This window comes from Streptomyces sp. NPDC097619 (genome assembly GCF_040302735.1).
Classification (GTDB): domain Bacteria; phylum Actinomycetota; class Actinomycetes; order Streptomycetales; family Streptomycetaceae; genus Streptomyces.
Window position 1 is genome coordinate 1 of sequence record NZ_JBEOSD010000027.1, and the last position, 57,671, is coordinate 57,671.

General features: G+C 74.2%; 43 protein-coding genes and 1 pseudogene (1 of these 44 running past the window's edge). 24 read left to right on the forward strand and 20 right to left on the reverse strand.

The genetic code is table 11. From position 1 onward, the window contains the following. On the reverse strand, positions 1-1,284 hold a 1,284-nt coding region (locus tag ABTZ17_RS10480; RefSeq protein ID WP_352195156.1), incomplete at its 3' end, for a benzoate/H(+) symporter BenE family transporter. Beyond that, positions 1,281-1,799, reverse strand: coding sequence for a helix-turn-helix domain-containing protein (locus tag ABTZ17_RS10485; RefSeq protein WP_352195157.1), 519 nt, complete (start codon positions 1,797-1,799; stop codon positions 1,281-1,283). The genes ABTZ17_RS10480 and ABTZ17_RS10485, both read right to left, overlap by 4 nt. Before the next feature lie 363 nt (positions 1,800-2,162). On the opposite strand from ABTZ17_RS10485, the gene ABTZ17_RS10490 reads away from it, so the two are divergent. Continuing rightward, complete coding sequence (locus tag ABTZ17_RS10490) at positions 2,163-3,218, forward strand: helix-turn-helix transcriptional regulator (RefSeq protein ID WP_352195158.1); 1,056 nt, start codon at positions 2,163-2,165, stop codon at positions 3,216-3,218. 9 nt (positions 3,219-3,227) lie between these two features. Here ABTZ17_RS10490 and ABTZ17_RS10495 read toward each other — a convergent pair whose 3' ends face one another. From ABTZ17_RS10495 to ABTZ17_RS10515, 5 genes are all read right to left on the reverse strand, one after another. Further along, positions 3,228-3,413 carry a hypothetical protein gene (locus tag ABTZ17_RS10495; RefSeq protein ID WP_352195159.1) on the reverse strand — a complete coding sequence of 62 codons (186 nt, stop codon included), beginning with the start codon at positions 3,411-3,413 and terminating at the stop codon, positions 3,228-3,230. Between the two features lie 497 nt (positions 3,414-3,910). Next, the gene (locus ABTZ17_RS10500) at positions 3,911-4,258 is read right to left on the reverse strand and encodes a hypothetical protein (RefSeq protein WP_352195160.1); all 348 of its coding nucleotides are present in this window, start codon (positions 4,256-4,258) and stop codon (positions 3,911-3,913) included. Positions 4,259-4,485: 227 nt separating this feature from the next. Further along, positions 4,486-4,905 carry an STAS domain-containing protein gene (locus tag ABTZ17_RS10505; RefSeq protein ID WP_352195161.1) on the reverse strand — a complete coding sequence of 140 codons (420 nt, stop codon included), beginning with the start codon at positions 4,903-4,905 and terminating at the stop codon, positions 4,486-4,488. Then, a complete protein-coding gene (locus ABTZ17_RS10510; protein ID WP_352195162.1) occupies positions 4,902-6,122 on the reverse strand; it encodes a cobalamin B12-binding domain-containing protein in 1,221 nt (406 codons plus the stop codon). Before ABTZ17_RS10510 ends, ABTZ17_RS10505 begins: the two co-directional genes overlap by 4 nt. Continuing rightward, positions 6,119-7,768 carry a PP2C family protein-serine/threonine phosphatase gene (locus ABTZ17_RS10515; RefSeq protein WP_502994638.1) on the reverse strand — a complete coding sequence of 550 codons (1,650 nt, stop codon included), beginning with the start codon at positions 7,766-7,768 and terminating at the stop codon, positions 6,119-6,121. The genes ABTZ17_RS10510 and ABTZ17_RS10515 overlap by 4 nt, the downstream gene beginning before the upstream one ends. Positions 7,769-8,047: 279 nt before the next feature. On the opposite strand from ABTZ17_RS10515, the gene ABTZ17_RS10520 reads away from it, so the two are divergent. Then, positions 8,048-8,548, forward strand: a complete 501-nt coding sequence (locus ABTZ17_RS10520; protein WP_352195163.1) for a MarR family winged helix-turn-helix transcriptional regulator — start codon at positions 8,048-8,050, stop codon at positions 8,546-8,548. 62 nt (positions 8,549-8,610) lie between these two features. Here ABTZ17_RS10520 and ABTZ17_RS10525 read toward each other — a convergent pair whose 3' ends face one another. Continuing rightward, a complete protein-coding gene (locus ABTZ17_RS10525; protein ID WP_352195164.1) occupies positions 8,611-9,816 on the reverse strand; it encodes a PP2C family protein-serine/threonine phosphatase in 1,206 nt (401 codons plus the stop codon). A 174-nt stretch (positions 9,817-9,990) separates the two neighbouring features. Beyond that, positions 9,991-11,031 (reverse strand): alpha/beta hydrolase family protein, encoded by a 1,041-nt coding sequence (locus ABTZ17_RS10530; protein WP_352195165.1) that lies wholly within the window; start codon positions 11,029-11,031, stop codon positions 9,991-9,993. Positions 11,032-11,597: 566 nt separating this feature from the next. On the opposite strand from ABTZ17_RS10530, the gene ABTZ17_RS10535 reads away from it, so the two are divergent. Then, positions 11,598-12,272, forward strand: coding sequence for a response regulator transcription factor (locus ABTZ17_RS10535; RefSeq protein ID WP_352195166.1), 675 nt, complete (start codon positions 11,598-11,600; stop codon positions 12,270-12,272). A 93-nt stretch (positions 12,273-12,365) separates the two neighbouring features. Here ABTZ17_RS10535 and ABTZ17_RS10540 read toward each other — a convergent pair whose 3' ends face one another. After that, the gene (locus tag ABTZ17_RS10540; RefSeq protein ID WP_352195167.1) at positions 12,366-13,361 is read right to left on the reverse strand and encodes a sporulation protein; all 996 of its coding nucleotides are present in this window, start codon (positions 13,359-13,361) and stop codon (positions 12,366-12,368) included. A gap of 227 nt (positions 13,362-13,588) precedes the next feature. Between ABTZ17_RS10540 and ABTZ17_RS10545 the strand changes: the two genes are divergently transcribed. The 3 genes from ABTZ17_RS10545 to ABTZ17_RS10555 all read left to right on the forward strand — a co-directional run bounded on the left by ABTZ17_RS10545 (position 13,589) and on the right by ABTZ17_RS10555 (position 14,951). Further along, complete coding sequence (locus ABTZ17_RS10545; protein WP_352195168.1) at positions 13,589-13,873, forward strand: twin-arginine translocase TatA/TatE family subunit; 285 nt, start codon at positions 13,589-13,591, stop codon at positions 13,871-13,873. Positions 13,874-13,878: 5 nt separating this feature from the next. After that, entirely contained in the window at positions 13,879-14,262 is a 384-nt protein-coding gene (locus tag ABTZ17_RS10550; protein ID WP_352195169.1) for an ArsR/SmtB family transcription factor, read from the forward strand. Between the two features lie 131 nt (positions 14,263-14,393). Next, positions 14,394-14,951: a GNAT family N-acetyltransferase gene (locus tag ABTZ17_RS10555; protein WP_352195170.1), complete on the forward strand. Its 558-nt coding sequence runs from the start codon at positions 14,394-14,396 to the stop codon at positions 14,949-14,951. A 53-nt stretch (positions 14,952-15,004) separates the two neighbouring features. Here the strand turns inward: ABTZ17_RS10555 and ABTZ17_RS10560 are convergent, their stop codons facing one another. Beyond that, positions 15,005-15,226, reverse strand: coding sequence for a hypothetical protein (locus tag ABTZ17_RS10560; RefSeq protein ID WP_352195171.1), 222 nt, complete (start codon positions 15,224-15,226; stop codon positions 15,005-15,007). 204 nt (positions 15,227-15,430) lie between these two features. Between ABTZ17_RS10560 and ABTZ17_RS10565 the strand changes: the two genes are divergently transcribed. Further along, positions 15,431-15,946: a hypothetical protein gene (locus tag ABTZ17_RS10565; protein ID WP_352195172.1), complete on the forward strand. Its 516-nt coding sequence runs from the start codon at positions 15,431-15,433 to the stop codon at positions 15,944-15,946. Between the two features lie 59 nt (positions 15,947-16,005). Here ABTZ17_RS10565 and ABTZ17_RS10570 read toward each other — a convergent pair whose 3' ends face one another. Both ABTZ17_RS10570 and ABTZ17_RS10575 read right to left on the reverse strand, forming a co-directional pair. Continuing rightward, positions 16,006-20,796 carry a caspase, EACC1-associated type gene (locus ABTZ17_RS10570; protein WP_352195173.1) on the reverse strand — a complete coding sequence of 1,597 codons (4,791 nt, stop codon included), beginning with the start codon at positions 20,794-20,796 and terminating at the stop codon, positions 16,006-16,008. Continuing rightward, on the reverse strand, positions 20,793-21,398 hold the full coding sequence (locus ABTZ17_RS10575; protein WP_352195174.1) for an effector-associated constant component EACC1: 606 nt from the start codon (positions 21,396-21,398) through the stop codon (positions 20,793-20,795). The genes ABTZ17_RS10570 and ABTZ17_RS10575 overlap by 4 nt, the downstream gene beginning before the upstream one ends. Positions 21,399-21,670: 272 nt before the next feature. Between ABTZ17_RS10575 and ABTZ17_RS10580 the strand changes: the two genes are divergently transcribed. Together ABTZ17_RS10580 and ABTZ17_RS10585 are read left to right on the forward strand one after the other, a co-directional pair. After that, positions 21,671-22,558 carry a hypothetical protein gene (locus ABTZ17_RS10580; RefSeq protein WP_352195175.1) on the forward strand — a complete coding sequence of 296 codons (888 nt, stop codon included), beginning with the start codon at positions 21,671-21,673 and terminating at the stop codon, positions 22,556-22,558. Between the two features lie 55 nt (positions 22,559-22,613). After that, positions 22,614-24,569 carry an SMI1/KNR4 family protein gene (locus ABTZ17_RS10585; RefSeq protein ID WP_352195176.1) on the forward strand — a complete coding sequence of 652 codons (1,956 nt, stop codon included), beginning with the start codon at positions 22,614-22,616 and terminating at the stop codon, positions 24,567-24,569. Here the strand turns inward: ABTZ17_RS10585 and ABTZ17_RS10590 are convergent. After that, positions 24,522-27,236: a serine/threonine-protein kinase gene (locus tag ABTZ17_RS10590; RefSeq protein WP_352195177.1), complete on the reverse strand. Its 2,715-nt coding sequence runs from the start codon at positions 27,234-27,236 to the stop codon at positions 24,522-24,524. The genes ABTZ17_RS10585 and ABTZ17_RS10590 overlap by 48 nt on opposite strands. Positions 27,237-27,727: 491 nt before the next feature. Here ABTZ17_RS10590 and ABTZ17_RS10595 point away from each other — a divergent pair, with 491 nt between their 5' ends. The 7 genes from ABTZ17_RS10595 (at position 27,728) to ABTZ17_RS10625 (ending at position 40,033) form a co-directional block, all read left to right on the forward strand. After that, positions 27,728-29,143: an extracellular solute-binding protein gene (locus ABTZ17_RS10595; protein WP_352195178.1), complete on the forward strand. Its 1,416-nt coding sequence runs from the start codon at positions 27,728-27,730 to the stop codon at positions 29,141-29,143. Positions 29,144-29,238: 95 nt separating this feature from the next. Then, positions 29,239-30,198 carry a carbohydrate ABC transporter permease gene (locus ABTZ17_RS10600; RefSeq protein ID WP_352195179.1) on the forward strand — a complete coding sequence of 320 codons (960 nt, stop codon included), beginning with the start codon at positions 29,239-29,241 and terminating at the stop codon, positions 30,196-30,198. 16 nt (positions 30,199-30,214) lie between these two features. After that, positions 30,215-31,090 carry a carbohydrate ABC transporter permease gene (locus ABTZ17_RS10605; protein ID WP_352195180.1) on the forward strand — a complete coding sequence of 292 codons (876 nt, stop codon included), beginning with the start codon at positions 30,215-30,217 and terminating at the stop codon, positions 31,088-31,090. Positions 31,091-31,384: 294 nt separating this feature from the next. After that, positions 31,385-32,995 (forward strand): glycoside hydrolase family 13 protein, encoded by a 1,611-nt coding sequence (locus ABTZ17_RS10610; RefSeq protein ID WP_352195181.1) that lies wholly within the window; start codon positions 31,385-31,387, stop codon positions 32,993-32,995. A 41-nt stretch (positions 32,996-33,036) separates the two neighbouring features. Then, positions 33,037-35,076 (forward strand): glycosyl hydrolase family 28-related protein, encoded by a 2,040-nt coding sequence (locus tag ABTZ17_RS10615; RefSeq protein ID WP_352195182.1) that lies wholly within the window; start codon positions 33,037-33,039, stop codon positions 35,074-35,076. Positions 35,077-35,227: 151 nt separating this feature from the next. After that, positions 35,228-36,238, forward strand: coding sequence for a LacI family DNA-binding transcriptional regulator (locus tag ABTZ17_RS10620; RefSeq protein ID WP_352195183.1), 1,011 nt, complete (start codon positions 35,228-35,230; stop codon positions 36,236-36,238). Between the two features lie 417 nt (positions 36,239-36,655). Beyond that, a complete protein-coding gene (locus ABTZ17_RS10625; protein WP_352195184.1) occupies positions 36,656-40,033 on the forward strand; it encodes a CARDB domain-containing protein in 3,378 nt (1,125 codons plus the stop codon). A gap of 105 nt (positions 40,034-40,138) precedes the next feature. Here the strand turns inward: ABTZ17_RS10625 and ABTZ17_RS10630 are convergent, their stop codons facing one another. Beyond that, complete coding sequence (locus ABTZ17_RS10630; RefSeq protein WP_352195185.1) at positions 40,139-41,158, reverse strand: hypothetical protein; 1,020 nt, start codon at positions 41,156-41,158, stop codon at positions 40,139-40,141. 113 nt (positions 41,159-41,271) lie between these two features. Further along, the gene (locus tag ABTZ17_RS10635) at positions 41,272-42,186 is read right to left on the reverse strand and encodes a TIGR04222 domain-containing membrane protein (RefSeq protein ID WP_352195186.1); all 915 of its coding nucleotides are present in this window, start codon (positions 42,184-42,186) and stop codon (positions 41,272-41,274) included. A 187-nt stretch (positions 42,187-42,373) separates the two neighbouring features. On the opposite strand from ABTZ17_RS10635, the gene ligA reads away from it, so the two are divergent. Next, a complete protein-coding gene (gene ligA, locus ABTZ17_RS10640) occupies positions 42,374-44,452 on the forward strand; it encodes an NAD-dependent DNA ligase LigA (RefSeq protein WP_352195208.1) in 2,079 nt (692 codons plus the stop codon). 66 nt (positions 44,453-44,518) lie between these two features. On the opposite strand, the gene ABTZ17_RS10645 is transcribed toward ligA, so the two are convergent. Further along, the gene (locus tag ABTZ17_RS10645) at positions 44,519-45,109 is read right to left on the reverse strand and encodes a CGNR zinc finger domain-containing protein (RefSeq protein WP_352195187.1); all 591 of its coding nucleotides are present in this window, start codon (positions 45,107-45,109) and stop codon (positions 44,519-44,521) included. Positions 45,110-45,165: 56 nt separating this feature from the next. Here ABTZ17_RS10645 and ABTZ17_RS10650 point away from each other — a divergent pair, with 56 nt between their 5' ends. The 4 genes from ABTZ17_RS10650 (at position 45,166) to ABTZ17_RS10665 (ending at position 50,951) form a co-directional block, all read left to right on the forward strand. Next, positions 45,166-46,464 carry an MFS transporter gene (locus tag ABTZ17_RS10650; RefSeq protein ID WP_352195188.1) on the forward strand — a complete coding sequence of 433 codons (1,299 nt, stop codon included), beginning with the start codon at positions 45,166-45,168 and terminating at the stop codon, positions 46,462-46,464. A gap of 77 nt (positions 46,465-46,541) precedes the next feature. After that, positions 46,542-46,871: a trypco2 family protein gene (locus ABTZ17_RS10655; RefSeq protein ID WP_352195189.1), complete on the forward strand. Its 330-nt coding sequence runs from the start codon at positions 46,542-46,544 to the stop codon at positions 46,869-46,871. Between the two features lie 144 nt (positions 46,872-47,015). Then, positions 47,016-50,453 (forward strand): tetratricopeptide repeat protein, encoded by a 3,438-nt coding sequence (locus tag ABTZ17_RS10660; RefSeq protein WP_352195190.1) that lies wholly within the window; start codon positions 47,016-47,018, stop codon positions 50,451-50,453. Positions 50,454-50,492: 39 nt separating this feature from the next. Further along, complete coding sequence (locus ABTZ17_RS10665; protein ID WP_352195191.1) at positions 50,493-50,951, forward strand: hypothetical protein; 459 nt, start codon at positions 50,493-50,495, stop codon at positions 50,949-50,951. A gap of 107 nt (positions 50,952-51,058) precedes the next feature. On the opposite strand, the pseudogene ABTZ17_RS10670 reads toward ABTZ17_RS10665, so the two are convergent. The 3 genes and pseudogenes from ABTZ17_RS10670 to ABTZ17_RS10680 form a co-directional block, all read right to left on the reverse strand. Continuing rightward, positions 51,059-51,562 (reverse strand): annotated as a pseudogene (locus tag ABTZ17_RS10670) (TSUP family transporter); the annotation flags it as partial. Positions 51,563-51,653: 91 nt separating this feature from the next. Next, positions 51,654-52,067 (reverse strand): hypothetical protein, encoded by a 414-nt coding sequence (locus tag ABTZ17_RS10675; RefSeq protein ID WP_352195192.1) that lies wholly within the window; start codon positions 52,065-52,067, stop codon positions 51,654-51,656. Positions 52,068-52,299: 232 nt separating this feature from the next. After that, positions 52,300-53,115, reverse strand: coding sequence for a phosphotransferase family protein (locus ABTZ17_RS10680; RefSeq protein WP_352195193.1), 816 nt, complete (start codon positions 53,113-53,115; stop codon positions 52,300-52,302). Positions 53,116-53,401: 286 nt separating this feature from the next. Here ABTZ17_RS10680 and ABTZ17_RS10685 point away from each other — a divergent pair, with 286 nt between their 5' ends. The 3 genes from ABTZ17_RS10685 to ABTZ17_RS10695 all read left to right on the forward strand — a co-directional run. After that, positions 53,402-55,744, forward strand: a complete 2,343-nt coding sequence (locus tag ABTZ17_RS10685; protein WP_352195194.1) for a DUF4139 domain-containing protein — start codon at positions 53,402-53,404, stop codon at positions 55,742-55,744. 7 nt (positions 55,745-55,751) lie between these two features. After that, positions 55,752-57,404 carry a mucoidy inhibitor MuiA family protein gene (locus ABTZ17_RS10690; RefSeq protein ID WP_352195195.1) on the forward strand — a complete coding sequence of 551 codons (1,653 nt, stop codon included), beginning with the start codon at positions 55,752-55,754 and terminating at the stop codon, positions 57,402-57,404. A 208-nt stretch (positions 57,405-57,612) separates the two neighbouring features. Then, on the forward strand, positions 57,613-57,671 hold the start of the coding sequence (locus ABTZ17_RS10695; RefSeq protein ID WP_352195196.1) for a hypothetical protein. 601 nt of this gene lie beyond the right edge of the window; 59 of the gene's 660 nt are visible here — the first part of the coding sequence; the start codon lies at positions 57,613-57,615; its stop codon lies beyond the right edge, outside the window.

A 57,671-nucleotide genomic window follows, 5' to 3' on the forward strand; every position in this document is an offset into this window, starting at 1 on the left:
GGCGCGAACTTCTTCGCGGTGGTCTCCCTGGCCGACCCGCCGGCCGCGTTGTTCAAGCCCGCGATGATCCTCGCGGCCGCGGGTGAGCGCGGCGGTGACGACTCCCGCGAGCAGGCCCCAGAAGGCGGAGCCCACCCCGAGCAGGGTCACTCCGGAGGCGGTGGCGAGGAAGGTGACCACCGCGGCCTCCCGCGCGCTGTCGTCGGCCAGGGCGGAGGCCAGGGAGTTCCCGATGGTGCCCAGCAGTCCCACGCCGGCGATGCCGAGCACCAGGGCGGGGGGAAGGGCCGTGAGCAGCGAGCCGACGGTCCCGCCGAAGACGCCCACGAGCAGGTAGAACACCCCGGCCCAGACCCCCGCGAGATAGCGCCGGTCGGGGTTCTCGTGGGCTTCGGGGCCCGTGCAGATGGCGGCCGTGATGGCGGCGAGGTTCAGGCCGAAGCAGCCGAACGGGGCCAGCAGCAGATTGGTGCCGCCGGTCCAGCTCATCAGCGGGGACACCGGCACCCGGCCGTAGCCGGCGTTGCGGAGGACGGCGACGCCGGGCAGGTTCTGCCCGGCCATCGTGACGACGAACAGCGGCACGGCCACCCCGAGGGCCGTCTGCCAGGTGAACTCGGGCGCCGTGAACACGGGTCGGGCGAGGGCGAAGGTGACGCGGTCGGGCCGCAGCGAGCCCTGGATCCCCGCGACGGCGACCCCGGCGGCGAGGGCCATGAGGACCGCGTAGCGGGGGAAGAACCGACGGCCGGCGAGGTAGACCGCGAAGAGGGTGAAGACGAGCGTGAAGTGTCCGTCCATGGAGGCGAAGAGCCCGGTGCCGAACCGGACCAGCACGCCGGCGAGCAGGGCCGCCGCGAGCGGCACGGGTATCCGTCCCATCACCCGCTCGAACCAGCCCGTGAGACCGCTGAGCAGGATCAACGCGGCGGAGACGAGGAACACCCCGACGGCCTGCGCCATCGTCACCCCGTGGAGTCCGGTCACCAGCAGGGCCGCTCCGGGCGTGGACCAGGCGGTGACCACGGGGGCCCGGTGCCGCAGGGACAGACCGATGCAGGTGACGCCCATGCCGATGCCCAGCGCCATCATCCAGGAGGTGACCTCGCGCGGCCCCGCGCCCGCCGCCTCGGCGGCGGTGAAGACGATCGCCGCGGAACTGGTCACGCCCACCAGCACCGCGATCAGCCCGGCCGAGACCGCGGGCAGGTCCGCCCCCAGCCGCCTGCCCCGTTCCTTCGACCCCTTCGGCCCCTTCCGCGGGGCGCTGTCGGTGACGCTCACCGGGGGTGACGCACGATCAGCACGGCCTCGACCGCTTCCGCGGGGGCCTCGTACAGGTGCGGGGTGTCGGCGTGCCAACTCGCGTGCGTGCCGGGCCCGATCAGGGCCGGCTCCCGGACGGTGCCCACGCGGGCGGTGCCGCTGAGCACGACCAGGTGCTCGGTGGTGCCGGCGGTGTGGGCGGTGGACTCCTGCCGGGCACCGGCCCGGATCCGGATCCGGTAGGTGTCGCTGACCGCGTCGGGGGCCTCGTACCGCTCGACCAGGACGGCGTCCACGGCGTCACCGGAGAGGGTGGCGGGCGCGGTCAGGCCGGTCAGGGCAGTGCTGAGGGGGACCCCGAGGGCCGTGGTGAGGGCGTAGAGGGTCTCCAGCGTCGGGTTGCGCCGGCCGCCCTCCAACTCGGAGAGCGTCCCCTTGCCGATGCCGGAGCGCCGGGCCAGTTCGGAGAGCGAGATCCCGTCGGCCTCGCGCAGTTCCCTCACGCGCGCGCCGACCCGGGCGGGCAGATCCATGGCGGTACCCCTCCTCCGGTCGCGGACGCGGCCGGATCCTGCCGGGCATCGTTCCACAAACAGAACGTTCCGTCCATGGAACGCCATGATCCGTGCTGCCGCCCGGCGCGGGACGGTCCACCCGCCGGGCACGCCGCCCGCCGGGCACGCGGCTCGCCGTGCACTCCGCCCCCGCACGCCCTCCGCCCGCCGTGAACCTCGCCCCCGTAGGCCCTCCGCCGTGCGTCCGTACACCGGACGGGCCGTACGAAAGTACTGCCCGGCGGCGCCGGTGCCGCCCGCAGACTGGAAGGGCCGGTGCGGCGCGGGGGCGGGCGCGCGGTTGCCCCCCACCAGCCGCGTCCGTACAGGAGCCCCCGCACCATGGCCCCGCGCCCCACCGGCCCGCAGCCCCCCGCCCGGGGGCGGGACCGCACCGCCACCGCCGCCGGACCCCGCCCGCCCCTCCGGCCCCCCGTGCCCCTGCCGAACGAGCCGGGCCCGGACGCCCCCGAAGCGCTCACCGCCTGGCTCCGGGTACTGGACCCCGACCGGGCCCGCCACACCCCGACGCTCCACCACGGCCATGGGCACGGCCACGGCAGCGGGAACGGGACCGGGAACGGAAACGGGAACGGCCATGGGTCCGGTTCCGGGTCCGCGGCCGGTACGTTCGGCGGCCTCGGTTCGGCCGGCGGGCGCACCGACCACCTCGTGCTCCTCGTGCTCAGCGGCGGCTGCGAACTCCGGCTGCCCGGGACGCGATGGCGGCTCGAACCCGGTTCCGTCTGCTGGATACGACCGGGGACCCCGTTCACTCTGGTCCCCGCGCACCGCCGCCGCACGGCCGTCCGCTGCCTCCGGCTCACCGGGGCTCCGGCCGCGGACGCCGCACTCGCCCCCGCCGTCCACGCCCCGCACGCCTGGGAGGTGCGCGGCCTGCTGGACCTGCTGCACGCCGAGCTGGCCACCGACCGTCCGCACCGCGAGGAACACCTGCGCGGCCTGCTCCTCGTCCTGTTCACCACCGTCGCCCGCGCGGCCGGCCGGCGGGCCGGAGGCCCCTTCCTCAGCCCCGCGGCACAGCGCGCCATCACGGAACACCTCGACCGCCACCCGGACGGGCGCCCCGCCGCCGCGGATCTCGCCGCCGTCGCCCGGTTGTCCCCGGACTACTTCACCCGCCTCTTCCGCAACACCTACGGGGTGGCGCCCCGGGCGTGGATCCTGCGGGAGCGGATCCACCGCGCGGCGGTCCTGCTGGACTCCTCCGACGAGACCGTCACGCAGATCGCCCGCAGGCTGGGCTACTCCGACGCGCTGCTGTTCAGCAAGCAGTTCAAGTCGGTCATCGGAGTGGCCCCGCGGGCCTACCGCACCAGGAGTTCCGACGCCGGTCCGCCCCGACCGGCCGGTGACGACAGACCTCGCCCTGGCTGATGTCCGGCCTCACCCGCGGCGATGGCGCCCGCGCCGCAGGGAGGGATCGGCGGCGCCGAGCCGGTGCCGCGCGCCCACGAGGAGCAGCCAGGCGGCGACCGCGGCGAGGAGCGGCAGCAGGTCCCCGCCCACGCGGTGCTCGGCGGCCAGACCGGCCAACGCCGTGCCGCCCGCCTGCCCCAGACCGACGGCCATGATGAGCCGGCCGTACGCCTCGGTTGACCAGCAGCGGGCCGCAGACGTACAGCAGCCCTTGGGCCCCCGTGTCCAGGGCGGAGACGGCCCGCCGCGGCCCCGGGTCGGGCAGGACCCGCAGCCAGAGCACGCGCAGCCCCGCCTGCAACGGCGGCGCGGACACCCCGAGCAGCACCACGAGCGCCACCCGCTCCCCGCCGGGTGCGTCCGCGCCACGCCCGCGAGGGCAACGACCACCAGGAGGCCGGCGTGGAGCACGGCGGTCGCACCGGTCACGCGGGGCTGCCCGTACCGGTCCATCAGCCACCCCTAGCCGAGTGCCGTGGAAGGGGGCGGAAATCAAGGGCGACGGTCATCCGGAATCGGCCTGATAACGGCACGATGGCAGCCCGACGGCGATCGGAAATCCGTCGCGAAATTCATGGCCATCAGGTGAAGATTGAACGAAATGGGTGGCGTCGGGCGCGCCTCGTGGGGGATCCGGGGGAATCCGGCCGTCACGCCGGCGGGGGCTGCATTTCCCGGAGCAGTACCACGGTCGCGGCGCTCAGTTTCCGGAGCGCCGTACGGAGCGGCTCGGGCAGGGCGGCGGTTCCCGCGCTCCCCGCGGACGGGGGTACGGAAGCCAGGGCCTCGTTGAACTCCGCCCAGACCAGATGGAGTTCATGCATCGTCCGGCCCGGGTCGGCGCCCGGATCCCCGGGCTCCCGGCGTGCGGCGGCGAGCACCAGCGGAGCCGCCCAGGAAGCCAGGGGGAGCGCTTCGCGGTCCGCCGCGGCGCGGAGTTCCGCCATCTCGGCGCCCGTGAAGGAAAGGCCCACGCGATAGGTGCGACGTGCGGACAATGTCGTCCCCTCCGATGCTGTTCCTGTCGGCCCCACGGAGACGTGTGCGCAGTGCTGTTGGAATCCCGGGTTCTACGTTCCGGTAACTATGTGCGGCCCTTCATCGCCGGTCAAGGGAAAGCGAATCGTTCTGCCCGATCGGGCAAGTGCCCCGGATATACGGGGAATCCGAATCCGAATCCGGTACGCGGTGTCGCCGTGGGCCCGCCGCCCGCCGCCCGCCGCCCTCAGCGCAGCGGGTCGGGCTTCACGGACGGTGCCCGGAGCGGCTTCCCCGCTCCGGGCACCCTGGCCGGGTCCGCGTCGGCGGCGGTGTCCGTGAGGTGTTCCAGGGTCCCCGTCAGCTCCATGAGCCGGTCGAGCCGCGCCGGCCGGTCGTCGAGGTGCAGGCGGATCCCGGCCGCGTCGGTCCGCCGGCGCACCATCAGCAGGGTGGACAGGCCCATGGGATCGACGCCCGTGATCCCCGCGCACTTCAGGCGCAGCTCACGGAGGTCGGGGCGGTCGGCGAGCACGCGGGTGGCCGTGTCCAGGAGCAGGTGCGCCCTGCTGTGGTCGAGCTCGCCGATCAGACCTATGCACACGGTGTCGGCGGTCTCGGCCTGGGTGACCTGGAGCGGTCCCGGTCCGGGGGCTGCGGTGCTCATCTGGCCTTCCTGTGACGGGTGACGAGGAGATCGGTGGCGGTGCGGAGCAGGGCGGTGGCGCGGGGGAAGTCCTGGAGTTCCTGACCCAGCAGGGTCAGGGCGGGCGGCAGGGACATCGCGGGGACGCCGCGTGCCGTGAGGACCTCCGCCGTCCATAACAGGAAGTCGGTGAAGAGCTCCTCGTCCCCGGTGTAGAGGGCCGCGGCGAGGAACTCCGTGATGTGGGCGAGGTCCTCCGCGGTGCGTTCCCGCTGCTCCTCGCTGTAGGAGCGGAGCGCCGGGTACGACTCCTCCAGTCCCGCGAAGACGGCGGCGACGAGCCGGGTCCGGGCCCGGGTGACCAGGGTGTACTCCTGGTCGGCGAGGTGCGGCAGGTCGTCGATCACCTGGTGGTCCGGCCGGGGTGCGGCCGGACCGCCGCGCCCGAGGTCCTCGGCGGCGGTGCGGGCGTCCGGGGCCCAGGCGTCGGCCCCGAGGAGGCGGGCGTAGCGGCCGTCGGCGCCGAAGGCGGCCCCGCCCACGATCACGGGCACCCCGACGGCCTGGCAGGCGGTGATCGCGGCGTGCGCCGCCGGCAGCCGGGTCGGGATCGAGGCGGAGAGGGCCACGGCGTCCGTGGCGGTGCGGTGCAGGTGGGCGATGAGGTGCGGGGTGGGCACCTGCGCCCCGAGGTAGTCCACGCGCCAGCCGCGCAGCTTGAGGACCTCGGCCAGCAGCCGGGCGGGCAGGGCGTGCCATTCGCCGTCGATGCAGGCCACCGTGATCCTGCCGCGGTGGGGCCCGGTGCGGGCTGCGGAGCGGTGCCGGGCCAGGACGCCCACGACCCGCTCGTTGATCGCGGTCGCGGCGTGTTCCTGGGCGACGGTGAAGCGGTCGGCCATCCATTCCTCGCCGACCCGGGCCTGGACGCGGGCGATCACGTCCAGGAGGACCCGCTCGGGGTCGAGGCCGGCGTCCAGGCCCTGGGTGACGACGGCGGTCGCGGCCGGTTCCTCGCCCGCCGCGACCGCCTCCCACAGGAGGTCGGCCGACGCCGCGATGCCGTCGTCGGGCGCCCTGCCGCCGTCGCTGCCGTCGCTGCCGTCGCCGCCCTCGACGACCACGGCGACGGGCGCATCGGCGGGCGCGTCGGGGGTCGACGCGGCGGGAGCGGACGCGGTGGAGGCCCGGGGGGCGCGGTTCGTGGTGGGGCCGGGACGGGTGGGGCCGGGGGTCATCCCGTGAACCTGCCCCGGGTGTGCCCGTCCACGGCGCTCAGGTGGTTGCTGGGGGGTGCGGAGATGACGACGACCGCCATGTCGTCGTGCCGGCCGGTGCCCACCCACTGGGAGGCGAGCATCTGGACGTGCTCCACGATGGCCTCGGCGGGCATACCGGCGCACTCCGCCAGGGCCCGGTGCAGGCGCTGGTCACCGAACTCGGCCCCGCCCATGGGGCCGCCGCGGGCCTCGGTGATGCCGTCCGTGTACAGCACGCAGGATTCGCCGGCGCCGAGGGTGACCTCCACGGTGGCGGCGCTGAACTGGGTGAGGGCGCCCACCAGGGTGCCCCGCGTGGGCACTTCCTCGATCCGTCCCCCGGTGCGCAGCACCAGGGGACGGGGGTGGCCGGCACTGGTGAGGCGCAGTCGCACGGAGCCGCCCTCGCGGCGGGCGGAGGCCAGCACCATGGTGGCGTAGCGGGCGTCATGGGTGTTGAGCAGCGAGGTGTTGAGCAGGCCGAGGACCCGCTGGTGGTCCTCCGCCATCGGGAGGAGGGCCTGGAGGGTGGTGCGGATCCGGCCGGTCATCACGGCCGCTTCGAGCCCCTTGCCGCACACGTCGCCGAGCACCACCAGGGAGGTGCCCTCCTCGGTGGTGGCGGGGTGGACGTCGTAGAAGTCGCCGCCGACCCGCTCGTGGTCCTTCGAGGGCCGGTAGCCGCCCGCGTACTCCACCCCGCCCACCTGCCGCAGGGTCGGCGGGAGCAGGGCGCGCATCAGGGTCTCGGTGATCGAGGACTGTTCGGCGTAGAGACGGGCCGCGGACATGGCCACGCCCGCGCGCGCGGCGAACAGCCGGGCGAACACCTCCTCGGGTTCGGTGAAGGCGGCGCTGCTGCCGCGCCTCAGCAGCACCAGGGCGCCGGCGGGTACCCCGTGTCCGGGGAGCGGGACGATCGCCATGGCCCCCACGGGACCGAAGTCGGCCGGGACCAGCCAGGGCGGGGCGACGCTCGGGTCGATCCAGCGGGACGGCACCGGCGGGAACCCCTGGAGGGCCTCCGCCAGCCCGGGGACCCGGGAGGGGTCGGCGACCACGGAGGCGTGGGCGGGGGCCGCCCCGCGCAGCGCGGTCACCACGGGCAGCTCCCGGCCGTACCCGGCGCTGATCACCACGGCCGCGTCGGCCAGGTGCTCGGCGGCCATGCGGGCCGTGACGCCCATGCAGCGGTCCAGGTTCAGGGAGGACAGCAGCAGGTTGGAGGCGCGGGTCAGGAAGGCGGTGCGTTCCCGTTCGGTGAGCAGCGCCTCCTGGGCCAGCCGGTGGTCGGTGTCGTCGACCAGCCACCACACCACGGAGCCGTCCTCGCGGACGGTGGGGTGGGCCTCGTAGGTACGGGAGCCCAGGGGGCCGTGCGGGGGGAGGGCTCCGGGGGATCCGTCGTCCTGACGGGGTGCGGCCGCGGCGGCGGCGAGCCAGTCGGGGGCCACGTCCGCCAGCCGGACGCCTGAGGAGGCGCCGGGCAGGACCAGGGCGGCGGCTTCGTTGACCGACACGAGCACCGCCCGCCGGTCCGTGACGAAGACCGGGTACGGGGCGCCGTGCCAGGGGCCGCGGCCCGCTCCCGGATCGGACGTTGTCGCCTTCGTGGAGTTCACCACATGTTGGAGGCCCGCTGCGCGGACCCCTCACCTCATCGTGTCGAAGATAAATACTTTCCCCATGGAAAGTATCTCTCCGGTCGGGTCCGTGGCAACAGGACCCGTTCCGCAGGGGGGTTCCGCACGGAAGGTCCCCGGGATCGGCCCGACCCCTCCACACGGCGCGCCCTCCGGGCGACGGGCGGTCCGGCCGGACCCCGGGGACCCCGCGCGGGGCCCCGCGACGGTCTCTGTGCCGGGGCGCCTGACAAATGTGCATCCGGCTGACACAGTGGTGCAATGCCCAGAGCCTTCCACCCCCTCCGTGATGACCAGGGAGTGGCGGAGGCATGCGCTGTCGCGGAACTGCTCGACGTTCTGTGGCGCCCCGGCCACGAAGCCGTCGCCGCCCCCGTTCCGCCCTCGCAACTGCGTGCCCTGACCGTGATCGAACAGCGCGACGGCATCAACCTGCGCGACCTCGGCGAGGTGCTCGGCTCGGCGGCCCCCGCCGTCAGCCGGCTGTGCGACCGCCTGGAGGCGGCGGGGCTGGTCCGACGGTCCCGCGCCAGCACCAGCCGCCGCGAGGTCGAACTCCGGCTGAGCCGCCAGGGCCACGCCGTGCTCGCCGACACCCGGGCCCTGCGCGCGCGCAGGACGGCCGAGGTGCTGGAACGGATGTCCCCGGAGGACCGGCGGGCGCTCGCCGAGGGGCTGGCGGCCTTCCGCGCCGCCGCCACCGCCCTCACCGGCCCGGAGGCCGGCACCGCCGCCGACGCGGCGCTCTCCGACACCGCCTGAGACCGAGGCCCGTCGACACCCCCGGCGGACCGCCGGACGCCGGTGCCGCGCGCCACCACCCGCTACCGAGCGGGCTCCGCCGCCTCCGCGACCTCCGCGCCGCCGTCGGGCCGTCCGAACCAGTCCAGGCAGGTCACCAGTGCGTCGTCCTCGGTGGCCGCGCCCCGGTAGTCGGCCAGCGTCTCCAGGATGGCCCGCGGGACCGCCGCCGCGGGCAGCAGGCCCGTCGCGTGGATGGCCCGGGCCAGGGCCCGCTCGCTGTAGGCCACCCCGCTCTGGTCCGAGGCGCCGTACACCCCGTCGCTCACGAAGATCAGACGGTCCCCCGGCAGCGCCTCGAAGGGCTGGGCCGTGTACCGGGACTCCTCGAACATGCCCAGCGGGAACTGCGCCTCGAACTGCACCCGCTCCACGGATCTCTGCCGGTACCGCCACAGCTGCGGGGACCCCGCGTCCACCACGGCGCCCCGCCCTGTCGCCAGCTCCAGGCAGAGCAGGAGGGTCGACACGTACTCCCGTCCCTGGTGCCGGCTGTACACGGCCTGGTCGGCCAGGGTCGCCTGGTCCTCGATCCCCACCCCCGCCCGGCGCGCGTTGCGCAGGGCGTTGACGGCCAGGTTGGTCAGCAGCGAGGCCTGGATCCCCTCGCCCATCCCGTTCGTCACGGTCAGCGTCAGGGTGTCCGCGGTCGTGGACCAGTCGAAGTTGTCCCCGTGGATGTCGTACGCGGGCTCCAACTGCGCCCCGATGGCGTACTCCGGCCGGGAGCAGGAGCGGCCCGGCAGCAGCTGCCACTGCATCTCGGCGGCCAGGGTGAGGCGGTTCGCCCGGCGGGCCCGCAGGTACACGTCGGTGTCCCGTTCGGCGACCACGATCTCATGCCCCAACAGCTCGGCCACGTCCCGCAGTTCCCCGACGGTGTCGGCCCCGCACCGGTCCTCGGGCATCCGCACCGTCAGGATGCCCAGCCGGTCCCCGCGCACCGTCACCGGCAGGTGCAGGTCGAGCGCGTTCCCCCCGGCCGAGTACTGGCCGTACGGTTCCTGACTGCCGAAGGCCCGGCCCTGCGGGGTGGTCCGCACGTCCAGCGGGTCCGCGGTGTGCGGGAGGACCGTGACCTGCTGGAGCACGGTCAGGCTGTAGTCGGCCATCAGCAGGTCGACGGACAGGGCGCCGTAGTGCTCGATGAGAGCGGTACGGACGGTGCGCAGGAGATCGTGCGGTGCGGCCGTGCGCAGGGCGCGTTCGGCAGCCAGGAACCTCGTCATGGCGAGCATCATTTCTCACGGAGCGGTCGTGGGTCGGGCAAACGTGCCCGTTCCCGCCGCGCCCGGTACTGCGGGGGTGCGGCGGCAACGGGCCGGAAGTGCGGCGCGAAGTCGCCAGGACCCGCCCCGAACCGCTGTTCATCACCTAAAAAGTTGCCATGCGGCAACTGATGTTCATGCTACTGCCTGCGGGCCGCCGTCGGTGAGGGACCGTCGGACCGCCGCCGCCCTCCCGGAGGCCCCCTCCCCGGCGCCCGCTCGACCGTCCGCCGGCGGCAGGTGATCGCCGAGGAAATCGAGCACGGCGGTGTGCGTGAACCGACGACCGGTGGGCTGACAGTGCCAGTTGGCGCCCAGCTCCGCGGTGAATCCGAGAATCTCCTTCTCGTGCGGCAACAGCGCGAAGAGCTCCCGAGGTCGGCCCGGAAAGAACTGCTCGTCGTCGGGGTCGAGCACCAGCATCGGGGTCGTGATCCGCCCGACCACGTCCCGGACCTGGTAGGCGCGCACCTCGTGGAGCAGGTCGAAGAGGTTGTCCGCGACGTAGGGCTTCCTGCGAAAGGCCGGCTTCCGGCGGGCCACGGCACCCGCGTGCGCCCCGGCCGGCTCGTTGAACGCCTCCTTCCGCTCCGAGTCGAGCAGGGCGAGCAGCGGGGCGGGCAGCGCCGAGGTCCACGTGGCGCCGACGTCCACGACACCCGGGTCCGCCACGACCGCGCGCAGCCGGTGCTCGAAGGCCACCGCCCGCGTGATCCGGTAACCGGCCTGGCTGATCCCGTACCCGAGCAGCGCCTCGCCGTCCACGTCCGGCCGGGCCGACAGCGCGTCGAGCACGGGCGTCAGGACGGCCTCCCAGTCCGGGCGGAACGGCATCCCGTGCTCGAAGAGCATCGACTGCTGACCCGGCCCGTCGTACAGGAAGGCGTTCCAGCCCCGCCCCAGGGCCTCCTCCGCCCCGTAGCTCACGAGACTGGGCAACGTGCCGTCGCTGCCGTTCGTCATCACCAGGGTGGGGCGCGGCGCCCCCGAAGCGTCCGGGCGCAGCAGGTACCCGGGCAGCTCCACGCACTCGTAGGGGACCCCGACCCGGACGTGCCGCCCCTCCAAGGCGTCCACGGCCCGCTCCCAGCAGGCCCGGTGCCGACGGAAGGTGGGCAGGAACACCGACTGGTCCGCCATCCCGTCGATGAACACGACGGCCTTCCCGAAGTACATGCGAGGCCGCGAGCAAGGCCCACCAGGCCGTCCGGTCGTGCCCCGCCGCCCGCGCCCGGTCACCGCGGCCCTCGAACTTCGCGCCGAGCGCCGTCCACGCCTCGTACCAGCTCCGGGCGTCGCCGTCGGTGATCCGGTCCAGGGTCGCGAGCACGGCGCCGACGTCCCCCACCCCGCAGGCCGCCGCGCCCAGCATGATCCGGGCCTCGTAGTCGAAGTCGTCGTCCGCGAAGAGCCCGCCCGGACCGGTCAGGGAACCCGCTCGTCCACCCATGGCGTCTCGCCTCCGGGGTGCCCGCGTGCCCCGGCACCGCTGCCGGGGCGGGGCGACCGTCCCCTCCATCCTGGGACGCCCCCGTGCCCCCTGCAACCAACCGGCCCACCGACCGGCCCCGCCGACCGGGACCACCGATCGCCCCCTGCGGGCCGGTGGCCCGCCCGAAGCGCACCCATGCCACCCGCGACACCCGCCAAGGCCCCGGTGCCCCCGACCACGAGGGCGCGGCCGGGGGAGCGGGCGACCGCACCTGCGGGCACGGCACGTCGACGGAACGGAGCGACACCCGATGATCCGGATCCTCCTCGCGGACGACCAGCGGCTCGTCCGGGCCGGCATCCGCTCCATCCTCGGCGACGAGCCGGACCTCGAGGTCGTCGCCGAGGCGGCCGACGGCCGCGGGGCCCTGGCCGCCTGCCGGGCACACCACCCCGACGTCGTCCTCATGGACATCCGCATGCCGGACACGGACGGGCTCGAAGCGGCCCGGCGCATCGCCGCCGACGCGAGCCTGGCCGCGGTCAAGGTGGTCATCTTGACCACCTTCGACCTCGACTCGTACGTCTACGCCGCCCTCCGTGCCGGCGCCGCGGGCTTCCTGCCCAAGGACACCGAACCCGTCGAGCTCCTGCACGCGGTCCGCGTGGCCCACCGGGGTGACGCCCTCATCAGCCCCTCCGTGACCCGCCGCCTCATCGCGGAGTTCGCGCGGTCCGGACACCCCGGCCGCCCCGACCCCGATCCCCGTCCGGACGTGCTCACCGAACGCGAACGCCAGGTCCTGGGGCTCGTCGCGGCCGGCGACAGCAACGACGAGATCGCCCGCCGGCTCGTCATCTCGCCCCTGACCGCGAAGACCCACGTCAGCCGCATCATGACCAAGACCGGCGCCCGCGACAGGGCTCAACTGGTCGTCCTGGCCCACGAGTCCGGCCTCGTCACCCCGGGCCGCCCCACTCCCTGACCTCCGAGCGTGCGGGCGGGGCTCCGGCACGGTCCCGTGCCGGAGGTCCCGTCGGTCCCGGGACCCACCCGTCCCGGAGGCCCCGCCCGTCGGTCAGGCCTCGTCGCCCTCGTCCTCCTCGTCGCCCTCGAAGAAGTCGCCCACCTCGTCGACGACCTCGGCGGCGACCATGCCGCCGACCACGCCCACCGCCAGTCCGGCCGCCCCCGCGGCGACGACCGTCCCCATGCCGGGGCCCGAGCGCCGGCCGTGACCGTACGGGTCGTGCGCCGCGTGCGGCACATGGGGGACGTGGGGCGCGGCGGATCCGTGCGCGCCGTGGTGTCCGACCAGCTGGTCGATCCAACGGCCCACCTCCGCCGTCCAGTCGAGGTGGGGCACGTCGGCGTGGGCGACGGCGTGGCGGTTGACCGCGTCGTGGCCCTCACTGAAGAGGCCGCCGCGCTTGTCCGCCTCGATGACCACTTCCAGTCCGGCGGCACCGGCGAGGAAGGTCACCTCCACCTCGTCGACCCGGTGGGCCAGGGAGGGGGCCGGGGTGAGCTCGATCTCCTGGTAGAAGGGCAGCTGCTGGCCCGTGCCGCGGATGTGCCCGTATTCCAGGTCGGCCGACTTGAAGCCGAATCCGAGCCCGCCGAGGGCTTCGAGGACCGCCTCCTGCGCGGGCAGCGGACGGACGGCCAGCGGGTCGAGGTCGCCCTTGTCCTTGGCCCCGGCCACGCCGAGCTCGGTCCGGACGCCCAGCACGATCCCCAGCGGCTGCCCGTGGAGCTCCGTGACCGGGGTCTCCCACGGCAGCGGCACCGAGAAGGGGACGGTGTGGGCCGCCCCCTCGGCCAGCCGGAACCCGCCCCCGACGGAGAATCGGCCGAAGGAGACCGTGCCCTCGGACTCGCCGTCCTCGTGCTCCGCCTCCACGCGGGCGACCAGTTCCAGGGTGATGTGGTCGATCGTGAACTCGGCGTTGCCCCCCTTGAGGTGCACGTGCCCGACGAGGTTTCCGCCGGGGACCACCGGCGCGGGGTCCAGGACCGTGTCCACGGACGGGCCGCCCACACCGAGCGAGCCGAGCAGTCGCTTGAACACCATGGTGGCGTCCACTCCTTACTCATCAACAGACTTCTACAGAGTTGTAGAAGCATAGGGGTGCGGGAAGGGTGTCGCGTCCCATCCGCGGGGGTTCCGGGCGAAGTTCAGCCACTCGGCGGCCCGTCGCTGGCCTTCGTTTCTACAGTCCTGTAGATTCGCTGTGTCGTGCGAGGCGTGTCCGATGTCGAACGGCCTTGAACCGATGACCAGTTGACGGGGGACCAGGCATGTTCGGCATCAGCGAGCTCGCGATCATCCTGATCATCGCGGTGGCGGTCCTCAGCGCCAGGAAACTCCCCGAACTGGCGCGCTCCATGGGGAAGTCCGCCCGCATCCTCAAGAGCGAGGCGCGCGCCATGAAGAGCGAGGACGCCGCCCCGGCCGGCGCCGCGCGGGCCGGACACGGGGACCGCCGCGTCGTCGAGGGCACGGTGGTCGAGGGCGAGGTCGTGGGGGGCGAGGCCGCCGGCGGCCCCCGCGACGCCCGTACCTCCGGCGCGGACCCGCGGTAGATCCGGTGCTCCGCGGATCCCTGGACGGGGCGGCCGACCGCGGCCTCCCCGCACCGACGCCCGAAGAGCCCTTCGAGTGGGTCGCCGGGCTCTTCGGCCTCCTCGGCTCGCCCGTCCGCCTGCACCTGCTCCGGATCCTCGGGGAAGGCGACGCGGACGTCTCCGAGCTGGCCGGGGCCGTCGGCCGGGCCATGCCCACGATCAGCCAGCACCTCACCCAGCTCAAGCGCGCCGGGGTGGTCGCCTCCCGCCACGAGAAGCGCCGCCAGATCTACTCCCTCGCGAACGAGGAGATCGCGGCGGCGGTGGCCGAGATCATCCGCCGGGCCCAACAGGTCCAGCGCGAGGTGACGCACGCCCGACCCCCCGACGCGCACGTGGCGCGCTGAGGAGCGCCGCCGCCGGCGCCCACTCTCCCCCTCTCCTCCCCTCCCCGCCCCGTCTCGGCAGTCGGAACCGCCTTGCCCGCCGCGCGCCACCCCGGCAGGGTGGAGAACCGGCGAGACGGGGGAGGCGCGCGGTGGGGCGGCAGGACGCGGTGGCGCTGGAGCGGATGGACGGACCGGCCGCGGCGGCCGCCGAGGGCGCACTCAGAGCGGTCTACGCGGAAGTGTTCGCCGAACCGCCCTACGCCGAGACCGAGCGGGACGTCGCCGCGGCCTTCGACCGGTTCCGCGCGCAGACCCGCGAGCACGGCTTCCGGGCCGTCCTGGCCCGCGCCGAGGACGGCACCCCGGTCGGCTTCGCCTTCGGCTTCCCGCTCGCGGCGGACACGCCCTGGTGGGACGAACTGACCGGGCCCGTGGCCGAGGAACTCCGCCGGGAGGACGGCCGCCGCACCTTCGGGCTCCTCGAACTCGCGGTCCGCCGGACCCGGCGCGGCCAGGGCATCGCCCGGCGCCTCCACACGGCACTGGTCGAAGGGCTGGAGACCGAACGCGTCCTGCTCAACGTCTCCCCGCACGCCGAGGCCGCCCGCGCCGCCTACCGCTCGTGGGGCTACCGCACGATCGGGGAGGCCCGACCCGGCGGGCCCGGCACGGCCGTGTACGAGGTCATGCTCCGCACCCTGCGCTGACTCCCGCCGGCTCCGCGCCCGCACGACCGGGCCCCGGCCGGGACCGGGGGGCCTCACCACTCGGGGTGCACGTCGTGGCTGTCGTAGCGGACGCCGGAGGCCGTGCTCCAGGGGCGGAAACGGCCGGGGCCGCTCGGGCCGGGGGCGTAGCGGACCGGCTCGTGGGTGTCGTCCGTGACGATGACCGCGCCCGCCTTCTGGGCGCTGCGCAGCGCGTGCGTCCAGTGCGGGCCGCGATGACCCGACCGGTAGTCCGGGACCTTGCACTGGGACATCCTCGATCACCACCTCCCGGGCCTTCGGCCCCGTTCCGCCGGCTGCCCGTCGGTCCCCTCGAACTGCGGCTTCCCCGCCCCGCGCGGATCCATTCGCGGCGGGGTTCGGAGGTCCCGGCGGGGGTATGCGGGGCACCGTGACGATCATTGGCGCGCAAGGCGGTCCGGCGGTGGGTCCGGCCCGTCAGGAGGGAAGGGGTTCTCGTGAACTGTGACTGCGGTACGGACTACCTCGACACGGTCAAGCACGTGCTGTTCCACGGCCCGAAGGTCGTGGCCTCGGAGGGGCACCTCTTCGGCGCCGGGGGAGAGCCCTGTACCCACTGGGTGCTGCCCCCCGGCGCGGAGCCCGCCGCCGGCGAACAGGACGAGGCCCGCCGGATCCCCGAGCAGGAGGTCACCGAGCTCCTGGAAGCCCTGGCCATGATCGAACAGGACGTGCTCCACCATCCGGTCTCCGTCCACCTCCGCGGTGACCGGTACACGGTGGTCAGGACCAGTGAGGAGGAGGTCCGCGGGGTCAGGACGGTGGGGTTCGTCTTCACCGGCAAGGTGTCCGCGGAAGAGGGGGAGACCTCCGTGGTCTTCGGCGCGTGCGTGAAGAGCCTCGGCCCCTCCGGCTACATCGCCCTCACCCTCGGCGAGGAGGGCCACGACTACACCGCGCAGGAGACCGCGGCGGCCGCCGTCACCCTCGTCACCGCCCTCGAACCGACCTGATCCTCCCCGCCGGCGGAGCGGAGGCGGGCCACCCTCCCGCTCGGCCCCCGCCGATCCCCTCAGCTCCCCGCCGGGATCGGCTCCGACGGGGAGGGGATCACCGGGAAGGCGTTCTCGGGCGGCGGGGAGGGGGCCAGGGCCAGGCCGGGGCAGACCCGGCGGAACGGAACGCCCGGGGCCATCGCCGCCCACTCGGCCGCCGTCGGATTCGTCGAGGCCGGCCCGCAGGCCCGCCCCACCGGGTCGCGCAGCGCCGCACCGAGCCGGCCTATGTCCCAACGAAGGCCCTCACCGGGGAAGTTGTAGGTCACGAGAGAGGACCCGTCGGCGGACACGCCGAGGGAGAGCGCCGCACTGTCCAGGGTCAGGGCGGCGACCCGGTGCGGGGCCGTCGGCTCCCACAGGTCCCAGGCCAGGAGCTGCGTACCGGAGGCGGCCCCCACGAGCAGGCGACCGTCCCCGCTGAACACGTACGGGCCTTCCGTGCCGCTCTGCGGGAGCCCGGCCAGGAACCGCGGCCGGGCCGGGTCGGAGACGTCGTACAGGAAACCCCCCTTGCGGCCGAAGTCCGACACGACCATCCGACGGCCGTCGGGGGAGAAGGCGAGCGCCCCCAGGTGGGGGCGTGAGCCGTCGGGCGGGGGCAGCGCGGACAACCGGGCCGGCCGGCGCGGATCGTCGATGTCGAACAGCGCCCCGTCGACGGCCAGGACGGGGCCCACGGGAGCGAGCAGGACCTCCGGGACCCGCCGCCACTTCTCCGCCACGGTGCCGAGCCGCTGGGCCCGCCCGGGCCGGGAGAGGTCCCACAGGGTGGTGCCCGCCGGGGATCCCGTGACCATGAGGTCACCCCGGAGCGAGACCTTCAGGCCGTACCCGCGGCTCCCCTCGCCCGAGTTCGCCGTCAGGTCCGCCGCGACGCGGAACTCCAGCCTCGGGCGGGCGGGATCCCGCACGTCCCACACCGACACGGTCCCCGGCGGACCCTCGGCGGCGAGCCTGCCGCCGTCGGTCGAGAACCACATCGCCCCGCGCGCGAACTCGGCGCCGACCCCGGGCCGGATCGTGCCCGCCCGGTGGCCGGCGGCCAGGCCCGTCAGCGGCACCAGATCGAGCAGCGCGCCCTCCTCCGCGGCCACGGCCAGCAGGCTCCCGTCGGGGGAGAGCCGGTGCGGGGCGGTGCCCGTCCACGGGCCGAACTCCACGGGGGAAGCGGTGAAGGGCCGCGCCGTGACGTGCGGTTGCAGCCGGTCCGTCAGCGACCAGAACCGCACCGCGCCGTCACGGTCGGCGGAGGCGAGGGTGCGGCCGTCGGGAGCGAACGCCAGGGCGGTGACCGTGTTGGCGTGCCCGGTCAGGACGGCCGAGCGGGCCGGCCGGGCCCCGGAGAGGTCCCACAGGGTCGCCGAGTGATCGGTGCTCCCGAGGGCGAGGCGACGTCCGTCCCGGCTGAACGCGACGCCCTCGATCGAGCCACCGTGCGCGCTGATGACGGCGGTGGGGCGACGGTCCGCCGGGGCGAGGCCGCTCCCGACCGCGCCGGAGAGGTCCCACAACCGGGCCTGGGCGTCGTCGGAGCCGACGACGAGCGTGTTCCCGGAGGCGCTGACGGCCACCGCCCGGGCCGTGCCGCCGGTGCCCTCCAGCGCGCCGAGGCGGCGGGGCCGCTCCGGGGACCGGGTGTCCCACAGCTCCACCGCGCCGTCCTGCCGGGCCAGTACCAGGAGGGCGCCGGCCGGTCCGAAGGCGGCGGCGGCCACCTTGCTGCCCCCTTGCGGGAGGGCCGCCCGGAGGCGTGCTCTTCCGCTCCCCGGATCCACCGACCACACCTTCGTCCCGTAGCGCGAAGCGGCCAGGAACAACCGCCCGTCCGGACTGAACTCCGCCACCTCCACGAACAGGTCCATGGCGAGGGTGTCCCTGCCGAGCGGCTCCGGCCGGCCGTGGTCGGCGGGCAGCGAGAAGGCACCCAGGGACCGTTCGGCGTCCGCCCCGGTGAGCAGCAACGAGCCGTCGCCACCGACCCGGAACGCCGTCCGGCCGTGGAGGCCCGCCTTGTGCGCCACCACCTCGGCGAACCTGCGCGGCTCCCCGTCGCGGCGCGAGGTGTCCCACAGGCCGACGACCCCTTCGAACGTGCCGACCGCCAGCGTCCGCCCGTCCTCGCCGTAGGCCAGCCGGTCCACCCACGCCCCCTGGTCCAGCGCCCCGGCGTACTGCGTGCCGCCCAGCACGTCCATGAGCGTGTCGCGGGTCTGCGTGGACGGCACCTCGCGGTAGGCGGCGGCCGCGAGCAGCAGGGCCGCGCGCGGATCCGTACCGAGGGCGGCCCGCGCGGCCGCCTGGAGCTGGCGTTGCCGGGCCTGCTCGCCGTTGGCGCGGGCCTGCGCACCCTGCTGGACCGCGATCCCCGCGGCCACCAGCGCCAGACAGAGCATCACGCCGATCACTCCGGCGAACTGCCGCAACCGACGCGCCTGCCGCCGCTGCCGCTCCGACGCCCGCTGCAACCGCCGCGCCTGGTCGCGCTCCCGCTCCAGGGCCTCCCCGAGCTCCCGCGTCCTGACCTGCTCCCGCTGCAACTGGCGCCGCTCACGCAGTCGTTCGGCGTACTCGCGTTCCTCGCTCGCGGCCACGAAGGCCCGGTCCACGGGCCGGACCAACCGCGCGTGCCGCTCCTCGCCCAGCCACTCCACGACCGCCACCAGGCGCGAACCCCGGTAGCAGTCCTCCTCGCTGCGCCCCGACCGGTCCCACGCGTCCGCGGCGTCGGAGAGCTGTTGCCGGACCACGAGCCCGGCCCGGTCCTCCTCGATCCACCGCCGCAGCCGGGGCCAGGCCCGCAGCAGCGCCTCGTGCGAGATCTGCGCCACCGCCCGGTCCACGGTGATCAGCCGGGCCCGCGCCAGCCGGTCCCGCACCCCGGTCACCGCCCGCTTCCGCTCCCCGGTGCGGCCGGCGAGCAGTTCGTCGAGACCGATGCGACGGCGCACCGCCTCGTCCCCGTCGGCGGTGAGGGTGACCATGGCGAGGAGGAGTTCCCGCACGGCCTCCCGCCCCGGCACGTCGAGGTCCTCGTAGATGTCCTCGGCGGTGCGCGCCACCGATTCCCGGATCCCGCCGGTCGCCGCGTACCCGGCGAGCGTCAGGGTGGCGCCGCGGCGCCGCACCCAGGTCTCGCGCAGGGCGTGCGCCAGGAACGGCAGCGCCGACCCCCGATCGCGACCGCCGCCCTCGCGGGTGTCGCGCAGCAGGAGCTCCACGAGTCCGGGCTCCAGACGGAGCCCCGCGTCACGCGCGGGCCGCTCGACGGCCGCCCGCAGGTCCGTCTCGTCCATGGGCCAGACGTCGCGCTTCCGATCGAGGGCGGCGCGGAGCTCCGGATGGTCGTAGCAGCTGCCGTAGTGGTCGGCGCGCAGACCGAGGACCACGCGGGGGAGACCGCCTCCGGCGCCGCTCCCGTCGGTGCTGTCGGTGCCGTCGTCGGACGTGGCCGCGGACGTGGGGGTGGAGCCCACGGTGCCGTCCGCGCCGCACACGGCGCGGATGAACAGGGCCCGCTCCTCGGGGTCCGCGCAGGCGGTGAACACCTCCTCGAACTGGTCCACCACCAGTACCCGACAGGCCCCGTCCGCCGGTAGCCGCCCCTGCGCCAACCGCCGCTCCACCTCCGCCCGCGGGGTGCCGGAGGCCCGGGACCACAATTCGGCGAGGGCGCGCAGCGGGTGCGGACCGGGCGAGGGAAGCAGCAGGGCCGGCCAGGGCGTGCCGGGATCCGCCTCGTGACGCCGGGCCAGCCCGGCCAGGAGACCGGCCCGCAGGATCGAGGACTTGCCCACCCCCGAGGCGCCGACGAGGACCACCGGCGCCCGGACCTCCGCCGCCCCGCCGGCTCCCTCCGCGGCCCCCGCGCCTCCGCCCGCCCCCGTGGTTCCCGCCTGCCCCGCGGACCGGACCACTTCGTCGATCAGCTGCCGGACGAGCTCCTCGCGGCCGAAGAACCGCTCGTGGTCCTCGGTGCGAAAGGGCTCCATTCCGGGATAGGGACAGGCCGTGCCGTCGGCGGGATGCACGGCCCCCTCCGACGGGTCGGGGGCGGCGGGGTAGGCCCGGTTGGGGGCGAGGACCAGCTCGCCCACCCGGTCCTCGCTCTGCCGGTGCGGGCGCACCGGCCCGTCCTGGAAACGCCGGTCGAGGAGCGCGTGGACGCCGTCGAGGGTCAGCCGGGCCGGCGCGGAGGGGTCGCCGCGGTGGAGGAGGTCGAGGAGCTCCCCCGTGAAGAGGGTGTGGCGCTCGCCCTCGGGGGCGAAGGACACGGCGAACCCCGAGGCGGAGGTCAGCAGGAAACTGCCGTCGGGCCGCGCGCTGACGAACGGGTCACGGGCCGCCCCGCGCGCGGCGGGCTGCCGCGCCATCCCGGAGAAGCAGCAGTCCAGCAGGACCACGACGGGCGCCCCGCTGTTGCCGAGCGTGTCCCGGACCACCTGGTACGGGATCGAGCGGGCGATGCCCTGGGCGGAGCTGGTGGCCGTGGCCAGGTACAGCTGGTCCTGCGGCCCCAGCAGCCCGTGCCCGATGAACGCGAACAGCACCAGTCCGCGGGCCTCGTCGACGGCCCGCTCGACGGCCTCGACGACGGTGGCCGCGTCGGGCGGATCCAGGAGCAGCTCGACCCGCGAGGGCTCCATCCCGCAGACCTCGTGCAGGGCCCGGGCGAGATCGCGGGCGGAGGTCGCGACGCTGGGCAGGTCGGGGAGCGCGGACCCGGCCCCGTGGACGCTCGTACCGACGACCACGGCGCGGACGCCGGGTCCCGCCAGGTCACCGGCCCGGGGCGGCGGAACGGTCACGGACGCGGGCCGCCACCCTCGGGACCCTCGGGGCGCTCGGCCGGGCCGGCGGCACCGGGTCCGTCCGGCGCGTCCGCCCCGGGCTCTCCGGGCTCATCGGCACCTCCGGCCGTCCCGGTCACCTCGGCCCGCCCGGCGCGCTCGATCCGTTCACTCGACTCGGCCCCTTCACCCGGCGCGGCCCCCTGCCCCGGCTCCGCCGCTTCCCCCGGGGCGTGCTGCTCCCGCCGCTGCAGGGGCACGCCCAACTGCCCGGCGATCTCCTGGGCCAGCGCGCCGGCCGTGAGGGCGTCGAGCCCCTTCACCCGCTCGGAGGTCACCGTGATCGCGGTTCCGTCGGGCCGGGTGATGGTGACGGTCTGGTTGCCGCTGCGGTTCTGCACCCACGTCACCACCGCGGCCACGAGAACCGTGACGATGCCACCCGGCTCCAACAGCACGGTGACGACGTCGGTGACCGTCCCCATGGTCCCCCGCGCCGGCCCCTCACCGGAGCCGCGCCGCACCCGACCGCGCAGCTCCCGCTGCTTCCCGAGCCACACCCGGAGATCGTCCGTCCCGATCCGACCGCCGTCGTCCCGGGCCGTGATCGCGATCTGCATGGTTCTCCCGCCTGGAGCCTTCCGAAGGGCCAACTCCCCTCACCCTACTGAAGATCGCCCCGACCGAACCGCCCGTTCCGGCCGAAGGCGCCCCCGCCGCGGGCCTCCGGTACCCGGGCCTGCGGAGACCTCGGACTTCCGGCGTTCCCGCGCGCGGCGCGGGCACCGCTCCGTACCCTGGGGCGAGACGTCCCGGACAGGAGGGCCATGCGGCTGCCCGCACACCCCCGCACCCCGCCACGATCCGCGTACCGGGCCGCGGGGGCGGCGAGTTGACCGGCGGCCACCGCGACCGCCTGCTGCTCTGGCTGGACGACCGCACCCGGCGGAGTCCGGCCTACGTCGACGTCGCCCGCTTCGTCCGCGAGTTCCGGCTGGACGAGGACCCGGCCCTCCTGGCCCTCGAACTCGACCAGGAGGGCCTGGCCCGAATCGTCCGCTCCCTCGGGAGCACCACCGAGGTCCGGCTCACCGACAGCGGGCGCGTCGCCGCCCGCCGACTGAAGGACCTGCGGAAGGACCGCGCCGCCCGGCTCCGGCACACCGCGGACGCCCTGATCCGCTGGCTCTACGACTTCGACGGCGACCGGACCCCCATCGACCCCACCCGCTTCCTCACCACCGCCGGACACTCCTTCGCCGGCACCGACACCACCCGCGCGGACCTCCACGAGGCCCTCGCCCACCTCGCGGAGCACCGCCTCCTCGACCGCCTCCCCACCGAACCGCCCACCGTCCGCCTCACCCCTCAGGGCGCCCGCTGCGCCCTGGCAGGAGGAAACGTGCAGGAGCACCTCGACCGGCCCCGCCCCGGCACCACCTACAACACCTTCATGCCGAACGCCAAAGGCGTCGTCATCGGCGAGCAACACCACTTCACCCAGCACAACACCGAAGGCGTGGACCCCACCCTCTTCGCCCGCCTCGCCGGCTACGTCGGCCAGGTCAGCGGCACCCTCGACCTGCCCGACACGGACCGCGCCGACCTGGAACGCGTCGCCCGGGACCTCCAGGAAGAGGCCGCTTCCGAGACCCCGGACCCGGGCCGCCTGCGCCGGCTCACCGCGCGGATGAAGGAGATGCTCGTCCAGGCCGGCACCACGGCCGCCGCCACGGTGGGCGTCCAGATGGCCGAACAGGCCCTGTCCGCACTGGGCTGAGGCCGCCGCCCCGCCCGGCCGAGGCGCTGTCGGTGCCGGATGGCACCCTCGGGGCATGAACGACGGATCTTTCGACTGGCAGGTGTTCCTGGAGCGGTGGCGGGCCGAGTGGATGCCGCGCGCGGACGAAGAGGAAGAAGAGGCGCAAGGGGCGTCGGAGGGGGACGAAGAGGGGCAGGACGAGGGGGACCGCGACCGCGGTGTCCTCGGTCGGCCCGGCGCGACCCCGGCGGCGCTCGCCGCCGCCGAGGAACGTCTGGGCCGGCGGCTGCCGCCCTCGTACCGGGCCTTTCTGGCCGCGAGCGACGGATGGCGGGTGGACCAGACCGCGGGCGTGTACCGGCTCGGCGGCGTCGCGGAAGTCGACTGGTTCCGCGACCCCTTCGACCTCACCCCGCTGTACGAGGAGGGCCTGCGCGAGGACTCCGCCCCGGAGGAGGTCCGCCTGGCCGGCATGTGGCGGCGGGCCCTCCGGCTGGAAACGGACTCCGACATGACCCACGCCCTCCTCGACCCGGGCGACACCGATCCGGACGGCGAGTGGGCCCTCTACGTCCACAAGGGGTGGAGCGGAGGGTCCCCCGACCGCTACCCCTCGTTCCGGGCCTACATGGAAGCGATGTACCGAAGCTTCCACGCCGATCGGGTGGACCGGCCCGAGTTCGTGAACGCGACCACGCGCGCCCAGGACGCCCGGGTCGAGGAGGCACGCCGGCTGGCCCTGGCCGGCCGGCACGGCGAGGCCCTGCCCCTGCTGGAAGAGGCGGCCGCCTTCGGACGGCCCGGCAGCCTCGTCCTGCTCGGCCAGCTCCGGCAGTTCGCACAGCCGGCGGGGCGCGGCCGCGTCTGGTACGGCGATTTGGTCTCCGACGCCCGCTACCGCTCGGAGGTCCTGCCGGTGGAGGCTGTCGAGCCGGCCGCGGGCACGGGGCACATGGGCGGAGACGACCACTGGCTGAGGATGATGGCCGCCCGCGGAGTCGCACGGGAATCCGCCGAGGCCGTACTCCGGGCGCTCCGGGTCGGCAGCCACCGCTACGACCCACCGGGGGAGTGGGGGACGGCCGTCGCCGAAGCGCGGAGCAGGGCCGGTTGGGGCGAGACCGACCCCGCCTGGCGCGTGCTGACGGCGGGGCTTGCGTCCTGGGAGGCACCGGGGCCCGGTCTGATCGCGCCGGTCGGATTGCTCGCCGACCCCGTCCTGGGCCCGCTGGTCACCCCCGAGCGGGGCCGTGAACTCCTGTCGATCCCGCGTTCCGGGGAGACGGGGCCGCCGCCCGAGCCCCTGCCCGGTCTCGACCCGCCGGGCCTGTTGTGGCTGACCTCCACTGCGGGGAGCCGCAGCCCGGAGGGCGGGTACCGGTGCGTCTGGGTCGAAGGAGCCGACCCCGCCGTCCTGCCCGAGCTGATCGGAGCGGAAGGGGCGGCGCTGACCCCGCCCACCGGCCGCTTCGGATCCTGGCGGGTGTTCCGGCGGCCCCCGCGCGAGGAGGTGCCGGTCTGGGAGGACCGGGCCCTGGTCGCCGTCGGCCGTACCGCCGGGGGCTGGGCCTTCGCCTTCGACGGCGACGGCGCCCGGCTGGACGACCGCTTCGTGTCCCCCGCCCCGGCCGCGTCCACGGCGGGCCGCGCGGTGGTGGTCTGGCGCGAGCCCAGGCACGGGTTCGCCGACGGGACCCCGCCCGCGTTCCACCTGTCCGTGGCCGAAGGGGGCCGGGAAGTGTTCGCGTTCACCGTCCGGGCGGGGGAGACCGTCCGCTCCGGCGAGATTCCGACGGGCCTGGATCCCGAACGGCTCTTCCGCCCGCAGGACACCGAGCGGGAGAACGAACGCCGGGCGCTGCGCGCCCTCCACACGGAACTCGGTCTCGACCTGCCCCGTTTCGCGCTGACGCAGGGCAGCCTCCGCACCTTCACGACGCGCTCCTGGACCCGGCCGCCCCACGAGGGCGAGCGCTACGCCTCATTGACCTTCGTCCGCACCCGCCCCGGCTCCCCGCCGTCCGAATAGCCACCTGCCACCCCGGCCGGTACCCGGCCCCGCCTGATTGCGGGCCCCGGCCGTCTTCGCCCAGGCCGCCTCCTGCTCACGGGCCTTGACGGTCCGGGGGTGGTCGGCCCCGAGGACGCGGGCACTGTCCTCGGCCAGAGCCGCGAAGAGCGCGCGCGCGAAGGCCGGGTCCCCGGCCGCGCCGGTCCAGTGGGCCTGGTTGTAGCGGCACTCCAGGGTGTCGGGATGAACCGGTCCGAGCAGGCGGGCGCTGTCCGCGACGAGCTCGTCGAACAGGGTGCGGGCGGTGTCCGGGCTGCCGCCCGCACCCGTCCAGTTGGCGTGGTTGTGGCGGCTGTCCAACGTGTCGGGGTGCCCGGGGCCGAAGACGCGGGCCCGTTCGGCGATGAGGGCCGCGTACAGCTTGCACGCGGTGGCGGGATCACCGGCCCGGCCGACCCAGTTGGCGTGGTTGTGCCGGCTGGCCAGGGTGTCGGGATGATTGGACCCGAGGACCCGGCTGCGGTCGGCCACGAGCGTCTCGTACAGCCGACGGGCGGCCACCGGGTCCCCGGCCGCCGCGGCCCAGACGGCGTGGTTGTGCCGGCTGGTCAGGGTGTCGGGGTGGTCGGCGCCCAGGACCCGCGCACGATCGGCCACGACGCCGTCCTGGAGGTCGCGGGCCTTGGCGGCGTCCCCGGCCGCGCCGGTCCAGTGGGCGTGGTTGTGGCGGCTCGCCAAGGTGTCGGGATCGTCGGGGCCGAGCGCTCGGGAACGGTCGGCGATCACGCCGTCCTGGAGGTCCCGAGCCTTGCCGGCGTCCCCGGCCGCGCCGGTCCAGTCCGCGTCGAGGTACCGGCTCGACAGCGTGTCGGGGTGGTCGGGCCCGAGGGTGCGGGACCGGTCCGCGACGACGCCTCGGCAGAGGTCGCGCGCGGCCGCCGGGTCGCCGGCCTGCCCGGTCCAGTGGGCGTGGGCGTGTCGGCTGGTCAGGGTGTCGGGGTGGTCGACCCCGAGGGCCCGGCCGCTGTCGGTGACGACAGCTGCCAGGAGGTCCCTCGCGGCGTTCTGCGCTCCGGCACCCCCGGTCCAGAGGGCGTGGTTGTGGCGGCTGGTCAGGGTGTCCTTGTGATCGGGTCCGAGGAGCCTGATCCGGTCGGCGATCAGGGTCTCGCTCAGGTCCCGCGCGGTGGCCGAGTCCCCGGCCACACCGGTCCACCGCGCGTGTTGGTGCCGGGAGGCCAGGGTGTCGGGGTGCTCGGCCCCGAGGACGCGGGTCCGGTCGGTGATCAGGGCCTTTTCGAGGTCGCGTGCGGTGGCCGGGTCCCCGAGCTCGCCGGTCCACCGGGCGTGCTCGTGGCGGGAGGCCAGGGTGTCGGGATGGTCGGCGCCGAGGACGCGGACGCGGTCGGGGACGAGCGCGGCCAGCAACCGGTGCGCGCCCGCGGGGTTCCTGGCCCGGCCGGTCCACACGGCATGGTGGTGGCGGCTCTCCAGGGTGTGGGGGTCGTCGGGGCCGTGGACCCGGCCGCGGTCGGTGACGAGGCCGTCCAGGAGGTCGCGCGCCGTGGCCGGCTCTCCCGCCTCGCCGGTCCACATGGCGTGCCGGTGGCGACAGGCGAGGGTGTCGGGGTGATCGCCGCCCAGCGCGTGGCCGGCGATCTCGACCGTGGTGCGGGCGAGGGCCGCCGCCCGGGCGGGATCGCCCTCACCCGCGGCGGCTTCGGCCTGCGCGGTGAAGGAGGCGATGACCTGGTGGACTCCGGACGGATCATCCGCGCCGGAGGACTGCCGGGGCTCCGCTCCGCCGTCGCTCCGGGCCTGTTCGGTGAGCCGGGCGAGCACCGCGAGGACGTCGGTGGCCCCGGCCGGCCGGTCGTCGGGGTCCTTCCCCAGCAGGGCGTGCACGAGTGCGGAGAGCCCGTCGGGAACCCCGGGCCGCAGATGGGCCAAGGGTCGGGGGGACTCTTCGGCGTGCTGCCACATCAGCTGGTAGTAGTTGCCGAGGAACGGGGGCGTGCCGGCGAGCATCTCGTACAGGACGCAGCCCAGGGCGTACAGGTCGCAGCGGGCGTCCACCCGCTTGCCGCGTTCGGGCCGCCACTGTTCCGGGGCCATGTAGGGCGGGGTGCCGAAGGGCTTGTCGGTGGTCGTCAGTCCGGTCGTCGACTGGACGGACCAGGCGATCCCGAAGTCGCAGATCTTCACCTGGCCGTCGTGCAGGAGCACGTTCCCCGGCTTGAGGTCCCGGTGCACCACCTCCAGGGCGTGCGCCGCGACCAGACCCTCCACGATCTGGACCGCCAGGGCGAGGACCTCACCCAGCGGCAGTCCGTCCGGGGCCTCCCCGATCCGATCGGCCAGGCTCCGGCCCTCCAGCAGCTCCATCACGATGAACAACCGCTCCCCGTCCCGGGAGATGTCGTGCACCACCGTGATCCGCGGATGCCGCAGGCCCGCCCCGATCGCCGCCTCGCGCCGGAACCGCTTCAGGGCCTCGGGGGAGGTGGCCCGATCGTCCAGTACCTTCACGGCGACGTCGCGCCGGAGCTCGGGATCCGCGCACCGCCAGACCTCGCCCATCCCGCCCCGGCCGAGGCGCTCGATCACCTTGTACCGACCGGCCAGCCGGACCCCAGCCTCCACCAGCACCCCCACACCGTGCGCGTACGACTCCCCGATCCGCATTCTGCCCCCGTACCCCGGCCCGTGGGGGCGGATCCGGCATCCTCCGTCCCGTCCTCCCCGGGGACGATCGTGTCCGGACGGCCGCTGCGGGGTGGGGGTGGGGGCACCCCCGAGGGCACGTCGTGCTCAAGGCGACCGACGGAGCGCACGGCGTGGGGGTGTCGAGCGGAACCAAGGTAATCGCTGTCCGGAAAATCTTGAAGAGAACGCGCAAATATTGAACACAAGATGAGGTATGGACGCGCCGGGTCCGCACGCGCCCGTGCACCCTGAGCTGCCCGCACCCGCCCGGGGTCTGGCTTGACCTCGGGTCGGACGGTGTGGACGCCTTTGAGGGGGTCCGGTCCGGAGTCACCTTGTCAAGCAATTACGAAACGTGCGCGATATCTTGCGTTCGCTTGTTGCTGGTGGTTGAGTGTGCCGCGCCCCACCACGCAGTCGCCGACCTCGGCGGGGGCGACCTCCACGTTCTGCCCGAAGGGGACCACCCGATGACAAGTGCCAGGCTCCGCCGTACCCGCCGCGCCACCGCGGTCACCCTCGTCTCCGCCATGACGCTGACCGCGCTCGCCGCCTGCAGCAGCGGTGGCGGCGACAGCACGGACAACGCGGGGCAGCAGAGCGCCGCGCCCGACCCCTCCGCCCCCTTGGACCCCAAGACCAAGGTGTCGATCACGATCGACTGCATGCCCCCGGCGGCGAAGGCGGCCGAGCTCAAGGAGTGGAAGGAGGACGTCGCCGAGTTCAACAAGACCTACCCGAACGTCACGATCGAGGGGCGGTCCACTCCGGGCCAGTGCCTGGAACCCCCGCGCTTCACGGCGATGCTCAAGGCCAAGTCCCAGCCGGACGTCTTCTACACCTACTTCACGGACCTGCCGCAGGTCCTCTCCGAGGACGGCGCCACCGACCTCAGCGCCTACGTCACCGACAAGACGGTCCCGGCCCTCAAGGACATCGACCCGAACGTGCTCGACGTCCTCAGGAAGGACGGCAAGCTCTACGGCCTGCCCACCAGCAACTACACGATGGGCCTGCTCGTCAACCGCAAGCTCTTCAAGGACGCGGGCCTGAACCCCGACACCCCGCCGAAGACCTGGGACGAGGTCCGGGCCGCCGCCAAGAAGATCGCCGCCCTCGGCAACGGCGTGGCCGGCTTCGGCGAGTACAGCGCCGCCAACACCGGCGGCTGGCACTTCACCGCGCAGCTCTACAGCCTCGGCGGCGACATCGTGGACGAGAGCGGCACCAAGGCCGCCTTCAACAACGACCTCGGCAAGCAGCTCGCCAAGAACCTCCACGCCATGCGCTGGGAGGACGACAGCATGGGCAAGACCCAGCTGCTCAAGTGGGGCGACCTGCAGAAGCAGATAGCCACCGACAAGCTCGGCATGTTCCTCGCCGCCCCCGACGACATCACGTACATGGTCCAGCAACTCGGCGCCAAGTACGAGAACTTCGGCATGGGCCCCATTCCCGGCGGCAAGAACACCCTCGCCGGCGGCAACGGCTACATGATCAAGCAGGGCATCTCCGCCGACAAGGTCAAGGCCGGCATCGCCTGGCTGAACTTCAAGTTCACCACCGTCGGCAAGGGCCAGTTCGACTGGGCCCGCACCAAGGCCGACAGCCTGCCCGTCGGCCTCCCGCAGCCCAACTTCTGGCTGAACGAGTCCAAGAGCAAGGACGACGCCGCCCGCTCCGAGAACGCCACCATGCCGGTCGCCAACTTCAAGGCGTTCACCGACAGCCCCGTCCCCGGCAAGGCCGAGCCGCCGAAGGCCCAGGAGATCTACAAGGTCCTCGACAACGTGATGTCCGGCATCCTCACCAACGAGGACGCCGACGTCGACAAGCTCCTGTCCACCGCGGAGAAGCAGGTCAACCAGGTCCTGGCCAACCAGTGACGGCACCGGGCGGGGCGGCGCGCACCCCGCGCCCCACCCCGCCCGCGGCCTCCCGCCCGGCACCGGACACGGCAGTCCCGTACCAAGGAGCACGCATGTCGGCCCCGAGCCTGACCCCCAACAAAGCGCAGAGCCCCCGCCACCCCGAGCCGCGCCCGCACGGGCCCGCGGCGCCGGCGGGCGCCCTCGCCAAGAACCTGCGGCGCAACCTGACCGCCCACGGGTTCCTCATCGGAGCCGTCCTGTGCTTCGCCGTCTTCTCCTGGTACCCGATGGTCAGGGAATTCCTCCTGGCCTTCCAGAAGACCGAGAGCGGCGAATCGGTCTGGGTCGGACTGGACAACTTCCGCACCGTCTTCAACGACCCGGCGTTCTGGCAGGCCTGGGGCAACACCCTCTGGTACACCGCCCTCGCCCTGCTCCTCGGCTTCGCCGTGCCGTTCGTCCTCGCCATCGCGATCAACGAGTTCCAGCACGGCAAGGGCTACCTGCGGCTCCTGGTCTACCTGCCCGTGATGCTGCCGCCCGTCGCCGCCGTCCTGCTCTTCCAGTACCTGTACGACCCCGGCTACGGACTCCTCAACGAACTGCTCGGCTTCCTCCACCTGCCCGAGCAACAGTGGCTCCAGGACGCCGACATCGCGATGTTCGCCCTCGTCATCGCCTCCACCTGGATGAACATGGGCGGGGCGACCCTCATCTACCTCGCCGCCCTCCAGGGCATACCCGGCGAGCTCTACGAGGCGGCCGAACTCGACGGCGCCGGCCTGTTCCGCAAGATCTGGCACGTCACCGTCCCGCAGACGCGCCTCATCCTCTCGCTGATGTTCCTCATGCAGATCATCGCGACCATGCAGGTCTTCGTCGAACCGTTCCTGCTCACCGGCGGCGCCGGCCCCGAAGGGTCCACGACCACCGTCGTCTACCTCATCTACCAGTACGCCTTCAACTTCAACGACTACGGCGCCGCGGCGGCCCTCGGCCTGCTCCTGCTCGTGCTGCTCGCCGGATTCTCGGCCGCGTACGCCAAGCTCAGCCGCTCCGAGGACGCATAGGACCGGGAGAACAGCAATGTCCACACGCACGCTCGTCTCACCGGCGGCACGCGCCAAACCCCGCGGCAAGCGCCTCTACTGGAGCGCCTTCGCCCTGGTCACCGGCGGATTCACGGTGGCCTTCCTCGGACCCCTCTACTGGCTCCTCACCAGCGGGTTCAAGGACACCCAGGAGGTCGTCCGCACCCCTCCGACCCTGGTGCCCGAGAGCTTCACGCCCGAGAACCACAGCCGCGCCTGGGAGGTCATGGACCTGTCCTCCCTGCTCTTCAACACCCTCTACTACGCCCTCGGCGCCCTCGCCTTCCAACTGGTCCTCGACGTGGCCGCCGCCTACTCGCTGTCCAAACTGCGGCCCGTGCTCGGCAAGGCCATCCTCGGCATGATGCTCGCCACCCTCATGATCCCCGCCACGGTCCTCGTCGTCCCCCAGTACCTGACTGTCCTCGACGTACCGGTCACCGGCTGGAACCTGCTCGACACGCCCTGGGTGATCTGGCTGCCGTCCGTCACCAACGCCTTCAACATCTTCCTGCTGAAGCGCTTCTTCGACTCGATCCCCCGGGAGATCCTCGACGCCGCCGCCATCGACGGCGCGAGCCCGATGCGCATCCTGTGGTCGATCGTCCTGCCCATCTCACGCCCCATCCTGGGCGTCGTGTCGATCTTCGCGGTGGTCGGGGTCTGGAAGGACTTCCTCTGGCCCATGCTCACCCTCCCCGACCCGACCAAGCAGACCCTCAACGTGGGCATCTACTCGCTCTCCACCGGCGTCCCCGTGAACGTCCTCATCGCGGCGCTCACCATCGCCTCCCTGCCCACCCTGCTCGTCTTCCTCGTCTTCCAGCGCAACATCATGGGCGGGCTCACCGCGGGCGGCCTCAAGGGCTGACCCGCCCCGCCCCTCCCAGGAACACTCGCCGCCGCCCCGGGCCTTCCCACCCCGCCACCCGGAGCGGCGGCGAGACCCGATCCTGCCCCGAACCGAGGCGATCCCCGTCCGACCCGCCCCGGAACACCCCGCGGAACCGCCGCCGCGGCACCGGACGCCCCCGGGCGCCCACCCAGCCGGCCCCCCTCACACGCCCGGCCGCCACCCGGCGGCCGCCCTCCCGGGCCCGACCCGGCCCACCGCGCGCGGCCGGACGCGTGACCGAAACCGACCCCTACCCCCTAAGGAACCACCGTGGCCGCCCCCACTCCGTCCCGCACCGCCGACTGGTGGCGCGACGCCGTCATCTACCAGGTCTACCCGCGCAGCTTCGCCGACGGCGACGGTGACGGCACCGGAGACCTCGCGGGCATCCGCGCCCGACTGCCCTACCTCGCCGAACTCGGCGTCGACGCCGTCTGGTTCACCCCGTGGTACGCCTCCCCGCTCGTCGACGGCGGCTACGACGTCGCCGACTACCGCACCATCGACCCCGCCTTCGGCACCCTCGACGAGGCCGAGAAGCTCATCACCGAAGCGGGCGAACTCGGGCTGCGCGTGATCGTCGACATCGTGCCCAACCACGTCTCCGACCGGCACGCCTGGTTCCGGGCCGCCCTCGCCGCGGGCCCCGGCAGCCCGGAAAGGTCCCGGTTCCACTTCCGCCCCGGCCGCGGCGAACACGGCGAACTGCCGCCCAACGACTGGCCCTCGCAGTTCTCCGGCAACACCTGGACCCGCGTCCCCGACGGCGAGTGGTACCTCCACCTCTTCACCCCCGAACAGCCCGACCTCAACTGGGACCACCCCGACGTCCGCCGCGAACACGAGGACGTCCTGCGCTTCTGGTTCGAACGAGGAGTCGCAGGCGTCCGCATCGACTCCGCCGCCCTCCTCACCAAGGACCCCACCCTCCGCGACTTCACCGAAGGCGTCGACCCCCACCCCTACATCGACCAGGACGAGATCCACGAGGTCTACCGCTCCTGGCGGGCCGTCGCCGACGAGTACGGCGGCATCTTCGTCGGAGAGGTCTGGCTCCCCGACGCCGAACGCTTCGCCCGCTACCTGCGCCCCGACGAACTCCACACCGCCTTCAACTTCAACTTCCTCGCCTGCCCCTGGGAACCCGCCCGCCTCCGCACCACCATCGACGACACCCTCGCCGAACACGCGCCCGTCCACGCCCCCGCCACCTGGGTCCTCTGCAACCACGACGTCACCCGCACCGCGACCCGGTACGGCCGCACCGACACCGCCTTCGACTTCGCCACCAAGCGCTTCGGCACCCCCACCGACCTCGCCCTCGGCACCCGCCGCGCCCGCGCCGCCGCCCTCCTCACCCTCGCCCTCCCCGGCTCCGTCTACCTCTACCAGGGAGAGGAACTGGGCCTGCCCGAGAGCGAGGTCCCCCGCACCCGCATCCAGGACCCGATGCACGCCCGCTCCGGCGGCGTCGACCCCGGCCGCGACGGCTGCCGCGTCCCCCTGCCCTGGGAGGCCGACGCCCCCGCCCACGGCTTCGGCACCCACCCCGACACCGAGACCTGGCTGCCCCAACCCGCCGACTGGGCCCGCTACGCCGTCGACCGGCAGAGCGCCGACCCCGCCTCCATGCTCCACCTCTACCGCACGGCCCTCTCCCTGCGCCGCACCGTGCCCGGCTTCGGCGACGGCCCCCTGGAATGGCTGCCCGCCGCCGACGGCGTCCTCGCCTTCACCCGCGGACACGGCCTGACCTGCGTGGTCAACCTCGCGGACGGGCCCACCGCCCTCCCCGACCACCAGGAAGTCCTGCTCGCCAGCGGCCCGCTGCCGCAGGACGGCACCCTCCCCACCGACACGGCCGTCTGGCTCCGGTCCTGACACCGGCCCCCGTCCGAACCCCTCCCGAGAAGCGAGGCCCGATGTCCGGAAAGACCCTCCCCGCACGCGCGCGCGGCGCCGCCATCGCCACCGCCGCGGCCGGCGCCCTGCTCTGCCTCACCCAGGTGATCGGCTCCACCGCGACCGCCGCACCCGTACGCCCGACCCCCGCCCCGCCCACCGGCCCCGTGGTCACCCGCGCCGGCCTCGACCCCGCGCTGGTCGCGGGCCGCGGCGCGGCCGTCGCCTTCGACGAACAGGAAGCGGAGAACGCCCGCACCGACGGCACCGTCATCGGCCCCGACCGCACGGCCCACACCCTCCCCTCGGAGGCCTCCGGCCGCAAGGCGGTCAAGCTCCTCCCCGGCCAGTACGTCGAGTTCACCCTGCCCCGCGCCGCCAACGCCCTCACCGTGCGATACAGCATCCCCGACGCGGCCACCGGCGGCGGGATCACCGCCCCGCTCACCGTCAGCGCCGCCGGCCGCCCGCTCCGCACCATGACCCTCACCTCCGCCTACTCCTGGCTGTACAACCAGTACCCCTTCACCAACGACCCCCAGGCGGACCTGCTCCACCCCGACTGGTGGCTCGCCGAGTGCGCGTGCGTCCCCTCCGCCACCACGCCCGCACCCACCATCACCAAGCCGTTCCGCCCCACCCACTTCTACGACGAGCAGCGCCTGCTCCTCGGGCAGACCTTCCGCGCGGGGCAGACCGTCCGGCTCACCGTCCCCACCGGCAGCCCCGCCGCCTGGACCGTCATCGACCTGCTCGACACCGAACTCGTCGCGGGGCCGCACGTCGAACGCGGAGGGATCGACGTGCGGCTCCTCGGCGCGGACCCGACCGGACGCCGGGACGCCGCCCCCGCCATCGAACGGGCCATCGCCCTGGCCCGCCGGACCGACCGGGCCGTGTACCTCCCGCCGGGCACCTTCCGCGTCGACCGGCACATCATCGTGGACGACGTCACGATCATCGGGGCCGGAAACTGGCACACCGTCCTCAAGGGACGCCAGGTCACCCTCCCCACCCCGGCACCCGACGGCTCGATCCACACCGGCGTCGGCCTCTACGGCAAGCCCGCCGCCGAGGGCGGCAGCCGCGACGTCCACCTGTCCGGCTTCGCCATCGAGGGCGACGTCCGGGAACGCGTCGACACCGACCAGGTCAACGCCATCGGCGGGGCCATGAGCCACTCCACCATCCAGGGCCTGTACCTGCACCGCACCAAGGTCGGCCTGTGGTTCGACGGCCCCATGACGAACATCCGGATCACCGGCAACACGATCACCGACCAGATCGCCGACGCGCTCAACTTCCACACCGGCGTCACCGACTCCCTGGTCCGCGACAACTTCATCCGCAACACCGGCGACGACGGCATCGCCCTCTGGTCCGAGAAGACCGCCGACGCCCGCAACACCATCGACCGCAACACCGTCCAGTCACCCACCCTCGCCAACGGCATCGCCGTGTACGGCGGCGAGGACACCACCATCAGCCGCAACCTCGTCGCCGACCCCGTGCGCGAGGGGAGCGCCCTGCACGCCGGTGCCCGCTTCGGCGCCGAGCCCTTCACGGGGAAGCTCCACTTCACCGACAACACGGCGGTCCGCGCCGGCACCCTCGATCCGAACTGGAAGATCGGACTGGGCGCGCTGTGGATGTACGCTCTGGACGGCTCCATCGCGGCCGACGTGCGCGTCACCGGCGACCACTACCTGGACTCCACCCACAACGCGATCATGCTCGTCAGCGAGTACGGGGTGAAGGACCGCTACGAGATCCCCGCGGTCCACTTCAAGGACGTCCGGGTGGACGGTGCCGGGAACTCCGTGCTGAGCGCCCGCACCAAGGGCTCCGCCACCTTCGAGAACGTCGACGCCCGCAACGTGGGCGCCGTCGGGGTCAACAACTGCGGTTCCTTCAACTTCCCCGCCACGGGATCGGAGTTCACCCTGGAGGACCGCGGGGGCAACGACGGGGGCTGGCTCGCCCCCTGGCTGCTGCCCAACACCATCACCTGTGACGACCGGCCGCCGGTCGTCACGCCCCCGGCGCCCGCGCCCTGGTGAGCCGTCCCCGCGCCCGGGGGACGCGGGGAGGTCCCGCTCCGGAGGTGTCCGGAGCGGGACCGGATGTCCGAAGAGCGCCTTTGCGTCATGTTCTCCGGAGAACAGGAAGTCCGACGCAATTTCTTGCGACTTTTGCGCTAGGCTTGCGTGTATGACGCGACGACTTGCTCAGGTGGCGAAGAAGGTGGGGGTCAGCGAGGCGACGGTCAGCCGTGTCCTCAATGGCAAGCCCGGGGTCTCGGACGCCACTCGGCAGTCCGTGCTGACGGCGCTGGACGTACTGGGCTACGAACGGCCGACGCAGCTGCGGGGGGAGCGGGCCCGCCTGGTCGGCCTCGTCCTCCCCGAGCTGCAGAACCCGATCTTCCCGGCGTTCGCCGAGGTCATCGGGGGTGCGCTCGCCCAGCAGGGGCTCACCCCCGTGCTCTGCACCCAGACCAAGGGCGGGGTCTCGGAGGCCGACTACGTGGACCTGCTGCTCCAGCAGCAGGTCTCCGGCGTGGTCTTCGCCGGTGGGCTGTTCGCGCAGGCAGACGCCCCGCACGACCACTACTACCGGCTGGCCGAGCGCAACATCCCCGTCGTCCTGGTCAACGCCTCCATCGAGGGCCTCGACTTCCCCTGCGTCGCCTGTGACGACGCCGTGGCCATCGAGCAGGCCTGGCGGCACCTGGTGTCCCTGGGGCACGAGAGGATCGGGCTGGTGCTCGGCCCCGAAGACCACGTCCCCTCGCGCCGCAAGCTGGAGGCGGCCCGGGCGGCCTCCGCGGCCGCCGGTACGCCGTGGAACGACGCCTTCGTCGAGCGGTCGATCTTCTCGCTGGAGGGCGGGCAGGCCGCCGCCGCGCGCCTGCTCGACCGGGGCGTCACCGGCATCGCCTGCGGCAGCGACCCCCTGGCGCTCGGCGCGATCCGGGCGGCCCGTCGCCGGGGCCTCGCGGTCCCCGCGGACGTATCGGTGGTCGGTTTCGACGACTCCGCCTTCATGACCTGCACCGAGCCCCCCTTGTCCACGGTCCGCCAGCCCATCGAGGCCATGGGGCGCGCCGCGGTGGACCTGCTGAGCGCGCAGATCCAGGGCGCCCAGCACCACCTGGGGGAGCTGCTCTTCGAGCCCGAGCTCGTCGTCCGCGGCTCCACGGCGCCGCCGCCGACGCGTTGATCCGTCGACTCGGCGATCCACGGACCGGCCGGCCTCCCGGCCCCACGGTTTCCGACAACTGACGACATATCACTCCGCACGTCACTCCACGGCACCGGTGTCCCCCGCCCCGAGCGGGCGCGACACCGGTGCCGTACGTGTTTCCGGCTGATGTTCCCTGTCGGTAAGTGGAGTGAAAGCGTTGACAAAATTGTCATCCAGGAGAAACCTTGCGAGCTAACAGCGCAAATCAGTTGCACAAGCCGCTCAAGAAGCTGGCTAGCTGTCGTTTCGATCCTTGTCGGAGTCACATCGGGCTCCACGGCGCGCGACCTGTCGAACCACCCCGGCATCCGGGCACTCCCGCGCGTCCCCGGCGCGGACCGTTCCCGGACCCAGACAGGGCACCCGCCCTGCCCGCATCGCGGAGAGGTCACCATGAGAGGCACACACCCGAGCAGACGATGGGGGGCCGGTCTGCTGACAGCGGGCCTGATCTCCGTGGGAATGCTCCCCACCCCCGCCCAGGCCGCGGCGGACGTCAACCTCGCGCTCGGCCGCGCCGCCACCGCCGGCGGCGCCCACGGCGGCTACCCGGCGTCCCACGTCACCGACGGGAGCCAGCAGTCCTACTGGGAGGGCCCCAGCGGATCCTTCCCGCAGTGGGTGCAGGTCGACCTCGGCGCCCGCACCGACGTGGACCGGCTGTCCCTGAAGCTGCCGACCGGCTGGGAGACCCGCAACCAGTCCCTCAGCATCCTCGGCAGCACCGACGGCACCTCCTTCGGCACGCTCGTCGGGGCCCAGTCGCGCACCTTCGACCCGTCCTCGGCCAACACGGTGAACATCACCCTGCCCGACGCCGAGGCCCGCTACGTCCGGGTGCAGGTGGCCTCCAACTCCGGCTGGAACGCCGCCCAGCTCTCCGAACTGGAGGTGTACGGGACCACCGAGGGCGGTGAGGACCCGGGCGAGCCGCCGGTCACGGGAACCAACCTGGCGCGGAACAAGCCGATCGAGGCCACGTCCACGACCCAGAACTACGTGGCCGCCAACGCCAACGACGACAACACGGCGACCTACTGGGAGTCGGCCGGCTTCCCCGGCGGCCTCACCGTGAAGCTCGGCTCCGACGCCGACGTCGAGGCCGTCGTCGTCAAACTCGACCCGAACACCGCCTGGGGCCCGCGCAGCCAGTCCCTGGAAGTCCTCGGACGCGCCTCGACGGCCGGCTCCTTCAGCACCCTGAAGGCCCGCGCCACCTACGCCTTCAGCCCGTCCTCGGGCCAGAACACCGTCACCATCCCCGTGACCGGCCGCGTCTCCGACGTGCGCCTGACGGGCTTCTCCAACACCGGCGCCGGCGGCACGCAGGTCGCCGAGATCCAGGTGCTCGGCCGGGCCGCCCCCGCACCCGACTTCGTGGTGAACGAACTGACCTGGGAACCGGCCACCCCCTCCGAATCCGACGAGGTCACGGCCAAGGTCACCGTCCGCAACGCGGGCACCGCCGCGGCCCCGGCGGCCACGGTCAACGTCAGCGTCGAGGGCACCGTGGCGGGCTCCGCGCCGGTCCCCGCCCTGGCCGTCGGCCAGTCGGCCACCGTCTCGGTGCCGCTCGGGAAGCGCCCCATGGGCTCCTACACCGTCTCCGCCGCCGTGGACCCGACGGACACCGTGCCCGAGCTCGACAACACCAACAACAGCCGGACCGCCGCGACCAAGCTGACCGTCTCCCAGGCTCCCGGCCCGGACCTGACCGTCACCGCCGTCAACGCCAACCCGTCGGCGCCCGCCGTCGGAGCCCCCGTCTCCTTCACCGTCGCCGTGAAGAACCGCGGCACCACCGCGGTACCGGCCGGCAGCGTCACCCGCCTCACCGCCGGCTCCACCACGCTCTCCGGCACCACCCCGGCCATCGCCGCCGGAGCCACGGCCGACGTCGCCCTCACCGGCACCTGGACGGCCGTCAACGGCGGAGTGACCCTGACCGCCACCGCCGACGCGACCGGAACCGTCACCGAGACCAACGAGACCAACAACGTCTTCACCCGGTCGATGGTCGTCGGACGCGGCGCGGCCGTCCCGTACACCGAGTACGAGGCCGAGGACGCCGCCTACCGCGGCTCGCTCCTCTACACCGACTCCACCCGCCCCTTCGGCCACACCAACTTCGCCACCGAGTCCTCCGGCCGCGAATCCGTCCGCCTCGACACCACCGGCGACTACGTGGAGTTCACCTCCACCGGCGCCGCCAACTCCATCGTCGTCCGCAACTCCATCCCCGACGCCGCGGGCGGCGGCGGCCGCGAGGCCACGCTGAGCCTCTACGCCAACGGACAGTTCGTCAGGAAGCTGACCCTCTCCTCCAAGCACAGCTGGCTGTACGGAAACACCGACCAGCCCGAGGGCCTCACCAACACCCCCGGCGGAGACGCCCGACGCCTCTTCGACGAGTCGAACGCCCTGCTCAGCCAGTCCTACCCGGCCGGCACCAAGTTCCGCCTCCAGCGGGACGCGGGCGACACCGCCGCCTACTACATCGTGGACCTCGTCGACCTGGAGCAGGTCGCCCCGCCCGCCGCCAAGCCCGCCCAGTGCGTCTCGATCACCGAGTACGGGGCCGTGCCCAACGACGGCATCGACGACACCGACGCCCTCCAGCGCGCCGTCACCGCCGACCAGAAGGGCGAGATCCCCTGCGTGTGGATCCCCGCCGGACAGTGGCGCCAGGAGCAGAAGATCCTGACCGACGACCCGCTGAACCGCGGCAACCACAACCAGGTCGGCATCCGTGACGTCACCATCCGCGGCGCGGGCATGTGGCACTCCCAGCTCTACACGCTGACCCCGCCGCACCTGGCCAACGGCATCAACCACCCCCACGAGGGCAACTTCGGCTTCGACATCGACGAGAACACCCAGATCTCCGACATCGCCATCTTCGGCTCCGGCACCATCCGCGGCGGCGACGGCAACGCCGAGGGCGGCGTCGGCCTCAACGGCCGCTTCGGCAAGAACACGAAGATCAACAACGTCTGGATCGAACACGCCAACGTGGGCGTCTGGGCCGGCCGTGACTACTCCAACATCCCCGAGCTCTGGGGACCCGGCGACGGCCTGGAGTTCACCGGCATGCGCATCCGCAACACCTACGCCGACGGCATCAACTTCGCCAACGGCACCCGCAACTCCACCGTCTACAACTCCTCCTTCCGCAACACCGGTGACGACGCCCTGGCCGTCTGGGCCAGCAAGTACGTCAAGGACACCTCCGTGGACATCGGCCACGACAACCACTTCCGCAACAACACCGTCCAGCTACCCTGGCGGGCCAACGGCATCGCGGTCTACGGCGGCTACGGCAACACCATCGAGAACAACGTCATCTCCGACACCATGAACTACCCGGGGATCATGCTGGCCACCGACCACGACCCGATCCCCTTCACCGGCCAGACCCTGATCGCCAACAACGCCCTGCACCGCGCCGGCGGCGCCTTCTGGAACGAGGACCAGGAGTTCGGGGCCATCACCCTCTTCGCCCAGGGCCCCGACATCCCCGGCGTCACCATCCGCGACACCGAGATCCACGAATCCACCTATGACGGCATCCAGTTCAAGACCGGCGGCGGCGCCATGCCGAACGTCAAGGTCACGAACGTCACCATCGACAAGTCCCTCAACGGCTGCGGCATCCTCGCGATGGGCGGAGCCCGCGGCAGCGCCACGCTGACCGGGGTCACCATCACCGGATCAGCCAAGGGCGACATCTGCTCCCAGCCCGGCACCCAGTTCGTCTTCAACCAGGGCTGATCCCGCACCACGGTCGATACGGCACCGGGGTCGATCCCGCACCAGGGTCGATCCCGGTCGCCGGAGGGGCGTCCACCGTCACGGTCGGGCGCCCCTCCGCCGTTCCTACTGCAGACTCCAGCGGTGCGGATGCCCCGGGTCCGCGGGACAGGCGAAGAGGTTGAGCAGACCGTCCCGGCCGAACACCAGGTGCGTGGGCCGGCCGTTGCGGAGGTGCTCGGGGACCGCCCGTTCCTCGACGGGCATCCAGCTCGCGGAGCCCCCGTCCCACTCGCTGCCGCCGAGGGTCAGCAGGAGGGCCATGGGGGCGCCGCAGTCCGCGCATTCCATCGGGTGGGGATCCGTGGTGTGCCAGGAGGGGAACCCTCCCACCCGGCAGCCCGGCGGAAGGGACAGGTCGTGGTGGTAGGTGACCACCTCGTCCTCCGTCCCGCGCTTCTCCGCCGCGCGTTCCGCCTTCTCCTCCCACGTCTCGACCCTCCGCCACAGCCGGGCCGGCAGCGAGCCGGCGTACGGGTAGGTGACGACCTGCTCGGGGTACAGCACGCACGACTCGGGCACCGCCCCCTCGAAGCCGACGAGGGTCGGCAGGGGCGGCGCGGCCAGGGGCGCGGAGACCCGGTCGGAGCGGCGCCAACGGACCCGCGGGGCGAGGCCGTGGCGGCTCGGACCGTGTGCCTCGAACGGGCACCAGAGGACCTGCAGCAGATCGCAGCCGTCCGGACCCGGCGGCAGGCCGGGCACGTCCCGCCGGTACAGCTGGGCCAGACCGATCAACGGGATCGGATCGGACGTGCCGACGTCCGGATCCCGGTGCCGTCGGCCGAGCTCGTCGAGCAGGGCCCGTTCCTCGTCGGTGGGCCGGTCACGCGCCCAGGCTTCGGCGAGCACCCGGCGGGCCCGCCGGACGTCCGTGACGCGGTACCCGCGGCCGCGCCGGTGCGGCTCGGTGCAGACCGGCCAGGGCTCGTCGCCCGGCCACAGCAGCGGACCACCGATCGAACTGACCGAGGCGTCCGGCCGTCCCGGTCGCGGGTGCAGGCGCGTCGTCACCCCACGGAACGCCGCCAACTTCGGGAAGAGTTCCTCGACGCGGACGGGGCGCGATGGTGTGGTTCGGGTCATGGCGGAACCCTAGTCCACGGCCTCCGCCTCGCCCCCGGCCGGACCTCACCGCGATCCCCGCCATCATCCCGCGTGTCCGGACATACGTGTGCTCGTGTGCCCGGCGCCCGCGTTCACAGCCCGCCGCCGCAGCCTCCGCCGCAGCCACCCCCGCATCCCCCGCCGACATCGGCCCCGCCCAGGCCCACACCGCCGCTGGACACCCAGTGCGAAGGCGCGGCGGACGATCGGGGCGTGGCCTTCGGTGCCACGTACGGCCGGGTGAGCGCGCGTCGGAGCCCGGTCAGGGCCTCGGGGCCGCGGCGGGCGACGTTGGTGAGCGTCCGGGCGGGCTTGCGTTCCAGACGCGGTCCCCCCGGCAGCCGGGTCCACGGGCCCCGCCTGCCGAGCCGCTCGGACAGCTCGCGCGCCGCCGCGGGGCGCAGGTTCGGTTTCCGCTCCTCGTGCCGCACGGCGACGAGGACGAGGATCCAGGGCAGGGCGTACACGGCCGTCCACGCCCAGGGGATCCGGTCGTGCAGGAGCCCGTCGGCCACGGCCACCGCGACGTTCGCGGCCAGGGCGACGAGGCAGATCCGGAGCGCGGTGGTCCGCGCGGCCCGGGCGCGCCGAAGGGCCTCGGGGTCGTCCAGGAGCCCGCACCGCACCAGCCTCCGCACGACGGCCTCCACCGCCGCGGCCCCGGTCACGGCGGACCGCAGCTGCGGCCCGTCCTGTGCCTCACCGTCCTCGGCCCGCCGCTCGACGACGGCCTGCTGCACGGGGTCGGGCCCCGGCGCGTCGGCCACCAGGACCCGGCCCTCGGCGGGGCTCGTCAGCCGCCCGTCCACCCACATCGCCGCCAACGCCGTCTCGACCACCCGCGACGGCCCGCCCGAGAGCGCGGCCAGGACGTACAGGTCGGGTTCGGCCGGCTGCCGCACGACCGGAGCGATGGCCGCCCGGTTCTCCCGCCGATAAGCACTCACCAGCCACACCGACACCACGCCCAGCACCAGGTACAGGAAACCCCACGTGATCTGCCACATGACCCCCCCTTGGTCGCGCACTGGATACCCCCTGCCCCTGACCCCGAAACGGGTCCACCGGCCGTGGCCGCGCGGGACGCGAGTCGGGGCCACGGAGGCGCCGTCGAGGTCCGGATTCCCGCTCCGGGCGGTGGTACGCGACGGACACGGGGGCGGCCGGCGGTGATTGTCAGTGGCGGGTCGGATGATGAGCCCCATGACCGAAAACAGCGCTCTGCTTTCCCCTGCCGCCTACGCGGAGGCCGTGACGACGGCACTGGCGGCCTCCGCCGCCTACTACGGCGAGGGGACCACCCCGCTGGGTGACGACGAGTACGACGCGCTGCTGCGCGCGATCGCCGCGTACGAGGAGGCGCACCCGGAGGAGGCGCTGGCCGAGTCGCCGACGGGCAAGGTGGCCGGTGGGGCGGTGCAGGGCGACGTCCCGCATTCGGTTCCGATGCTGTCGCTGGACAACGTCTTCGACGCCGCCGAGCTGGTGGAGTGGGCCGCCGGTCTGGAACGGCGCCTGGGGCGCCCGGTCGCGGGCTGGTGCGTGGAGCCGAAGCTCGACGGCCTGGCGGTGGCCGCCCGTTACCGCGCGGGCCGTCTCGTGCAGGTCCTGACCCGCGGGGACGGGCTGGCGGGGGAGGACATCAGCCACGCCGCCGACGCCGTCCTGGGTCTCCCGCCGGTCCTGACCGCGCCGGTCGACATCGAGCTCCGGGGCGAGGTGCTGCTGACGACGGCCCAGTTCGAGGAGGCCAACCGGATCCGCCTCGCCCACGAGGCCACCGCCTTCGCCCACCCGCGCAGCGGGGCCGCGGGCACCCTGCGGGCCAAGGACCGCCCCTACCGCATCGAGCTGACCTTCTTCGCCTACGCCGCCATCGGCGGTGCCACCGAGGAGCTCGGCCACCTCGCCCTGCTGGACCACCTCGCCGTCCTCGGCGCGAACACCGCGGCCACCACGGCCGCCGCCCCCGTCCGCTGCGAGACCCTGGAGCAGGTCCAGGAACGCGTCGACACGATCGCGGGTCTGCGGGCCGAGCTGCCGTTCGGCATCGACGGCGTCGTCGTCAAGGCCGACACCGCGGCCGACCAGCGGCAGGCCGGCAACGGCTCCCGCGCCCCGCGCTGGGCCGTGGCCCGCAAGCTCGCCGCCGAACACAAGGTGACCCGCCTGCTCGCGGTGGAGTGGAACGTCGGTCGCACCGGCATCATCGCCCCCCGCGCGGTCCTGGAACCCGTGGTCATCGACGGCGTGACCGTCACCTACGCCACCCTCCACAACCCCGCCGACATCACCCGCCGCGGCCTCATGATCGGGGACCAGGTCTTCGTCTACCGCGCCGGCGACGTCATCCCCCGGGTCGAGGCACCCCTCCTCGACCAGCGCACCGGCACCGAGACGCCGATCGTCTTCCCCGAGACCTGCCCCCGCTGCGGGGACGCCATCGACACGTCCGAGCAGCGCTGGCGGTGCGTCCGGGGCCGCTCCTGCCAGGCGGTGGCCTCCGTCATCTACGCGGCCGGCCGGGACCAGCTCGACATCGAGGGGCTGGGCGGCACCCGCGCCGTGCAGCTCGTCGAGACCGGCCTCGTCACGGACATCGCCGACCTCTTCACCCTCACCCGCGAGCAGTTGCTGTCCCTGGAGCGGATGGGCGAGACCAGCGCCGGGAACCTCCTGGCCGCCATCGAGACCGCTCGCGGCGCCGCCCTCAACCGCGTCTTCTGCGCCCTCGGCGTCCGGGGCACCGGCCGTACGATGTCCCGCCGCATCGCCGCGCACTTCGGTTCGATGGCCGCGATCCGGGAGGCCGACGCCGACACCCTGGCCGGTGTGGCCGGCATCGGTACGGAGAAGGCCCGCGTCATCGCCGCCGAGCTCGTCGAACTCGCCCCGCTGCTGGACAAGCTGGCGGCGCAGCGGGTGGGGGTCCAGGTCACCGAACCCGTCCGGATCGCCGCGCCCGTCGGCGGTGACGGCGAAGAGGAGGGGGGAGCCGACGGGGTCGCGGCCGAGGCCGGCCCGCTGGCGGGCGAGGCGGTGGTGGTCACCGGCTCGATGACGGGGCCCCTGGCGGCTCTTTCGCGCAACGAGATGAACGAGCTCATCGAGAAGGCGGGCGGGAAGGCGTCCTCCTCGGTGTCCAAGCGCACCACCCTCCTCGTCGCCGGCGAGAAGGCCGGCTCCAAGCGCGCCAAGGCCGAAGAGCTCGGCATCCGCATCCTCGACCCGGAGGCGTTCGCCGCCCTGGTCGCCGACCACCTCCCCTCGTAGTCCCTCCCCGCGTACCCGGCGTGCGTACTCCCACCCCGCCGCCCCTCGACCCCGCGGGTCCGGGCCTCAGCCCCGGGCCGGCGGGTGGGAGCGGCGGTGGGCCGCGACGCGTTCGCGGGTGGCGCAGCGGCGGGAGCAGTAGCGGCGTTCCGGGCCGTTGCCCCGGCTGATGAAGACGTTCCGGCACGTGGTGGAGGCGCAGGTCCTGCCGGGCGGTCGTTGCCGGTCCCAGAGGAGGACGGTCAGGGCCATGCAGGACGAGGCCAGGAGCCAGGCGTCCCAGGGGGCGTCGTCGTCCTCGTCGAGATGGGGGTGCCAGGGGCTGTCGCCGCCGTGCGCGGTCAGGCGCAGCGGGCCGGTGTGGTCGCGCAGGAGCCGGTTGAGGGCGGCCGCGGCGTCATCGACCTGCTCGGCGGCGAAGACGGGGCGCAGGAGCGCGGCGGCGGCGCGCATCGCGGCGATCTCGTCGCCGGTCAGGTCGAGGGGGTCGATCTCCCCGTACGCGCGGAGCACGTCGGCGACGGCGACCGGGTCGGGTTCCTCTTCGGTGAGGGCGTTCACCAGGGCGGCGGCCCGGCGGGCCGTGGTCAGCACGGAGTGCCGCGTGGACCAGGCGTGGTCGTCGGCGGGCGTCATGGTGGTCGGCTCGGTGGTCATCCGGGGAATGTAACGCATCTTGCCGATGATTGAGTTACCTCCGTAACGTCCCTTCGATGAGAAGGCGTTACTCACTTCGTTCGTACCTCGCCGGGGCGGTGGCGGCCCGCGCCGGTGACGAGATGTCAGGACCGGCGTTGACGCTCGCCGGGTTCGCCCTGGCCGGATCGGCCGCGGAAGCCTCGTCTATGCTCGCGGCCCTCACGGTCTCGGCCGCCGTGGGCGGCCCGGTGCTCGGGGCGCTCCTCGACCGGGCGGTCCGGCCGGGCCGACTGCTGGCCGGGGCCCTGGTCCTGTACGCGACGGGACTCGGGACGGTCCTCTTCGCGCTCGACCGCCTGCCGTTCGCCCTCACCCTGACCCTCGCGGCGGTGACGGGGCTGTCGGGCCCGGCGCTCTCGGGCGGCTGGACGGCCCAACTGCCCCGCGTGGTGCCCGAGGACCGGCTGCCCCGGGCGAACGCCCTCGACGCCACCACCTTCAACGTGGCGAGCCTGATCGGACCCGCGCTCGCCGGCATCGTGGCGGAGGCGTGGGGAGCACCGTCGGCCGTGGTGGTCTCCGCCGTACTGATCGCCACGGCCCTGCCCGCCGCCTGGCGGCTCCCCGCCCGCACCGGCCGGCCCGTCCCCCGTCGGCGGAGCTCGATGACCGGTCAACTCGCGTCCGGCGTGCGGACGATCGTCGGCAGGCCGCTTCTGGCACGGGCCACCCTCGCCTCGATCGTGTCCTGCGTCGCCCAGGGCGTGTTCGCCGCCTGCCTCCCGCTCCTCGGCGAACGGGCCCTCGGCGGAGCGGGCCGGGGCACGCTGCTGCTGACCTGCACGGCCGTCGCCGCCCTGGCGGCCGACGCCGTCCTCGCCCGGTTCCCGCTCGCGATGGCACCCGACGCGCTCGTCCGGGTCGGCGGGCTGGTCCAGGCGGGCGGATTCGCCCTGGCCGCCACGGGATCCCCCGCGCTCCTCGTCCTCGCGGCCCTCGTGGTCGGGATCGGCGAAGGCCCCCAACTGGCGGCCCTGTTCGCCGTCCGGCACCGGGAGGCACCCGACCACCTGCGTGGCCGGATCTTCACCACCGGAGCCAGCCTCAAGATCACCGGATTCGCCCTGGGTTCGGCCGCCGCCGGTCCCCTCCTCGGCTGGTCCCTGCCGGGCACCCTGGCCCTCGCGGCGGGTACGGAGGCCCTGGCGGCGCCCGTCGCCCTCGCGATCCCGACCCGCACCGCGCCGCCGCCCACCGACGCCCCCGCCGCGGCCGTACCGCCCCCCGCGCACGGCACCGCGCCGCCGCGGCCGGTCCCCACCCCGACCTCGACCCCCGCCGCCACCCGTCCGGACTCGGACAGCCGTCCGTGATCGCCTGCGCCGGGCCGTTGCCCGCCCCTACGCTCGGCCCTGCCGGGCGTGAGATCGACGGGAACGGGGTGGGACGCGTGGACATCGGATTGGCGGACGCGGTGGCGGCGGTCCGGGACGAGCTCCTGGAGGCCACGGCCCGCGCCGCGGGACAGGAGATCTCCTTCGTGGTCGGACCGGTCGAGATGGAGTTCGAGGTCGAACTGCGCGCCGACGCGCGGGCGAAGGCAGGATTCCGGGTATGGGCGGTGACCGCCGACACGGAGGCCGGGGCGACCCGAGGCCGGACCCACCGGGTGTCCTTCACCCTCACCCCCCGAACCCCCACCGGCGGCGACCTGCTGGTCGGCGGGCGAACGGACCGCCCCGCCGGACCCGGGGACGTGACCGGCCGGATCCGGGAGTGACGCGGTGAGCGGGAGCACGAACCCGAGCGGGCGTCGTGGACGGGGGACGCGGTGAGGCGGGATCGTCTGGTCGCGGTCGGGGGACCGGGTGGGCCGGGATCGGGATACGCGATCGGCCCGCGGCTGGTGCTGACCTCGGCCCACGTGGCCGGTCCACGGGGCACGACCGTGCAGGTCTTCCGGCCCGGCGAACACGCGCTGTCCGGCGGTACGGTCGTGTGGCGCGGCACACCCGGCGGCCGCGACGACGCGGCCCTGGTCGAGGTGGTGGACACCGACTGGCGGCCACCGGCCGGCGCGGACGCGCACTGGGGCCGGCTCGTCACCGAGCAGCCCGGACAGCCCTGCGCCACCTGGGGCGTACCGGACGTGGTGCAACGGCCGGGCGCGGCGGTGGAGGCCGCTCAACTGGCCGGGAGGGTGAACCCGGGCAGCGGGTTCGTGGCCAACCGGCACGTGATGGACCTCGACCCGCACCCACCGGTCCGGCCCGCCGACGGGTCCTCGCCGTGGGGCGGGCTGTCGGGGGCCGCCATGTTCTGCGGCCGCCTGCTGACCGGAGTCGTCGCGGCCGACGCGGGCCGCTCCGGGCACGCCGCGCTCTCGGTGGTACCGGCGTACGTGCTGCACCACGACCCGGCCTTCCGGGCCGTCCTGGCCGAACACCGTGCCGGCGCCATGGTGCTCGAAGCCGTGGAGTTCCAGGACCTCGCCGCATCCGAACCGGCCGCGCCGCCCGCCGGCCCGGGCTCGGCGGCGGCGCTGCTCCGGGCGGGCCGCCAGGTCGTCCCCTTCCGGGGCCGCGAGGACCTGCTGGAACGGCTGACCCGCTGGTGCCGGCGGGACGGCTTCGGCAGTTGGCTGCTCCACGGCCCCGCCGGCCAGGGCAAGACCCGCCTGGCCCACCAGCTCGCCGCCACCCTGGCCCCGGACGGCTGGGCGGTCCTGTGGCCCCGCACCGGTGCCGGCCCGGCGGAACTGCGCGCCGTGGGCCGCGCCGCCAAACCCCTGTTGGTGGTCCTGGACTACGCAGAGACCCGCACGGAGCAGCTCACCGCCCTCCTGGAGGCCGCCGCGGAACACGGCGGCGCCACCCCGTTCAAGATCCTGCTGCTGGCCCGGGCGGCGGGGGACTGGTGGACCAGCGCCCAGGCCGCGAGCGGCACCGCCGAGGAACTGCTCGACGGCACACCGCTGGTCGCCCTGCCCGCCCTGGAGGCGGACCCGGCCGCGCGCCCCGAGGCGTACCGGCGGGCGGCGGAGTCCTTCGCGGCCACGCTGCCCGAGGTACGCGACCGGCAGGGCCCCGACTGGGCGGCGCTGGCCGCGTCCCTCCCCGCGCCCGCGGTGGACCGGGCAGGCATGGACAACGCGCTCACCCTCCACATGACGGCCCTGGCCGACCTGTTGGACGCCGCCGAACCCGGCCCGACGGGCCGGCCCGACCCGACCGCCCCACCCGGTCCGGCCACGGACGGGCCGGGAGCCGCGAGCGCGGTCGAGGACCGGCTCCTCCTCCACGAGCGCCGCTACTGGGAGCGGAGCGCCACCGCCCGCGGCCTGCGCCCGGGCCTGAGCACCGCCACCCTGGACACGGCGCTCGCCGCGGCCCTGCTGGTGGGAGCCGCCGGTCCCGACGAGGCCGCCGGGGTCCTGCTCAAGGTCCGCGGGCTCGCCGACCAGCCGCGCGACCGCCGTGACGCCGTCCTGGCCTGGATCGCCGCCCTCTATCCGGCCGTCGACGCCGGCCCCTGGGGCGGCCTGCGCCCCGACCGGCTGACGGAGCGCCTCCTCGGCCGCCGCCTCGAATCCGACCCCGACCTCGCCCACGACCTCGTCCCCGGCCTCACCGAGCGGCAGACGGCCCGACTGCTGGACCTCTACAGCCGGGCGGCCGGGCACACCGTCTTCGCGGGACGGCTCGACGGGCCGTTGACCCGGCTCTGCGTCCGGCACCGCACCGCCCTGGCCACCACGGCGATGGCCGCGGCCACCCGAGTGGAACGCCCCGGACCGCTCGTGGCCGCACTGGAGCGGATCGTCGCCGACCCCCGCACCCCACAAGCGGTCCTCGAACGGCTCGACGAACGGCTCCCGCGCAGTCAGCGGTTGGCCGCGTGGGCCTGCGAGCTCGCCCGACACCTCGTCACCCGCCACCGGGCCCTCCCGCCCACGCCCGAGCTGGTGTGGAGCCTGTGGTCCCTGTCCGGGCGCCTGGCGGCCCTGGACCGGCGGCAGGAGGCCCTGGCCGCCGCCGCGGAGGCCGTCGCGGTCGCGCGCGTCCTGGACGGCCCCGATCCCTCGGCCGACCGCGTTCCCTCGGCCGACCCCGTCCCCCTCATCGCGAGTCTGAACGCCCACGCGGACCGGCTGCGGGACCTCGGCCGCCGCGCCGAGGCCCTCCCCGTGATCACGGAGGCCGTGGCCCTCGCCCGGGGCGCGGGGGAGGCCCGCACCCCGGACCTCGTGGAGAGCCTGAACAACCTCGCCGCCCTGCTCGGCGACCTCGGTCGGCCGGAACCGGCCCTGGCCGCCTCCGAGGAGGCGCTGAGCCTGCGCCGCGGGGCCGTGACGGGGTCACCCCCCGAGATCGACGGGCTCACGCGGAGCCTCCAGGTCCACGCCGAACGCCTGTGGGACCTGGGCCGGAAGGAGGAGGCCATGGAAGCGCTCATCGAGGCCGCCCGGCTGCACGAGGGCCTGCCCGGCGAGGGATCCTCCCGCTCCGGGCCCTCCGCCCCGGCCACCCCCTCCGCCCCGTCCGTCGCCCACGTCACGCTGCTGGGCGAGATGGCGGTCAAGGGTGCCGAAATGGGATGGCTCGCGGGATCCCTGCCGGTGGCCGAACGCGCCGTGCGCCTCAGCCGCGCGATGGCCCGCACCCGCCCCGACGCCCACCTTCCCCAACTGGCCCTGAATCTCGGTAGATTGGCCTGGGTCCTGGAGGACTCGGGGCGGAAGGAAGAAGCCCTGGCCGCCGCCGAGGAGGCCCTCGTCCTCCACCGTGAGCTGGCCGCCCTCCACCCCGAGGCCCACCTGATGGCACTCAACGCGAGCCTGAGCACGGTCGCGGCCCTCCACACCGCCCTGGGACGACCCGAACAGGCCCTCGCCACCACCGAGGAGGCCGTGGCCATCCTCCGCGAACTGACCCGCGCCTACCCCGAGGCCCACCTGCACCACCTCGCGATCCACCTGCGCACCCTGGCCGGCCGGCTGGCCGACGCGGGCCGTACGGAGGAGGCACGGACCACCGCCGAGGAAGCCCTCGACATCGGCCGCACCCTCGCCGCCCGCGACCCGGACACCCACCTCCCCGGCCTCGCGAGCGGCCTCATCGCCGTCACGGTGCGCCGCGAACAGGCGGGCCGACCCGCCGAGGCCCTGGCCGCCATCGAGGAGGCCGTCGCCCTGTACCGCACCCTGGCCGCCACCCGCCCCGCCCACGTCCCCGACCTCGCCCGGGCCCTGTACGCGCTCTCCCGCAAGCTGGAGACACAGGCCCGCTGGGACGAGGCCCTGGCCGCGGTCACCGAGGCGTTCCGACTCCTCCCCGAGCTCGCCCTGTACGAGCGCCGCTGACCCCGCGGGGCCCGACCCCGTCGTGCGAGGCCGGGTGTCATGGTGCCCTCGACAGTCCGCGGACTCACACTGCCCGTACGGTTGACCTCCCTCATCGAAGGCGGCCGTTGGCGCCACCCGGGCGATCCCGCCCTGTCGGAGTGCGTCCCGTGGTTCGAGGACCCGCTCGCGTTCGTGCGGGACCCGGAACAGATGGCCTTCGCCTCCCGTTCGCTCGACCTGTACGCCGACGACCCGCACTCCACCTGCTTCGCCGTCGCGCGCGGAAGCCGGGCCGCGGCGGACCCGCTCGAACTTCCCTGGCTCGACGCCGATCTGGCGGTACTGATCGCCGTCACGCGGAACCCCGGTGACGACGGAGCCCTCGCGCTCGACTACCGGTCCGACCCGTCCGACCCCCGCGTCGTCGGCAGCGACCACTGGTCGGACCCGAACACGTGCCGCCGGCGGATCGTCGCACCCACCTTCACCGCGTTCGCCGCGACCCTGGGCCTCTGACGTCGGACGGTCCCAGGGCACACGGGCCCGTGGGGTGAACGGTCCGGCGCGGCCGCGTCGGACGGCTCGGGGAGGCGGGGGAGCCGGGGGAGCACGGCCGCTCGGAATCACGTCAGGGCCTGCGCGGCGTAGAGGACACCCAGGGCGGAGGCGAGGACGCCGAGGAGGAGGCGCAAGGCCGTCTCGGGAACGCGGGCCTGGAGCCGGGCGCCGAGGTAGCCGCCGATGAGGCCACCGGCTCCGCAGGCCAGGCCGAGCCACCAGTCCGGGGCGATGCTGCCCTCCCGGGCCAGGGACAGCGCGGCGAAGGTCCCCGCGCCGACGACGGACGCGGCGAACGTGGAGGCGAGAGCGGCGGGTGCGACGAGGGCGAGGGGCATGCCGCGGCCGACGAGGAGCGGACCGAGGAGGGACCCACCACCGATTCCGTAGATCCCTCCGACCGCCCCCACGACGACGGCCAGAGCAGTCACCGTCCGCGCGGACGGCTCCCGCACGGGCTTCTCGCGGGCCGCCGCGCGCAGACTCCCCGCGCACAGCCAGAGGCCCAAGGGCAGCAGCAATCCCGCGATCAGGAGACGGAACACCCCCGGCCCGGGCACCAGTATCACCGCTGCGTGCCGGCGCGCGGCCGTCGGCAACACGCCGTTCACGAAGCGGCGGTCCCGGTCGGGGCGTGGGGTCCGCGGGCGGTCCCGTGGATCAGCCGTTGAGGGGGAGGTCGTAGCGCCGCCAGGCCGACCAATTGCCGTCGTGGTCGCGGTTGCGGGCCCAGTACTCGGCCTTCTCGTCGAAGTAGTACACCCGGAAGGTCCAGGGGTCGCTGGTCTCGTAGTCCTTGACGTAGATCTTGCCGGGGGTCTTGCCGCCCATGGAGATCCAGCGCGACCAGACGCCGTCGGAGTCGGACCAACGGGTCCACACCGCGCGGTCGCTGCCCACGACGAACTCCTGCTTCGTGCCGTTGGGGAGCGGGTAGGTGGTCACCCCGTACTCACAGATGTAGACCCCGCCCCCGTGCGAGCAGTAGCTCGCCTGTGCGGGGGTGGCCACCACCGCGACGCTCGCGAGCGCGGCGGCCGCGACCACGGCCGCCTTGAACTTTCCGACCAGCATGACTTCTCCTTCGTGTGCCCCGTCCGCTCGGACGGCGGCGTGGTGCCGGGGACGGGGCGGCGCCCCTGCGGCACCCGAAGTCGACCACGGCGAACGGAACACGGCCCAGGAAGTTCGACCGGCAGAAATGCGCTCGGTCACTTCTGCCGGGTACTCGAACAGCCCACCACCACCGCACCCGTTCCCGGCCACACGCGGCCGTCGACCCGCGGCCCGTACGCGCGGGCCGTTCCTACGGCCCGCTCCAGTGCGCGGCCCAGGCCCGGGACCCCGCGACCTGGTCCGCCAGGGAGCCGCCGTACTCCTGCCAGTCCTCGAACGAACGGGCCTCCGCGCGGGTCAGGACGGCGATCGCCTCACGTGGTGCCCTCGCGAAGGCGGGGACCGTCGCCGCCCACGCGGCGGCCTGCGCGGGCGTATGCCCACCGTCGAGGACCAACCTCAGCCCCCACAGCGCGGCCGTCACCCACGCCGGACCCCGGGCCGCCCACGCCCAGTCGACCAGGTGCGCGCGGTCCTCGGCGTCGATGAGGAAGTTCGCGTACGCGGGATCGCCGTGGACCAGGTGCCGGCCCGTCAGCAGCGCCTCGTCGGCGGGTTCGCAGTACTCCGCCCACCGCTCCCACACCGTCGGCAACCCCACGCCGTCCGGAACCGACACCTCGCTCAGCTCCCGCACCACGGCCGCGCACGGCTCCAGGTGCGGGCTGTCGGAGAGGAAGTGCGCCCAGGGGGTGGCGTAGAGGCCCTCGAAGGCCAACAGGGTCCAGCCGCCCACCGAGGTCCTCCACAACAGCGGCGGGGCGAAGCCCGGCAGGTGCGGGGCGATCAGCGTCTCGGTGTCGAGCTGGAACATCCGCTCATGGCCGTCGGGCAGGCCCTTGAGGAACACGCGCTCGCCGTCGCCGCCCGTGAGCAGGGCGGCGACGGCCGAACTGTCGCCCAGCTCGGTGTCCTCACCGATGGCGGGTCCCCCCACCCGTTCGTCGACCGCCGCGCGCACCGCGGTGGGCAACTCCGCGTACGGGATCCGGTTCGGGTTCACCACGTGGTCACCACGTCACCGCTTCGGTGGCCGCGGCGGCAGCGGCGGCGGCTTCGGGTTCGGCCGGGGCGCCGGCGTCGTGGTCTCCGGCCGGGGCGGGGGTTTGCGTACTTCGGTGGCCATGTCCCGGTACCGTACCGGCGCGGTCGCGCCACGGGACCGGGAACGAGGAATCCGCGCGGGCTCGCCGGCTGTCCACGTCCCCGATCCCGGTTCCCGCGCCGGCGGGGTGCCTGTCGGCCCCGGGGGCTACGCTTCGCCTTCAGTACGAGCGCGGGGGCGGGAGCACATGGCGACGGAGCGGGAAGTGCGGTGGGGGTCGACCCTCGACGGGGTCGTGGTGTACGCCGAAGGGGCGCTGTGCCGTCGACTGGCCACGGGCACCGTGCCACCGGACGGCCGGGTCAGGGTGACGGGGCTGCCGCGCTCCGTCGACCCCGAGTCCGTGCGGGCCAGGGTCCTCGGCGCACCGGCGATCCGCGTCACCGAGGCCCGCGTCGAGACCGTGTCCGAGCCCGCCGCCGAGCTTGCCTCCGAGCCCGTCTCCGAGCCCGCGTCCGCGTCCGACGACCCGGATGTCGGCGGCTCCGCTCCCATGGGTCCCGAGTCCCTCCGGCGCGAGGTGGAGCGGCTGCGCCACGCGCACGCGGCCGCGCAGCGACGCCGGGACCGGCAGCGCGGCCTGATCGAGGAGATCGCCGGCCTGCGCCCGGTGCCCCCGGAGCGCAACCCGGAGGATCCGCACCGCCGTACGCCCGTCGACGCGTGGCTGGAGCTGGCCGAGTTCGTCGACGACCGGCTCGCCGGCCTGCACGCCCGCCTCGTCGCACTGGACGAGGAACTGCGGAGCGCCGCGCACGAACTCGCCGTCGCCTCGGACCGACTGGCCCGCGCCTCCACCGACGCGCCCACGGCTCACGTGGACACCACGGTCTCCGTGCTCCTCGCCTTCGACGGGGTTCCGGAACCGGTGGACGTCCGCGAGCCGGTGGACGTCCGCACCGGGGACGAGGACGCGCACGACGGCGCACGCGGCGCGCACCACGCCACGGGCGACGGTACGGACGGTGCCCCTGGGGTCGAGGTGCGGGTGGAGCTGGAGTACTGCGTGCCCGGCGCGGTGTGGGTGCCGACGTACCGGCTCTCCCACCGGCGGGGCGAAGCCCAGGGCCGGCTCACCCTGCGCGCCGCGATCGCCCAACGCACCGGCGAGGACTGGACGGGCGTGCGCATCGCCCTGGCGACCGCCGATCTGCGGCGCCGGACGGACCTGCCGCGGCTCCGCTCCCTCCGCATCGGCCGTCGGCAGCCCGCTCCCGCCCCGTCGGGCTGGCGCGAGCCGCCGGCCGGGCTCGGCGACCTGTTCGCCGGCTACGACGCGGCCGGTCCGGCCCCCGCCGCTCCGACGGCCGGGCGGCCCAGGCCCCGGCGCTCGCGCCCGTCCGACCACACCACCACGACCGGATCGGCCGTGGCCCCTCCGCCGCCTCCCGCCCCGGCAGCCGTATCCGCTCCCGCCCCTGGGCCCGTCCCGGCCTCCGCTCCCGTCCCGTTGCCGCCCGCGGCCCCGATGCCCCAGGCGTACGGCGCCGCCCCGCAGCCCCTCGCGGCGCCCGGCGGCCCCTCGCGGCCCGCGCCGGCCGGCGCCGCCCCGGGCTCGCCCGACGGCTTCGCCGCACGACCGGGCGGCGAAGCCTTCCGACGCTCCCGCTCCGCCGGCGCCCGGGCCGGAGCCCTCCCGTCCGCCCCCGCCGCCTCCGCCGCTGCCCCGCCTCCGCCCGCACCGCTCCCGGGCCCGCCCCAGCCCAGCGGCGCCGAGCTCGACTACGCCTCCCTCGTCCTGTCCGGACCCGCCGAACAGGGCGCCCACAGGGGCCGGTTGTTCCCCGGCGCGGCCCCCGACCCCGTGGCGGCCGAGCACCGTCGCCTGGCCCGGGCCGTGGCCTCCCTGCCCCTCCCCGGACACGCCGTGCGGCCCCGCGAATCGGCCGGCTCCTTCGACCACCGCTTCGACGCCCCGGCCCGCGCGGACGTCCCGTCCGACGGGACCTGGCACACCGTCACCGTCTCCGAGATCCCCCTCGGCCTGCACGCCGAACACCTCTGCGTACCCTCCGTGGAACAGACGGTCTACGCGACCCTGGTCCTCACCAACGCCACCGACCGGCCCCTGCTGGCGGGCCCCGTGGAGGTCACCGTCGACGACGCGTACCTCCTGACCGCCGCACTGCCCACGCTCGCCCCCGGCGGCGTCCGCCGCATCGGGCTCGGGCCGGACGAGGGCATCCGCGTCACCCGCCGCACACACCTCCAGGAATCGACCGCCGGGCTGCGCAACAACACCACCGTGCTCGCCCACACCGTCCACGTCGAGCTGGCCAACCACCTCCCCCTCCCCGTCACCGTCGAGGTCCGCGAGCGGGTGCCCGTCACCACCGAACCCGACGTCCGCATCGACGAGCGCTCCGACTGGACCACCCCCGAGGAGGACGGCGGACCGGAAGAGCACGCCGAGGGCACCCGCCTCTGGCGGGTGGAACTGCCCGCCGGAGGAACCACCGCCCTCGACGGCGGCTACGAGATCCGCATCCCGACCGGCAAGGCCCTGGTCGGCGGCAACCGCAGGAGCTGACCGCACCATGTCCTCCACCCCGAACCCGATCACCCCGAACCCGATCGCCCAGACCCCGATCGCGCTCCCCGTCACCGCCGTCACCTGCCTGGAGGACCGCGCCCGGATCGAGCGCTCCACCGTCCTCGACCTCGTGCCCGGAGTCCAACGGCTCCGGCTGGGCCCCGTCAGCGCCCTCGCCGTCGACCGCACCCTGCACGCCGAACTCACCGGCACCCACCCCGCCACCGTCCTCGACCTGCGCATCGTCCGCACCTGGACGCCACGCGGCCCCGTCCCCTCCGAGGACGACCCCGTCCTGCGGCAGCGCGCCCACACCCTCCAGGAGGAACGCCTCGACCTCGGACGACGGCGGGACCGCCTCACCACCCGCCTCGACCTCCTCGACCGTCTCGCCGCCGACCTGCTGCGCGAGATCGCCGAAGGCGCCGGCCACGGCGAGACCGGAACGGACCGCTGGGCCGCCGAACTGGACCGGGTGGACGGCGAACGCGACGCCCACGCCGAACGACTGCACACCACCGACACCCGACTGACCGACCTCGACGCCGAACTCGCCGCCCTCCAAAGGGCACTGGACGCCACCCACGAACAACCCGCCGAACTCGTCGGCCACATCGAGCTGACGGTCGACGCCACGGCGGCCGGACCCGCCGAGCTGCGACTGCGCCACATGACCCCCTGCGCGCTGTGGCGCCCGGCCTACCGGGCCGTACTCGACGGAAACTCCCTGACGCTGGAGACCGACGCCATGGTCTGGCAGCGCACCGGCGAGGACTGGTCGGACGTCCGCCTCACCCTCTCGACGGCCCGGTCCGCACGGGCCGCCGAGCCCCCGCGGCTCACGGAGGACCGGCTGACCCTCACGGACCGCACCGCCGCGGAACGCCGCACCCTCGACGTCGAGCTGCGCGAGGAGGAGACCACCGACCTCGGCCCGAAGCCCGTCGTGGGGCTCCCCGGCCTCGACGACGGCGGCGAGGCCCGCGAGCTGACCGCGCCCGCACCCGTCCATGTGCCCGGAGACGGCCGCGCCCACCGCGTGCCCGTCTCCGCCTTCACCACCTCCGCGGAGGCCGAACACGCCTGCGCCCCCGAGCTGTCCCCCCTGGTCACCCAGGTGGTCCGGTTCGACAACCACGCGGGCCACGCCCTGCTCGCCGGGCCGGTGGACCTGGTCCGGGGCAGCGGGTTCAGCGGCCGCGGCACGCTCGACTTCACCGCGCCCGGCGCACCGACGGAGCTCGCCTTCGGCAGCAGCGACGACTGGCGGGTCACCCGCCGCACGGAGGAGTCCCGCGACACCACCGGCCTCACCCAACGGACCGTGATCACGCGAACCGTGCGGCTGCACGTCTCCCGCTTCTCCGCCCCCGCGGAGCAGGGCGGGCAGGGTGCCGGATGGAACGGCGGGCAGGGGCACGGGCAGGCTGCCGGGCGGACCACCGCACCGCCGGACGTCGTCCTGCGCGAGCGCATCCCGGTGGCGGAGGTCGCCGCCGTCGACGTGCGCCTGCTCACCGGCTCCTGCTCACCGGCCCCCGACGCGGTGGACGCCGACGGCATCGTCCGATGGGACCTCTCCGTCCCGCCCGGTGGCCGCCGCACGGTCACCCTCGTCTACGAGCTCTCCGCGAAGGCGAAGGTCGCCGGCCTCTGACCGTTCCGGGCTCGGGCGGGGTCCGGAGCCCGAGAGGGGAATCAGCGATTCCGGGTTGACGTCACCCACGCCGCGCGCGCCACGAGCGTGTACGGTCAGGACCCGGAATCGGAACGGAACGTGACGGGTCGTCAAGCCGGGTGTGCCTCCGCCCCGTGTCCGGCGACCGACCGGTGACGTCCCCCGCAGACGCCGCAATGCCACCGTCATGCCCCGCAACGCCACCGGACCGCCGCTGGACCGCCGGTGGAACAGGAGCCCGCCGAT

Bases quoted from the DNA above. Each gene is read 5' to 3' on its own strand.
- ABTZ17_RS10485 (WP_352195157.1), bottom strand. From the start codon at position 1,799: ATGGATCTGCCCGCCCGGGTCGGCGCGCGCGTGAGGGAACTGCGCGAG.
- ABTZ17_RS10490 (WP_352195158.1), top strand. From the start codon at position 2,163: ATGGCCCCGCGCCCCACCGGCCCGCAGCCCCCCGCCCGGGGGCGGGAC.
- ABTZ17_RS10495 (WP_352195159.1), bottom strand. From the start codon at position 3,413: ATGGCCGTCGGTCTGGGGCAGGCGGGCGGCACGGCGTTGGCCGGTCTG.
- ABTZ17_RS10505 (WP_352195161.1), bottom strand. From the start codon at position 4,905: ATGAGCACCGCAGCCCCCGGACCGGGACCGCTCCAGGTCACCCAGGCC.
- ABTZ17_RS10510 (WP_352195162.1), bottom strand. From the start codon at position 6,122: ATGACCCCCGGCCCCACCCGTCCCGGCCCCACCACGAACCGCGCCCCC.
- ABTZ17_RS10520 (WP_352195163.1), top strand. From the start codon at position 8,048: ATGCCCAGAGCCTTCCACCCCCTCCGTGATGACCAGGGAGTGGCGGAG.
- ABTZ17_RS10525 (WP_352195164.1), bottom strand. From the start codon at position 9,816: ATGACGAGGTTCCTGGCTGCCGAACGCGCCCTGCGCACGGCCGCACCG.
- ABTZ17_RS10530 (WP_352195165.1), bottom strand. From the start codon at position 11,031: ATGTACTTCGGGAAGGCCGTCGTGTTCATCGACGGGATGGCGGACCAG.
- ABTZ17_RS10535 (WP_352195166.1), top strand. From the start codon at position 11,598: ATGATCCGGATCCTCCTCGCGGACGACCAGCGGCTCGTCCGGGCCGGC.
- ABTZ17_RS10540 (WP_352195167.1), bottom strand. From the start codon at position 13,361: ATGGTGTTCAAGCGACTGCTCGGCTCGCTCGGTGTGGGCGGCCCGTCC.
- ABTZ17_RS10545 (WP_352195168.1), top strand. From the start codon at position 13,589: ATGTTCGGCATCAGCGAGCTCGCGATCATCCTGATCATCGCGGTGGCG.
- ABTZ17_RS10560 (WP_352195171.1), bottom strand. From the start codon at position 15,226: ATGTCCCAGTGCAAGGTCCCGGACTACCGGTCGGGTCATCGCGGCCCG.
- ABTZ17_RS10575 (WP_352195174.1), bottom strand. From the start codon at position 21,398: ATGCAGATCGCGATCACGGCCCGGGACGACGGCGGTCGGATCGGGACG.
- ABTZ17_RS10585 (WP_352195176.1), top strand. From the start codon at position 22,614: ATGAACGACGGATCTTTCGACTGGCAGGTGTTCCTGGAGCGGTGGCGG.
- ABTZ17_RS10590 (WP_352195177.1), bottom strand. From the start codon at position 27,236: ATGCGGATCGGGGAGTCGTACGCGCACGGTGTGGGGGTGCTGGTGGAG.
- ABTZ17_RS10595 (WP_352195178.1), top strand. From the start codon at position 27,728: ATGACAAGTGCCAGGCTCCGCCGTACCCGCCGCGCCACCGCGGTCACC.
- ABTZ17_RS10600 (WP_352195179.1), top strand. From the start codon at position 29,239: ATGTCGGCCCCGAGCCTGACCCCCAACAAAGCGCAGAGCCCCCGCCAC.
- ABTZ17_RS10605 (WP_352195180.1), top strand. From the start codon at position 30,215: ATGTCCACACGCACGCTCGTCTCACCGGCGGCACGCGCCAAACCCCGC.
- ABTZ17_RS10615 (WP_352195182.1), top strand. From the start codon at position 33,037: ATGTCCGGAAAGACCCTCCCCGCACGCGCGCGCGGCGCCGCCATCGCC.
- ABTZ17_RS10620 (WP_352195183.1), top strand. From the start codon at position 35,228: ATGACGCGACGACTTGCTCAGGTGGCGAAGAAGGTGGGGGTCAGCGAG.
- ABTZ17_RS10625 (WP_352195184.1), top strand. From the start codon at position 36,656: ATGAGAGGCACACACCCGAGCAGACGATGGGGGGCCGGTCTGCTGACA.
- ABTZ17_RS10630 (WP_352195185.1), bottom strand. From the start codon at position 41,158: ATGACCCGAACCACACCATCGCGCCCCGTCCGCGTCGAGGAACTCTTC.
- ABTZ17_RS10635 (WP_352195186.1), bottom strand. From the start codon at position 42,186: ATGTGGCAGATCACGTGGGGTTTCCTGTACCTGGTGCTGGGCGTGGTG.
- ligA (WP_352195208.1), top strand. From the start codon at position 42,374: ATGAGCCCCATGACCGAAAACAGCGCTCTGCTTTCCCCTGCCGCCTAC.
- ABTZ17_RS10645 (WP_352195187.1), bottom strand. From the start codon at position 45,109: ATGACCACCGAGCCGACCACCATGACGCCCGCCGACGACCACGCCTGG.
- ABTZ17_RS10650 (WP_352195188.1), top strand. From the start codon at position 45,166: ATGAGAAGGCGTTACTCACTTCGTTCGTACCTCGCCGGGGCGGTGGCG.
- ABTZ17_RS10665 (WP_352195191.1), top strand. From the start codon at position 50,493: ATGGTGCCCTCGACAGTCCGCGGACTCACACTGCCCGTACGGTTGACC.
- ABTZ17_RS10675 (WP_352195192.1), bottom strand. From the start codon at position 52,067: ATGCTGGTCGGAAAGTTCAAGGCGGCCGTGGTCGCGGCCGCCGCGCTC.
- ABTZ17_RS10685 (WP_352195194.1), top strand. From the start codon at position 53,402: ATGGCGACGGAGCGGGAAGTGCGGTGGGGGTCGACCCTCGACGGGGTC.
- ABTZ17_RS10690 (WP_352195195.1), top strand. From the start codon at position 55,752: ATGTCCTCCACCCCGAACCCGATCACCCCGAACCCGATCGCCCAGACC.